This is a genomic window from Promicromonospora sp. Populi, from assembly GCF_041081105.1.
Classification (GTDB): domain Bacteria; phylum Actinomycetota; class Actinomycetes; order Actinomycetales; family Cellulomonadaceae; genus Promicromonospora.
In genome coordinates, this window is the sequence record NZ_CP163528.1 from 3,881,603 (window position 1) to 3,937,724 (window position 56,122).

57 protein-coding genes (2 of these 57 cut by a window edge) are annotated in these 56,122 nt (G+C 70.6%); 29 read left to right on the forward strand and 28 right to left on the reverse strand.

Annotated features, from left to right (window positions below):
* Window positions 1-196, forward strand: the final stretch of a protein-coding gene (locus AB1046_RS17520; protein ID WP_369370573.1) for an SCO7613 C-terminal domain-containing membrane protein. The gene continues 5,510 nt to the left of window position 1, outside the view; the window shows 196 of its 5,706 coding nt (coding positions 5,511-5,706); its start codon lies off the left edge, out of view; it ends in the stop codon at window positions 194-196.
* Window positions 197-238: 42 nt separating this feature from the next.
* Here the strand turns inward: AB1046_RS17520 and AB1046_RS17525 are convergent, their stop codons facing one another.
* From AB1046_RS17525 to AB1046_RS17545, 5 genes are all read right to left on the reverse strand, one after another.
* Window positions 239-1,237: an alpha/beta hydrolase gene (locus tag AB1046_RS17525; RefSeq protein WP_369370574.1), complete on the reverse strand. Its 999-nt coding sequence runs from the start codon at window positions 1,235-1,237 to the stop codon at window positions 239-241.
* Between the two features lie 87 nt (window positions 1,238-1,324).
* The gene (locus AB1046_RS17530) at window positions 1,325-2,689 is read right to left on the reverse strand and encodes an MFS transporter (RefSeq protein ID WP_369370575.1); all 1,365 of its coding nucleotides are present in this window, start codon (window positions 2,687-2,689) and stop codon (window positions 1,325-1,327) included.
* Window positions 2,686-3,279, reverse strand: coding sequence for a winged helix-turn-helix domain-containing protein (locus tag AB1046_RS17535; protein WP_369370576.1), 594 nt, complete (start codon window positions 3,277-3,279; stop codon window positions 2,686-2,688). The genes AB1046_RS17530 and AB1046_RS17535 overlap by 4 nt, the downstream gene beginning before the upstream one ends.
* A 66-nt stretch (window positions 3,280-3,345) precedes the next feature.
* Window positions 3,346-4,107, reverse strand: a complete 762-nt coding sequence (locus AB1046_RS17540) for a sulfite exporter TauE/SafE family protein (protein WP_369370577.1) — start codon at window positions 4,105-4,107, stop codon at window positions 3,346-3,348.
* Complete coding sequence (locus tag AB1046_RS17545; RefSeq protein WP_369370578.1) at window positions 4,104-4,817, reverse strand: FadR/GntR family transcriptional regulator; 714 nt, start codon at window positions 4,815-4,817, stop codon at window positions 4,104-4,106. The genes AB1046_RS17540 and AB1046_RS17545 overlap by 4 nt, the downstream gene beginning before the upstream one ends.
* Window positions 4,818-4,922: 105 nt before the next feature.
* Between AB1046_RS17545 and AB1046_RS17550 the strand changes: the two genes are divergently transcribed.
* From AB1046_RS17550 to AB1046_RS17560, 3 genes are read left to right on the forward strand one after another with little or no spacing between them, the layout of a single operon-like run.
* Window positions 4,923-6,245, forward strand: a complete 1,323-nt coding sequence (locus tag AB1046_RS17550; RefSeq protein ID WP_369370579.1) for an SLC13 family permease — start codon at window positions 4,923-4,925, stop codon at window positions 6,243-6,245.
* 5 nt (window positions 6,246-6,250) lie between these two features.
* Complete coding sequence (locus tag AB1046_RS17555; protein ID WP_369370580.1) at window positions 6,251-7,483, forward strand: CaiB/BaiF CoA transferase family protein; 1,233 nt, start codon at window positions 6,251-6,253, stop codon at window positions 7,481-7,483.
* Complete coding sequence (locus AB1046_RS17560) at window positions 7,480-8,937, forward strand: carboxyl transferase domain-containing protein (protein WP_369370581.1); 1,458 nt, start codon at window positions 7,480-7,482, stop codon at window positions 8,935-8,937. The genes AB1046_RS17555 and AB1046_RS17560 overlap by 4 nt, the downstream gene beginning before the upstream one ends.
* A 70-nt stretch (window positions 8,938-9,007) precedes the next feature.
* Here AB1046_RS17560 and AB1046_RS17565 read toward each other — a convergent pair whose 3' ends face one another.
* The 4 genes from AB1046_RS17565 to cpt all read right to left on the reverse strand — a co-directional run bounded on the left by AB1046_RS17565 (window position 9,008) and on the right by cpt (window position 11,212).
* On the reverse strand, window positions 9,008-9,808 hold the full coding sequence (locus AB1046_RS17565; protein WP_369370582.1) for a sulfite exporter TauE/SafE family protein: 801 nt from the start codon (window positions 9,806-9,808) through the stop codon (window positions 9,008-9,010).
* Between the two features lie 71 nt (window positions 9,809-9,879).
* Window positions 9,880-10,215 (reverse strand): helix-turn-helix domain-containing protein, encoded by a 336-nt coding sequence (locus AB1046_RS17570; protein WP_369370583.1) that lies wholly within the window; start codon window positions 10,213-10,215, stop codon window positions 9,880-9,882.
* Complete coding sequence (locus AB1046_RS17575; protein ID WP_369370584.1) at window positions 10,212-10,592, reverse strand: type II toxin-antitoxin system RelE/ParE family toxin; 381 nt, start codon at window positions 10,590-10,592, stop codon at window positions 10,212-10,214. Before AB1046_RS17575 ends, AB1046_RS17570 begins: the two co-directional genes overlap by 4 nt.
* 71 nt (window positions 10,593-10,663) lie before the next feature.
* Entirely contained in the window at window positions 10,664-11,212 is a 549-nt protein-coding gene (gene cpt, locus AB1046_RS17580; protein WP_369370585.1) for a chloramphenicol phosphotransferase CPT, read from the reverse strand.
* Between the two features lie 115 nt (window positions 11,213-11,327).
* Between cpt and clpB the strand changes: the two genes are divergently transcribed.
* Both clpB and AB1046_RS17590 read left to right on the forward strand, forming a co-directional pair.
* A complete protein-coding gene (clpB, locus tag AB1046_RS17585) occupies window positions 11,328-13,955 on the forward strand; it encodes an ATP-dependent chaperone ClpB (protein ID WP_369370586.1) in 2,628 nt (875 codons plus the stop codon).
* Window positions 13,956-14,089: 134 nt separating this feature from the next.
* On the forward strand, window positions 14,090-15,112 hold the full coding sequence (locus AB1046_RS17590; RefSeq protein WP_369370587.1) for an ArsR/SmtB family transcription factor: 1,023 nt from the start codon (window positions 14,090-14,092) through the stop codon (window positions 15,110-15,112).
* Here the strand turns inward: AB1046_RS17590 and AB1046_RS17595 are convergent.
* The 13 genes from AB1046_RS17595 to AB1046_RS17655 form a co-directional block, all read right to left on the reverse strand.
* Window positions 15,090-16,949 (reverse strand): septum formation family protein, encoded by a 1,860-nt coding sequence (locus AB1046_RS17595; protein WP_369370588.1) that lies wholly within the window; start codon window positions 16,947-16,949, stop codon window positions 15,090-15,092. The two genes, AB1046_RS17590 and AB1046_RS17595, sit on opposite strands and share 23 nt — an antisense overlap.
* A gap of 142 nt (window positions 16,950-17,091) precedes the next feature.
* On the reverse strand, window positions 17,092-17,328 hold the full coding sequence (locus tag AB1046_RS17600; protein WP_369375756.1) for an endonuclease/exonuclease/phosphatase family protein: 237 nt from the start codon (window positions 17,326-17,328) through the stop codon (window positions 17,092-17,094).
* The gene (locus AB1046_RS17605; RefSeq protein ID WP_369370589.1) at window positions 17,318-18,469 is read right to left on the reverse strand and encodes a tyrosine-type recombinase/integrase; all 1,152 of its coding nucleotides are present in this window, start codon (window positions 18,467-18,469) and stop codon (window positions 17,318-17,320) included. Before AB1046_RS17605 ends, AB1046_RS17600 begins: the two co-directional genes overlap by 11 nt.
* Window positions 18,469-18,702 carry a helix-turn-helix transcriptional regulator gene (locus AB1046_RS17610; protein ID WP_369370590.1) on the reverse strand — a complete coding sequence of 78 codons (234 nt, stop codon included), beginning with the start codon at window positions 18,700-18,702 and terminating at the stop codon, window positions 18,469-18,471. The genes AB1046_RS17605 and AB1046_RS17610 overlap by 1 nt, the downstream gene beginning before the upstream one ends.
* Before the next feature lie 14 nt (window positions 18,703-18,716).
* Window positions 18,717-20,345: a replication initiator gene (locus AB1046_RS17615; RefSeq protein WP_369370591.1), complete on the reverse strand. Its 1,629-nt coding sequence runs from the start codon at window positions 20,343-20,345 to the stop codon at window positions 18,717-18,719.
* On the reverse strand, window positions 20,345-20,662 hold the full coding sequence (locus AB1046_RS17620; RefSeq protein WP_369370592.1) for a hypothetical protein: 318 nt from the start codon (window positions 20,660-20,662) through the stop codon (window positions 20,345-20,347). The genes AB1046_RS17615 and AB1046_RS17620 overlap by 1 nt, the downstream gene beginning before the upstream one ends.
* Window positions 20,659-21,414, reverse strand: coding sequence for a DUF2637 domain-containing protein (locus AB1046_RS17625; RefSeq protein ID WP_369370593.1), 756 nt, complete (start codon window positions 21,412-21,414; stop codon window positions 20,659-20,661). Before AB1046_RS17625 ends, AB1046_RS17620 begins: the two co-directional genes overlap by 4 nt.
* A complete protein-coding gene (locus tag AB1046_RS17630) occupies window positions 21,411-23,060 on the reverse strand; it encodes an FtsK/SpoIIIE domain-containing protein (protein WP_369370594.1) in 1,650 nt (549 codons plus the stop codon). Before AB1046_RS17630 ends, AB1046_RS17625 begins: the two co-directional genes overlap by 4 nt.
* Entirely contained in the window at window positions 23,057-23,293 is a 237-nt protein-coding gene (locus AB1046_RS17635; protein ID WP_369370595.1) for a hypothetical protein, read from the reverse strand. The genes AB1046_RS17630 and AB1046_RS17635 overlap by 4 nt, the downstream gene beginning before the upstream one ends.
* Window positions 23,293-23,541 (reverse strand): hypothetical protein, encoded by a 249-nt coding sequence (locus AB1046_RS17640; RefSeq protein WP_369370596.1) that lies wholly within the window; start codon window positions 23,539-23,541, stop codon window positions 23,293-23,295. The genes AB1046_RS17635 and AB1046_RS17640 overlap by 1 nt, the downstream gene beginning before the upstream one ends.
* Entirely contained in the window at window positions 23,541-24,059 is a 519-nt protein-coding gene (locus tag AB1046_RS17645; protein WP_369370597.1) for a hypothetical protein, read from the reverse strand. Before AB1046_RS17645 ends, AB1046_RS17640 begins: the two co-directional genes overlap by 1 nt.
* Before the next feature lie 5 nt (window positions 24,060-24,064).
* Window positions 24,065-24,523 carry a hypothetical protein gene (locus AB1046_RS17650; RefSeq protein WP_369370598.1) on the reverse strand — a complete coding sequence of 153 codons (459 nt, stop codon included), beginning with the start codon at window positions 24,521-24,523 and terminating at the stop codon, window positions 24,065-24,067.
* Window positions 24,523-24,912 (reverse strand): hypothetical protein, encoded by a 390-nt coding sequence (locus AB1046_RS17655; RefSeq protein ID WP_369370599.1) that lies wholly within the window; start codon window positions 24,910-24,912, stop codon window positions 24,523-24,525. The genes AB1046_RS17650 and AB1046_RS17655 overlap by 1 nt, the downstream gene beginning before the upstream one ends.
* A gap of 186 nt (window positions 24,913-25,098) precedes the next feature.
* Between AB1046_RS17655 and AB1046_RS17660 the strand changes: the two genes are divergently transcribed.
* Together AB1046_RS17660 and AB1046_RS17665 are read left to right on the forward strand one after the other, a co-directional pair.
* Window positions 25,099-25,857, forward strand: a complete 759-nt coding sequence (locus tag AB1046_RS17660) for a GntR family transcriptional regulator (protein WP_369370600.1) — start codon at window positions 25,099-25,101, stop codon at window positions 25,855-25,857.
* Window positions 25,857-26,498: a 2'-5' RNA ligase family protein gene (locus tag AB1046_RS17665; RefSeq protein WP_369370601.1), complete on the forward strand. Its 642-nt coding sequence runs from the start codon at window positions 25,857-25,859 to the stop codon at window positions 26,496-26,498. Before AB1046_RS17660 ends, AB1046_RS17665 begins: the two co-directional genes overlap by 1 nt.
* 533 nt (window positions 26,499-27,031) lie before the next feature.
* Here AB1046_RS17665 and AB1046_RS17670 read toward each other — a convergent pair.
* Both AB1046_RS17670 and AB1046_RS17675 read right to left on the reverse strand, forming a co-directional pair.
* Entirely contained in the window at window positions 27,032-27,244 is a 213-nt protein-coding gene (locus AB1046_RS17670; RefSeq protein WP_369370602.1) for a hypothetical protein, read from the reverse strand.
* A 735-nt stretch (window positions 27,245-27,979) separates the two neighbouring features.
* Window positions 27,980-28,735, reverse strand: coding sequence for an exodeoxyribonuclease III (locus tag AB1046_RS17675; RefSeq protein ID WP_369370603.1), 756 nt, complete (start codon window positions 28,733-28,735; stop codon window positions 27,980-27,982).
* A gap of 36 nt (window positions 28,736-28,771) precedes the next feature.
* On the opposite strand from AB1046_RS17675, the gene AB1046_RS17680 reads away from it, so the two are divergent.
* The 8 genes from AB1046_RS17680 to AB1046_RS17715 all read left to right on the forward strand — a co-directional run bounded on the left by AB1046_RS17680 (window position 28,772) and on the right by AB1046_RS17715 (window position 40,914).
* Window positions 28,772-30,295 carry an ABC transporter substrate-binding protein gene (locus AB1046_RS17680; RefSeq protein WP_369370604.1) on the forward strand — a complete coding sequence of 508 codons (1,524 nt, stop codon included), beginning with the start codon at window positions 28,772-28,774 and terminating at the stop codon, window positions 30,293-30,295.
* A 23-nt stretch (window positions 30,296-30,318) separates the two neighbouring features.
* Window positions 30,319-31,266, forward strand: coding sequence for an ABC transporter permease (locus AB1046_RS17685; RefSeq protein ID WP_369370605.1), 948 nt, complete (start codon window positions 30,319-30,321; stop codon window positions 31,264-31,266).
* A complete protein-coding gene (locus tag AB1046_RS17690) occupies window positions 31,263-33,854 on the forward strand; it encodes a dipeptide ABC transporter ATP-binding protein (protein ID WP_369370606.1) in 2,592 nt (863 codons plus the stop codon). Before AB1046_RS17685 ends, AB1046_RS17690 begins: the two co-directional genes overlap by 4 nt.
* 168 nt (window positions 33,855-34,022) lie before the next feature.
* Window positions 34,023-37,394, forward strand: a complete 3,372-nt coding sequence (locus AB1046_RS17695) for a S8 family serine peptidase (protein ID WP_369370607.1) — start codon at window positions 34,023-34,025, stop codon at window positions 37,392-37,394.
* Between the two features lie 365 nt (window positions 37,395-37,759).
* On the forward strand, window positions 37,760-38,167 hold the full coding sequence (locus tag AB1046_RS17700) for a hypothetical protein (RefSeq protein ID WP_369370608.1): 408 nt from the start codon (window positions 37,760-37,762) through the stop codon (window positions 38,165-38,167).
* A gap of 289 nt (window positions 38,168-38,456) precedes the next feature.
* Window positions 38,457-39,461 (forward strand): isopenicillin N synthase family dioxygenase, encoded by a 1,005-nt coding sequence (locus AB1046_RS17705; RefSeq protein WP_369370609.1) that lies wholly within the window; start codon window positions 38,457-38,459, stop codon window positions 39,459-39,461.
* 238 nt (window positions 39,462-39,699) lie between these two features.
* Complete coding sequence (locus AB1046_RS17710) at window positions 39,700-40,125, forward strand: rhodanese-like domain-containing protein (protein ID WP_369370610.1); 426 nt, start codon at window positions 39,700-39,702, stop codon at window positions 40,123-40,125.
* Between the two features lie 9 nt (window positions 40,126-40,134).
* Window positions 40,135-40,914, forward strand: a complete 780-nt coding sequence (locus AB1046_RS17715; protein ID WP_369370611.1) for an SDR family NAD(P)-dependent oxidoreductase — start codon at window positions 40,135-40,137, stop codon at window positions 40,912-40,914.
* 42 nt (window positions 40,915-40,956) lie between these two features.
* Here AB1046_RS17715 and AB1046_RS17720 read toward each other — a convergent pair whose 3' ends face one another.
* Window positions 40,957-42,006, reverse strand: a complete 1,050-nt coding sequence (locus AB1046_RS17720) for a magnesium and cobalt transport protein CorA (protein WP_369370612.1) — start codon at window positions 42,004-42,006, stop codon at window positions 40,957-40,959.
* 53 nt (window positions 42,007-42,059) lie between these two features.
* Here AB1046_RS17720 and pyrE point away from each other — a divergent pair, with 53 nt between their 5' ends.
* The 5 genes from pyrE to fbaA all read left to right on the forward strand — a co-directional run bounded on the left by pyrE (window position 42,060) and on the right by fbaA (window position 46,148).
* Window positions 42,060-42,650 carry an orotate phosphoribosyltransferase gene (pyrE, locus tag AB1046_RS17725; RefSeq protein ID WP_369370613.1) on the forward strand — a complete coding sequence of 197 codons (591 nt, stop codon included), beginning with the start codon at window positions 42,060-42,062 and terminating at the stop codon, window positions 42,648-42,650.
* Between the two features lie 80 nt (window positions 42,651-42,730).
* Window positions 42,731-43,459 (forward strand): hypothetical protein, encoded by a 729-nt coding sequence (locus tag AB1046_RS17730; protein ID WP_369370614.1) that lies wholly within the window; start codon window positions 42,731-42,733, stop codon window positions 43,457-43,459.
* 64 nt (window positions 43,460-43,523) lie between these two features.
* The gene (locus AB1046_RS17735) at window positions 43,524-44,300 is read left to right on the forward strand and encodes an HAD-IIA family hydrolase (RefSeq protein ID WP_369370615.1); all 777 of its coding nucleotides are present in this window, start codon (window positions 43,524-43,526) and stop codon (window positions 44,298-44,300) included.
* Between the two features lie 5 nt (window positions 44,301-44,305).
* A complete protein-coding gene (locus AB1046_RS17740) occupies window positions 44,306-44,947 on the forward strand; it encodes a TrmH family RNA methyltransferase (RefSeq protein ID WP_369370616.1) in 642 nt (213 codons plus the stop codon).
* 181 nt (window positions 44,948-45,128) lie between these two features.
* On the forward strand, window positions 45,129-46,148 hold the full coding sequence (gene fbaA, locus AB1046_RS17745; protein ID WP_369370617.1) for a class II fructose-bisphosphate aldolase: 1,020 nt from the start codon (window positions 45,129-45,131) through the stop codon (window positions 46,146-46,148).
* A gap of 84 nt (window positions 46,149-46,232) precedes the next feature.
* Here the strand turns inward: fbaA and AB1046_RS17750 are convergent, their stop codons facing one another.
* Window positions 46,233-46,715 (reverse strand): STAS domain-containing protein, encoded by a 483-nt coding sequence (locus AB1046_RS17750; protein ID WP_369370618.1) that lies wholly within the window; start codon window positions 46,713-46,715, stop codon window positions 46,233-46,235.
* A 312-nt stretch (window positions 46,716-47,027) separates the two neighbouring features.
* Between AB1046_RS17750 and AB1046_RS17755 the strand changes: the two genes are divergently transcribed.
* Window positions 47,028-49,310, forward strand: coding sequence for a SpoIIE family protein phosphatase (locus tag AB1046_RS17755; protein WP_369370619.1), 2,283 nt, complete (start codon window positions 47,028-47,030; stop codon window positions 49,308-49,310).
* A 100-nt stretch (window positions 49,311-49,410) separates the two neighbouring features.
* Here AB1046_RS17755 and AB1046_RS17760 read toward each other — a convergent pair whose 3' ends face one another.
* Window positions 49,411-49,815 carry an STAS domain-containing protein gene (locus tag AB1046_RS17760; RefSeq protein WP_369370620.1) on the reverse strand — a complete coding sequence of 135 codons (405 nt, stop codon included), beginning with the start codon at window positions 49,813-49,815 and terminating at the stop codon, window positions 49,411-49,413.
* A 131-nt stretch (window positions 49,816-49,946) separates the two neighbouring features.
* On the opposite strand from AB1046_RS17760, the gene AB1046_RS17765 reads away from it, so the two are divergent.
* The 4 genes from AB1046_RS17765 (at window position 49,947) to AB1046_RS17780 (ending at window position 53,921) form a co-directional block, all read left to right on the forward strand.
* Complete coding sequence (locus AB1046_RS17765) at window positions 49,947-50,390, forward strand: DUF3151 domain-containing protein (protein WP_369370621.1); 444 nt, start codon at window positions 49,947-49,949, stop codon at window positions 50,388-50,390.
* A 74-nt stretch (window positions 50,391-50,464) separates the two neighbouring features.
* Window positions 50,465-51,757: an adenylosuccinate synthase gene (locus AB1046_RS17770; RefSeq protein ID WP_369370622.1), complete on the forward strand. Its 1,293-nt coding sequence runs from the start codon at window positions 50,465-50,467 to the stop codon at window positions 51,755-51,757.
* 25 nt (window positions 51,758-51,782) lie between these two features.
* Window positions 51,783-53,072, forward strand: coding sequence for a phosphoribosylamine--glycine ligase (purD, locus tag AB1046_RS17775; RefSeq protein WP_369370624.1), 1,290 nt, complete (start codon window positions 51,783-51,785; stop codon window positions 53,070-53,072).
* A gap of 90 nt (window positions 53,073-53,162) precedes the next feature.
* Window positions 53,163-53,921 (forward strand): alpha/beta hydrolase family protein, encoded by a 759-nt coding sequence (locus tag AB1046_RS17780; protein WP_369370625.1) that lies wholly within the window; start codon window positions 53,163-53,165, stop codon window positions 53,919-53,921.
* Here the strand turns inward: AB1046_RS17780 and AB1046_RS17785 are convergent.
* Window positions 53,887-54,597 carry a hypothetical protein gene (locus tag AB1046_RS17785; protein WP_369370626.1) on the reverse strand — a complete coding sequence of 237 codons (711 nt, stop codon included), beginning with the start codon at window positions 54,595-54,597 and terminating at the stop codon, window positions 53,887-53,889. The two genes, AB1046_RS17780 and AB1046_RS17785, sit on opposite strands and share 35 nt — an antisense overlap.
* 173 nt (window positions 54,598-54,770) lie before the next feature.
* Here AB1046_RS17785 and purS point away from each other — a divergent pair, with 173 nt between their 5' ends.
* The 3 genes in view from purS to AB1046_RS17800 are tightly spaced (at most 27 nt apart) and all read left to right on the forward strand, a layout consistent with a single transcriptional unit that may run on beyond the window.
* Window positions 54,771-55,049, forward strand: a complete 279-nt coding sequence (purS, locus tag AB1046_RS17790; protein WP_369370627.1) for a phosphoribosylformylglycinamidine synthase subunit PurS — start codon at window positions 54,771-54,773, stop codon at window positions 55,047-55,049.
* Window positions 55,049-55,798, forward strand: coding sequence for a phosphoribosylformylglycinamidine synthase subunit PurQ (gene purQ, locus AB1046_RS17795; protein WP_369370628.1), 750 nt, complete (start codon window positions 55,049-55,051; stop codon window positions 55,796-55,798). Before purS ends, purQ begins: the two co-directional genes overlap by 1 nt.
* Before the next feature lie 27 nt (window positions 55,799-55,825).
* On the forward strand, window positions 55,826-56,122 hold the beginning of the coding sequence (locus AB1046_RS17800) for a GNAT family N-acetyltransferase (protein ID WP_369370629.1). It continues 834 nt past the right edge of the window; only the first 297 of its 1,131 coding nucleotides appear in the window; the start codon lies at window positions 55,826-55,828; its stop codon lies off the right edge, out of view.

Genomic DNA, 56,122 nt, shown 5'->3' on the forward strand with positions numbered 1-56,122 from the left:
GTTCTGGATCGGGGTGTGGACCCTGGCGGTCGAGGTGCTCGTCGTGTTCGCCAAGCTCGGAGTCGGCGTCTCGCCGCTGCCGTGGATCCTGACGCTCGTGCCGGCCGCCGTCGTCCTGCTCATCATCGCCACGCTCGACGAACGGAGGACCTCCGCCTCCGGCGGCACCGCGGCGTACCTGCGCGACCTGCGCTGACCTGGGCCGCGGCGGCCGCGGCCCAGGCGCCCCAGCAGGACGTCAGACCTTGGCGTCCAGCCAGTCCAGCACCGTGGTCAGGTACTTGTCCCGGGCGGGCTTGGGGGACAGCACGAGGTCGTGGGCGCCGCCCTCGATGATCGAGATGTCCACGTCCGGCCCCAGCCCTGGACCGCGCGCGAGCATGTGCGCGACGTCGAGCACCGCGTCCGTGCTGAGCAGCTCGGCGGCCTCGGCGTCGTCGCGCCCCGTGCGGTCGCTGGTGCACATGAGGACCGGGCACTGCACGGACAGCCCGCGCGCGATCTTGCGGTGGCCGCGTCGGATCGCGGCCAGCCACCCGGCGCGGACGGGGAAGCCGGCGTACGGCTTCCACCGCAGGTCGTAGTCCCACTCGCCGCCCGATGCCCGGTTCAGGGCGCGGCCGTACCCCGCCGCCAGCGTGGACACCACGGTGCGCGGCGCTATCCGCCCGAGCACGTAGATTGCCTGGGTGATCGGCCCCCGCTCGAGCCAGGTGCCCCTCAGGTCGAACCAGGGGCTGTTCAGCACCATGGCGGTCACGCGGTCCGGGCGCACGTCGGCGTACAGCGAGGTGATGAGACCGCCCGTGGAGTGCCCCATGAGCACCAGGCCGGTGTGGCCGTCTGCGGTGATGACGTCGACGGCGGCGTCGAGGTCCTCGTAATAGAGCTCCAGCCGGTTGACCATGTTGGTGTCGCCGCCGCCCACGGTCCATGAATCGATGGAGCGGCCGTGCCCGCGTAGGTCGACGGCGTAGAACGGGTACCCCCGACCGGCGACGGCCTCGGCGAGGTGCCGCTGGAAGAAGTAGTCGGTGAACCCGTGCACGTACAGCACCGGCGGCCGCCCGACGCCGGGCGTCGCGCCGTCGTCGGGCGCAGCGCCGTCGAGCGCAGCGCCGTCGTCGGGTGTGTAGCGGACCAGGGTCGCCTCGGCGCCCCCGGGAAGCCGGAGCGTGCGGGCCTCGAAGCCCGCGCCCAGCACGTCCTCGGTCCAGTCGTTCCCGCTGTCGTCCACGTCGCTCCCGTACGTCAGACCTGCGCCGACCGATCGGCGAGCGGCGCGTGCTGCGCCGTCGCCGCCGACCATATACGCAACGGACCCCTAAGCAGCGGCGGCGGCCAGCATCCGCTCACGGCGGAGCGCGGGCAGGAAGCACAGGGCGCCCAGGGTGCTGAACACGCCGCCGAGCACCATGGCGGTCGGTGTGGACAGCGCGCCCGCCGCCCAGCCGAGGGCCGGGGCGCCCAGGGAGTACGCCAGGAACGAGAGCATCGACGCCATCGACAGCACCGTCGAGCGGTTCCGGGCCTCGGCCTCTCGGTGCAGCAGGGTCTGGTAGGCGGGTCCGGACGCACCGTGCAGCCCGTAGGTCACGAAGTACGCAGCGATCAGGCCGACCGGGCCGAGCGCGAGCCCCATCCACACGGCCCCGAGACCGTTCAGGACGCGCGCCACGATCGCCGTGCGGGCCACACCGAGCCGGGGCGTGGCGAGGCCGCTCAGCGCGGCCCCGCCCGCGAACACCGCCCAGCCGACGGCCGCGACCGGGCCGGAGACCGCGGCCGCGGCCTCGGTCCCGCCCAGGAGCTCGGACAGGCGGATCGGCTGGAACGTCTCGTACACCACCATGCCCACGCTCCAGAACACCTCGACCAGCAGCAGCCACCGCAGCACCCGGTTGTCCCGCGCCAGACGCAGGCCGTCGCGGATCACCCCGGGCGCCAGGCGTGCCGACGCGAGCACCCGCCCCGCCACCCCCGCGCCGCTCTTGCCCGACGGCGGCGGGGCCGGCGTCGCTCCGGGCCCGCCTGCTACCGCGCCGCCTGCTACCGCCCCGTCGGTCACGGCGCCGTCGGCAACGGGCGCCAGGGTGCGGGGCACCTCGCGGACCAGGGTGGTCACGACGACCAGATGCACCAGCGAGAGCGCCGCGTACACCGCGTAGGGGAGTGCCATCGCGGACCACGCGTCGAACGGGTGCCACCAGATGAGGCCGCCCGAGACGAGGGCACCGATGGCGATCGAGGCGCCGAGCACGGTGCTCTGCGCGGCCAGCGGCTGATCGACGTCGGCCCCGGGCTCGGTCGCGTGCACCGTGTCGACGAACCAGGCCTCCAGCGGCCCGGAGTCGAGCGCCCGGAAGATGCCGGTGACGGCCGCGGCCAGGGCGAACGTCCAGAAGGTCTGCGCGGTGAGGAACAGGACGGCTGCCGCCACCTGGAAGATCGCGGCCGCGATCAGGACGGGGCGGCGGCCCAGGGCGTCGGCGAGGCCGCTGGTGGGCAGCTCCAGCAGGAACACCGTGAACCCGGTCAGCGACAGCGCGGTGAGCGCCTCGGGCACCGACAGGCCGCGCTCGATCGGCAGCAGCGTCGTCACCGTGACGATCAGCCCGACCGGGAACCACCGGGTCAGGGTCAGCAGCAGAAAGACCTGCCGGGCGCGCTGCGGCGTCAGGGGAGTCATGGTTTCTCCGTCTCGGGGACGTCGTCCGGCTCCAGCGGGAATGCCGCCTGCCAGAAGTGCACGCGGCGAGCGTCGGGGGCGGCGTCGGGGTCGGCATCGCGGTAGCGCTCGAGGACCTCGTCCAGCTCCCTGCGTAGCGCCTGGAGCCGTTCCGGGTTCACGGTCACCCACGCGTCGCCCATGCCCGTGGCGTCCTGCCACTCGCTGGGCCACGCCTCGGCGACGTCGAGCCAGTGCCCGAAGTCGGTGCTGAACAGCCGCAGGTAGTCGCGCTCCAGCCAGCCGAGCGCGGTGGTGGCGTCCTCGTCGTGCGCCAGCTCCGACCGCTCCCAGCTGTGGGAGCTCGTGGCGGCGCGCCACAGGCGCTGCTTGCCCGCGCCCTCGCCGGTGTCCGCGACCAGGCCGACGGACTCGAGCTTGCGCAGGTGATAGCTGGTGGCGCCCGAGTTGGTGCTCAGTGTTGTCGCGAGCGTGGTCGCAGTCGCCGGACCGCCCCGCCGCAGGGTGCCGAGCAGGCGCGAGCGCAGCGGATGGGCGAGGACCTTGACCGCCTCGGGCGTGAGGCGGAAGTCGTCATGGGAAGCGGACATGCGTGCACAATAATCATGCACAACATCTGTGCACAAGAGTTATGCACGCACAATTGCGGCCGGCAGTCAGAGGAGCATGACGACGGCGGTGACCACACCCGCGATGACCACCAGCACCCGGAACACGGTCGGCGGGATCTTGCGGCCGATACGGGCTCCGACGTAGCCGCCCACCAAGGACCCGGCGCCGAGCAGGCCGATCGCCAGCCAGTCGACGTCGGCGGCGAACACGAAGATGACGGTCGCCACGATGTTCGCCGCGAGCAGGGAGATGGTCCTCAGGCCGTTGACAACCTGCACCCGCAGGTCGGTCCCGAGCCCAAGCACGGCGACCATCATGACGCCGGCCCCGGCGCCGAAGTAGCCGCCGTACGCGCCGGTCAGGACCGAGAAGACGGCGGTCACCGGGGACATCTGGTGCCGCAGGCGGGCGGGCTCGTCGCGCGTACGGCGCAGCCACCGGCTGATCCACGGCTGTGCACCGACCAGCAGGCAGGAGGTCAGGATCAGCCAGGGCACCACGGCTTCGAAGACGCTGGACGGGAGCGCGAGCAGCAGGACTGCCCCGCCCACCGCGCCGACCGCGCAGGTCACGAGCACGGCCAGGGTGACGGCCGGGTGCTCGCGCAGCTCCTGGCGGTAGCCGAACGACCCGCTGATGCCGGCGGGCACGAGGCCCACCGTGTTGGACGCGTTCGCGACGACGGGCGGTAGCCCGATCGCGAGCAGCACAGGGAAGCTCAGCAGCGAGGCGACGCCGACGGTCGAGGAGAGGATGCCCGCCCCGAGCCCCGCGCCGAGCACGGCGAGCTGCTCCCAGCCGGTCATCGCTCGTTCTCCCGCAGGAGTGCCACGTCGCTGACCATCTCGACGTGGGCATGCATGGCTGCGGCGGCCGCCTCGGGGTCGCGCTTGCGGATCGCGGCGGCGATGGCCCGGTGCCCCGTGAGGGAGTTGCGTGGCCGCCCGGGCTGGGAGAGGGACTCGATCCGGCTCTCCCGGATCAGGCTGGCGATCTCCCGCATGGTCTGGGACAGCAGCTCGGAGTGCGCTGCCGCCGTGACAGCCGCGTGGAACTGCTCGTCGGCGTCGACCCCGCGCTCGCCGTGCTCGATGGCCGCCTCCATCGCGTCCAGGGACGCGTCGATGGCCGCGAGGTCGTCCTCGGTGCGGCGCTGCGCGGCCAGCGCGGCGATCTTGGTCTCCAGGGCGTCCCGGATGTCGATGATCTCGGGCATCCGGTCGGCGTGCGCGCGGATGGCCTCGACGATGCGGCTCTCGCTGAGCTTGCCGGTCAGCACCGTGCCGTCGCCGTGCCGCACCACGACGACGCCCACCACCTCCAGCGCGACGAGCGCCTGGCTGAGGGTCGCGCGGCTGACACCGAGGCGCGCCGCGAGCTCACGCTCCGGCGGCAGGCGATCCCCTGCGGCAAGCCCGTTCTGCCGGATCCAGGCGGTGATCTGCTCCGCTACCTGCTCGTAGAGGCGGGTGCGGGCCAGCGGCGTCGGCAGTTCGGCGGGAGCCTGAGGAGTCACCCGCCGAGAGTACTTGACTTATCCGGCATTGGACTATTGGCTAGGCCACTGAGCCATCGTGTCTCGTCGGTCAAGGGTGTCCGCCACGATGGAAGAGGAGTTCTCATGGGTCCTGAGTGGATAGCGATCATCGCGCTGGTCGCGTTGTTCGTCGCCGGGACGGTCCTGCCGATCAACATGGGCGCGCTCGCCTATGTCGCGGCCTGGTTCGTCGGCGTCTTCGCCCTGAACATGGATGAGCGGGAGGTGCTGGGTGGCATCAGTGCGGACCTCGTGCTGACCCTCATCGGTGTCACATACCTGTTCTCCATAGCCAAGAACAACGGCACGGTCGACCTCATCGTCTCCAAGGCGGTCCAGGCCGTCGGGGGGCGGGTTGCCCTCATTCCCTGGGTCATGTTCGCCGTCACCGCGCTGCTCACGGCCATGGGCGCGGCCAGCCCGGCGGCCTGCGCCATCATCGGCCCCGTCGCGCTCGGGTTCGCCCGCCGGTACAAGATCAACCCGCTCATGATGGGCATGTTCGTGGTCCACGGTGCCCAGGGCGGCGGGTTCTCCCCGATCAGCATCTACGGCACCATCACCAACTCGGTGATGGCCGACGTCGGCTACGAGGGCACCGCGATGGGCGTGTTCCTCGCGTCGCTCGGGGTCAACACCGCGATGGCCGTGGTCCTGTTCCTCGCGCTCGGCGGGCGCCAGCTGATGCGCGAGCGGGTAGACCCCGCGGACGCCGCCGGCCACGTCGTGGACGACCTGCACACGGGCGGCGCCTCGGTGACCGTCAGCGGTCAGGGTTCCGGGGTCTCGACCACCACGCAGGGTCTCGGCGTCCGCCGCGACCACGTGCTCACCCTGGTCGCCTTCGTGGCCGTCGCCGTGACTGCCCTCGCGTTCGACCAGAACATCGGCTTCGTCTCGATCACCGCCGCGGTCGTGCTGGCCATGCTGTCGCCGCAGCAGCACAAGGACGCCGTCAAGCAGATCGCCTGGCCCACCGTCCTGCTGGTCGCGGGCGTGAGCACCTACGCCACGATCCTCAACGAGGCGGGCTCGCCCGAGTACATCGGCACCTGGGCCGCCGGCCTGGGCATCGCTGCCATCGGTGCGCTGGTGCTCTGCTACGTCGGCGGCATCGTGTCCGCATTCGCGTCGTCGACGGCGCTGCTGCCGGTGATCATCCCGATCGCCGTGCCGCTCATCGCCGGTGGCGGCGTGAGCCCCTGGGCCATGGCCGCGGCCCTGGCGGTCTCCTCCACCATCGTCGATGTCAGCCCCTTCTCCACGAACGGAGCCCTGATGCTCGCCAACCGGCCGGACACGATCTCCGAGCAGGCCTACTACAGGCAGATCCTCAACTACGCCATCATCGTCACCCTCGCGGGGCCGCTGCTGGTGTGGGGCATCCTCGTCCTGCCGGGCTGGTGAGCACCATGACCGGACCCCTTACCGACGTCGTCGTCGTCGACCTCTCCCGGGCCTTGGCCGGGCCGCACGCCACCATGATGCTCGGCGACCTGGGCGCGCGGGTCGTCAAGGTGGAGGTGCCTGAGCGGGGCGACGACACGCGCGGCTGGGGCCCGCCGTTTGTCGGCGAGGAGGGCGCGCGGGAGTCGACGTACTTCCTGTCCGCGAACCGGAACAAGGAGTCGATAGCGCTCGACCTCAAGGCCGACGCCGGTCGGGCGACCCTGCTGGAGCTTGTAGACCGCGCCGACGTGCTCGTGGAGAACTTCCGGCCGGGGGTGCTGGACCGGCTCGGCCTCGGCGTCGACATGCTCCTTGAGCGCAACCCGCGCCTGGTGGTGCTCTCCATCACCGGGTTCGGGCACGACGGTCCCGAGGGTGGCCGCGCCGGGTACGACCAGATCGCCCAGGGCGAGGCCGGTCTGATGTCGTTGACCGGGTCCGGCCCGGACGACCCGCAGCGTGTCGGCGTGCCGATCGGCGACCTGCTCGCCGGGATCTACGGCGCGTACGGCGTGCTCGCGGCGCTGCACGAGCGGCACACGACCGGCGTCGGGCAGGTGGTCCGGACCTCGCTGCTGGCCGCCGTCACCGGCGTGCACGCGTTCCAGGGCACGCGGTGGACGGTCGCCGGGGAGGTGGGACACGCGCAGGGCAACCACCACCCTTCGATAGCGCCGTACGGTCTCTTCCGCTGCCGTGACGGCGCAGTCCAGATAGCGGTCGGCTCCGAGGCGCTGTGGCAGCGGCTCTGCCTGGTCCTCGGGCTCGACGCCGAAGCGGAAGGCATGCGGAGCAACCCCGAGCGGGTCGCCCACCGGGACCAGGTCATCGAGGTGATCGAGGCCGCCTTCGGTGCGTTCGACGCCGACGCGCTGCTGACCCGGCTCACCGACGCCGGCATTCCGGCGGGCCGCGTGCGGACGCTCGACGAGGTGTACGCCTGGGAGCAGACCGCCAGCCAGGGTCTGCTCGTGGACGTGGACCACACGAGCCTCGGCACGGTGACCCTGCCGGGGCCGCCGCTGCGGTTCTTCGACCCGTCCGGGGTCGAGGTCACCCGGCGGGACCACCAGGCGCCGCCGGTGCTCGACGAGCACGCCGCGCGGATCCGGGCCTGGTTGGACGCGTCAGGTCCGGGGGCCGCCGGGCCGGCGGCGGCCGGGCCGGACTCAGGTGGGCCCGAGGCCGGCCGATGACCCGCCGGTGGACCGCACGCGAGCTGCTCGACCTCGTCCTCGACGCGGGCAGCTTCGAGTCCTGGGACGAGCCGATCGACACGTCCGGGCACCCGGCTGCGTACCGGGCCGTGCTCGCGGCCGCCGCGGAAAAGGCCGGCACCGACGAGTCCGTGCTCACCGGCCGTGGCCGCGTCCGGGGGCGGCCCGTGGTGGTCGTCGTGAACGAGTTCCGGTTCCTCGGCGGGTCCATCGGCCGGGCCGCCGCGCGGCGGATCACCGCCGCGATCCGCCGCGCGACGACGGAGCGCCTGCCCGTCCTCGCGACGACGGCGTCCGGCGGCACCCGGATGCAGGAGGGCACACCCGCGTTCCTGAAGATGGTCGAGATCTCCCGCGCCGTCATGGACCACCGCGACGCCGGCCTGCCCTACCTCGTCTACCTGCGCCACCCCACGACCGGCGGGGTGTACGCGTCGTGGGGCTCGCTCGCGCACCTCACGGTCGCTGAGCCCGGGGCGCTCATCGGGTTCCTCGGGCCGCGCGTGGTCGAGGCCCTGACGGGCAAGGCGCTGCCCGACGGCGTGCAGTCTGCCGAGAACCTCGCCGCCAAGGGGGTGCTCGACGGCGTCGTCGCGCCGGAGAACCTGCCCGCGCTGGTGGAGCGGGCGCTCGCGGTGCTCGTCGACCCGCCGTCGCCGTCGACCCTGCCTCGCCGGGAAGGTGAGCCGTCGGGGACGACGTCGGCCTGGAACTCCGTGCAACTCACCCGGGCCGCCGACCGGGTGGGCGTGCGGGACCTGCTGCGATACGGGGCGTCGGGGACCGTGCGGCTGTCCGGTACGGACGAGGGCGAGCGCGACGAGTCGATGCTGGTCGCGCTCACGCGCCTGGACGGGCAGCCGTGCCTGGTCGTGGGCCAGGACCGGACCCGGCAGTCGGACCTGACCCCGATGGGGCCGGCGGCGCTGCGCGTGGCGCGGCGCGCGATGGGGCTGGCCGAGGAGCTGCGCCTGCCGCTGGTCGCGGTGATCGACACGCCCGGGGCCGAGCTGTCGCAGGACGCGGAGGAGGGCGCGTTGGCCGGCGAGATCGCGCGCTGCATGGCGGCGCTGACCCGGATGACGGTGCCGACACTTTCCGTCATCCTGGGCCAGGGCTGCGGCGGCGGGGCGCTCGCGCTGCTGCCGGCGCAGGCAGTGATCGCGGCCGAGCACGCGTGGCTGTCGCCGCTACCGCCTGAGGGGGCGAGCGTCATAGTGCACGGGGACACGGCGCACGCCGCGGAGCTGGCCGAGGCGCAACACATCCGGGCGATAGACCTCCTGGCAGAGGGCGCGGTCCAGCGAGTAATCCCGGAGCATGACCACGACACGGTCCGCGAGATCGCGGAAGCGGTAGCGGCAGAGTGCGCGTCGCTGCTGGCCAGCCTGACCCCGCCCGCTCGTGCGACGGCCCTCCCCTTCGAGTCCTAAGTTCCTCCGCTTTCGAGGGCCCCAAAGCGAAGGAACTTAGGACTCGAAGGGGAGGCGCGGGCGGGCTGGGCTAGCGCGGCTGCTTCTCCAGGGCCTTGCGGACCTGCTGGATCAGGGCGAACACGAGCAGGGCGGCGAAGGTGATCGAGGCGACGTCGTCCGGCATCACCACCGACAGGCTCGCGCCGCCGAACGAGAAGCCGGAGGCCACCAGGCCGATGATCGCGGCCGTTCTCAGGTGGACCAGGCGGTTGCGGGCATTGACCCAGGTGCCCGAGATCGCGGTGGGGATCATCGCGACCAGGGACGTGCCCTTGGCGAGCGCGGGGGCGAAGTCGAACAGGGCGGACAGGCCCGGCACGGCGAGCTGGCCGCCGCCGATGCCGAGCAGGCCCGACGCGACCCCCATGACGAGGCCGAGCCCGATCATCCCCGCGCCGTCGAGCAGGCTGGGCAGGCCCTGGGCGGTGTCGATCTCCGGCCCCTCCCCGAACGCGTCCAGCAGGGACCGCACGATCCCCGCGACGAGCACCGCGACGAACAGCCAGCGCAGCAGGGCCTCGGGGACACGCGCAAGCAGCCGGGCGCCGACCACGGCGCCGAGCACGGACCCCACCACGAGCAGCCCTGCGGCGATCAGGTCCACGGCGTCGTGCGTCAGGTACGGGATGGAGCCGACGATCGCCGCCGGGAGGATCGCGGCGAGCGAGTAGGCGCTCGCCCGACGCTGTGTCAGGCCGCCGAGCGAGGTCAGGAGCGGCACCATCACTATGCCGCCACCCAGCCCGAAGAGCCCCGAGAACGTCCCGCCGACGATCCCGACGAGGACGGCGCGAGATGGGGTCAGGGAGGCGTCAGTCTGCTCGTTCACTCCGCGATGATCTCAGGTGTGCCGCGATCGTCGTCGAGCGGGTCAGTCCGCGGTACTGCCAGATCTCGCGGCTACGCGGCGGAGGTGCCCGTGCCGCGGAGGATGTAGTGGTCGTCGCCGAAGACTGCCGACACCTGGATCTGTCCACCCAGCGCATCGACGTAGCGAGCGATCACGTTGAACGTCGAGACCTCGCCGCGCTCGATCTGTGAGATGCGGCTCTTGGACACGCCCATCCGGTCCGCGACATCGGTCTGGGTCATGCCGAGCGAACGACGCCGTTCCGCGAGGCGATACCCATCGATATATGCCTGCGTCTGCTGACGAGCATCCTCGAGCGCTTCCTCTCCGCCGAGGGACTCGACGATGCCCGGACGGATGTCACTCCACTTGTGGAACGTGCTCATGATCGTCCTCCCTGCGTTGGTGTGCCTTCGACAGCACTTCGCTCCGACAGGTATATCGCGTACAAGCGTTCCGCTTCGGCGATTGCTTCCACATACCAGCGGGACCAGCTTCCTGACTTGTCTCCGCCGGTCAGGAGTATGGCTGCCCGCCATGGATCGAAGACGAACAAGATCCTGACCTCGCTGCGGCCGGACGAGCCTGGTCGCAGCTCCTTGAGATTGTGTAGTTGTGAGCCCTCGATCCTGTCGACGAGCGGGCGCCCGAGCCGGGGCCGACCTGCGCGAGCCGATCGATGGCAACTGTGATGAGTTCTTTCGACGGAGCGTCCATGGTGTGAAACCACCCAAGAAACTCGTCGGTGACCCTGATCTCCCATTCGTCTTTCTCCACTGTGACAAGTTTAGTAAAACCTCCACCTGTCCGCATGGTCAAGAGTGATGAGTCGGGTCAGCCCGATGTTGTGGTGCTCAGGTGCGCCGCGATGATCCGCGCGCAGTCCATCGACTCGGTGTGCGTGGTGTCGACCTCCAGGTCGTAGCGGACGCCGTCGTGCACGAGTCCAGCCTGCTTCGCGGCCATGCCCGCGACCCGGTCGCCGCGGGCCGCCTCCCGCTCCTCTGCGACCTCGGCGTCGCAGCGCACACCGACCCAGAGCGTCGGCACGTCGCCCAGTGCGTCGAGCCAGTGTCGCTGCGACCCGGCGCCCCCGAGAAACACGTCGTCGATCACGAGGTGCGCGCCCGCGCGTGCCATGGCGACCAGTCCGGCGATCCAGGCGTCTTCCAACGCCCTGAACTCCTGCCCGACGGCGACGCCACCGTCGTCCGCGAACTCGATCCCGTCGCCGCCGGCCGTCAGCCGAGCAGGCATCGCGTCGACGAGGGTGTCGACGCTGAACGACAGCCAGGCGCCGGGCAGGACGTCCTGGAGGGAGCGCGCGATCGCGGACTTCCCGGAGCTGGACCCGCCGTTGAGAACGATGACCTGGGTGTTCATGGCGCAACGGTACGAGTGTCGGTGGTGCGCGCTACAGTGGAATACAAGTTGAGCGGAATAGACTCAACTTTGTCCTCGTTCTATCTGTGCAGACTTCAGCACCCCCGGAGGCTCCATGGACACCAAGTTCACGACCATGTCGCAGCAGGCGATCGGCGACGCGATCCAGTCGGCGTCGGCCGCAGGCAACCCGCAGCTCGAGCCGGTCCACCTGCTCGCATCGCTGCTCCAGCAGGAACGCGGCGTCGCCGTCGGGCTGCTCGACGCCGTCGGCGCGAACGCGCAGGCCATCGGCCAGCAGGTGCGCGCGGCCCTGGTCGCGCTGCCCCAGACCAGCGGATCGAGCACGGCCCAGCCGAGCGCCAGCCGCGCCACGGCCACCGTCCTGGACCTGGCGGCCAAGGAGGCGCAGGGCCTGGGCGACGAGTACGTCTCCACCGAGCACCTGCTCGTCGCCATCGCAGCGGGCCAGTCGACGGCAGCCCGGATCCTGACCAGCGCGGGGGCCTCGGCCGACGCGCTGCGCGCCGCCCTGCCCAACGTCCGGGGGTCCGGCCGGGTCACCAGCCCCAACCCGGAGGGCACGTACAAGGCCCTGGAGCAGTACGGCACCGACCTGACGCAGCAGGCGCGCGACGGCAAGCTGGACCCGGTGATCGGCCGCGACGCCGAGATCCGTCGTGTGGTCCAGGTGCTGAGCCGCCGCACCAAGAACAACCCGGTGCTCATCGGCGAGCCCGGTGTGGGCAAGACGGCCGTCGTCGAAGGGCTGGCCCAGCGGATCGTCGCGGGCGACGTGCCCGAGTCCCTCAAGGGCAAGCGCCTGGTCGCCCTCGACCTGGCCTCGATGGTGGCCGGCGCCAAGTACCGCGGGGAGTTCGAGGAGCGCCTCAAGGCCGTCCTGGGAGAGATCACGGCGTCCGACGGCGAAGTGGTCACCTTCATCGACGAGCTGCACACGGTCGTCGGCGCGGGTGCCGGTGGTGACGGCGCGATGGACGCCGGCAACATGCTCAAGCCCATGCTCGCGCGCGGCGAGCTGCGCCTCGTGGGCGCCACCACGCTCGACGAGTACCGCCAGCACATCGAGAAGGACCCGGCCCTGGAACGCCGCTTCCAGCAGGTCTTTGTGGGCGAGCCCTCGGTCGAGGACACGGTGGCGATCCTGCGTGGGCTCAAGGAGCGCTACGAGGCGCACCACAAGGTGACCATCGCCGACTCCGCGCTCGTAGCCGCCGCATCGCTCTCCGACCGGTACATCCCCGGGCGGCAGCTCCCCGACAAGGCGATCGACCTGGTCGACGAGGCCGCGTCCCGCCTGCGCATGGAGCTCGACTCCTCCCCGATCGAGATCGACGAGCTGCAACGCGCCGTCACCCGCCTGGAGATGGAAGAGGTGGTGCTCTCCGAGTCCGAGGACGCCGCTTCCAAGGACCGCCTTGACCGGCTCCGGGCCGACCTCGCCGACCGGCGCGAGCAGCTCGCCGCGCTCACCTCGCGATGGGAGTCCGAGAAGGCCGGACACAACCGGGTCGGTGACCTCCGCGCACACCTCGACGAGCTGCGCACCGACGCCGAGCGCAAGCTCCGCGAGGGCGACCTCGAAGGCGCCGCGCGCATCCAGTACGGCGAGATCCCGGTAGTGGAGAAGGAGCTCGTGGCGGCAGAGGAGGCGGAGGCCGGCTCCGACGACGAGCCCGACGGTCTCGGCCCGGAGAACACCGAGCCGCCGATGATCGCCGACAAGGTCGGCGCCGACGAGATCGCCGAGGTCGTCGCCGCTTGGACCGGCATCCCCGCCGGACGGCTGCTGCAGGGCGAGTCCGAGAAGCTCCTGCACATGGAGGACCTCATCGGCGAACGCCTCATCGGCCAGCAGGCCGCCGTGGCCGCGGTGTCCGACGCCGTCCGGCGCAACCGGGCCGGCGTCTCCGACCCCGACCGGCCCACCGGGTCGTTCCTGTTCCTCGGCCCCACGGGAGTGGGCAAGACCGAGCTGGCCAAGGCGCTCGCGGACTTCCTGTTCGACGACGAGCGCGCCATGGTGCGCATCGACATGTCCGAGTACGGGGAGAAGCACTCGGTGTCCCGGCTCGTCGGCGCGCCTCCGGGCTACGTCGGGTACGAGGAGGGCGGTCAGCTCACGGAGGCAGTCCGGCGTCGGCCCTACTCGGTGGTGCTGCTCGACGAGGTCGAGAAGGCGCACCCGGAGGTCTTCGATGTCCTGCTCCAGGTGCTCGACGACGGCCGCCTCACCGACGGCCAGGGTCGCACCGTGGACTTCCGCAACACGATCCTGGTGCTGACCTCGAACCTCGGCTCGCAGTTCCTCGTGGAACCGATGCTGTCCGACGAGGAGCGGCGTGAGTCGGTGATGACCGCCGTGCGTGCCGCGTTCAAGCCGGAGTTCCTCAACCGGCTGGACGACGTGGTCGTCTTCGACGCGCTCACGCTGGACGAGCTCGGCAGCATCGTGGAGCTCCAGGTCGGCGCCTTCGCGAAGCGGCTCGAGGACCGGCGCATCACGCTCGACGTGACGGCGGCAGCGCGCGAGTGGCTCGCCCTGGAGGGCTTCGACCCTGCGTACGGTGCCCGGCCGCTGCGCCGCCTGGTGCAGCGCGAGATCGGCGACCGCCTCGCGCGGCTGCTGCTCACGGGTGAGGTGTCCGACGGCGACACGGTGGTCGTGGACCGCGCGGACGACAAGGGCCTGACCCTCGAACGCCGGGTGCTGACCGGCTGAGCCGGCTGAGCCGGTGGTCCCGTGTACGTCAGACGGCGTACACGGGACTACGTCGAAAAGTCGATTTCATTCCAGCGACCGGCCTGCGATCCTGTCAGGTACGAGAGTGCGGGCAGACGGTCAGGGAGGGCCCGGTGCTGCGGTTCCATTTCACTGCGGATGATCTAGCGCGGGTCCGGATATCGCCGGGCCCCGACCCCATGTGGGAGACGCTGCTCAGCGCCCACGTGGTGAACCAGCGTTCGGGCGCGGTGCTGCTCGGGACCTGGCGCGAGCGAGTGCTGTCCGGGCTGCCGCCCGCGGCACGCATGCTGCTGCGCCTGACGCCGCCGCGCGGCTACTCGCCGGACTTCCTCACGCCCGCGACCGGCACGGACGACTTCGAGGCCGGGCTCGACGCGGTGCTGTCCACGCCCAGGGCGCGGCTGCGGCACGACATGTCGGAGCTGGCGCGGGGCCACAAGCCGCGCGTCTGGATGCGCGACCTGGCCGACGGCTCCGCTCCGGCGCTGCGCGGGCTCGGCGTCGCGATGCGCAGCTACTACGAGCTGGCGGTGGCGCCCTACTGGGGCGACGTCCGCGCCGCAGTCGACCTCGACCGTGCGGCCCGCACCCGCGCCTGGTTGGAGGGCGGGACCGAGCACGCGCTACGGACCCTGCACCCGACGATCCAGTGGCAGCACCCCGTGCTGTCGGTGTCGACCACCGCCGACCGGGACGTCGACCTGGCCGGCCGCGGCCTGCTGATCGTCCCGTCGTACTTCTGCGTGCGGGCTCCGATCACGCTCGCGGACGCCGACCTGCCGCCCGTGCTTCTCTACCCGATCGTGCGCAGGCACGCGGGGACGGAGCGCGGCCTCGAGACCAGGTCGGACGGCGGCCGCCAGCTCACCGCACTCCTCGGCCGCACCCGGGCCGCGGTGCTGCGTGCGCTCGGCACCGGTGCTACGACCAGCGAGCTGGCGCAGCGGCTGGAGATCTCGCCCGCGTCCGCCTCGGAGCACGCCACGGTGCTGCGCAACGCGGGGCTCATCGCCAGCGGCCGTGACCGCAACACGGTGATCCACGCGTTGACCCCGCTGGGCCAGACCCTGCTGGACAGCTGCGTCGGGCGGGTGCCGGCCCCGACGTCGGCTACTGCAGGAGATCTTGCGTGATCGCCTCGTCGGTGGTTGCGAGGCACAGGCCGACGCGGTCGCCGTCGGCCCACGACGCCTCGCTGGGGCCCCAGACCACGTAGCTCACGGAGCCTGCCACCGGGCTGGTGCGCGCGGTCGGGCCGAGCTGCTGGGTGCCGCACACCTGCGCGATGCGCGAGTCGACCGCGTCCCGGCCGGGCCAGACGGCGGCCTCGGCGAAGTCGGTCCGGCCCACCACCTGCGCGGTGTGCGAGGCGTCGCAGGGGACGGCGAGCACCTCGGAGACCTCGCCGTCGTCGGGAACGCTCTCCACGCACGATCCGAGCACCAGCTGCAGCGGGTGGACCTCCTGGGGTTCCGCGATCATCGTCGGGATCGGCTCCCACTGCTGCCGGTTGACGACGTTCACGACGACGGCGATGACCGCCACCAGGGCCACGACGGCCAGCACCGCCCCGGTGATCAGGGTGAACCGGCGGCGCTTGGCGGCCTCGTCGGCAGGAGTCGGCGGGCGCCAGCCGGCGTAGGAGGTCTCGGGCGCGTAGTCGTTCACGGCCGGGAACGTCTGCGCAGACGTGCCGCGCGATACCGGGAACGGCGACGGCGGTGGCGCGGCGGGCGGGTTCTGCACCGGGATACCGGCGTGGTGCTGCGGGGGCGCGGTGGGGGTCGGGAACGGGCTCGGCGGCTCGGCGACGGGCGGGATGTGCGTGGCGGGCGGCGCGAAGAGCTCCGCCTCCGCCTTTGCCGCCCTCGCCGCCTCCGCCTTCGCGTGAGCGGCGGCCTCCTCTTCCGTCAGCGGCTCGCTGACCCGCTCGGCGGCCCTGTTCTGGGCGTCGGTAGCGTCCTCGGTCTTCTGCCCCGCGGCGGCCTCGCCGGCAACCGTGCGCGGCCCCAGCGCCTTCTTGTGCGCCGCGGAGATCGCGGCGAACGAGAGGGCCTTGAAGTCGAACGACTCGTCGACGACCGGGGCCTTCTTGCTCGACGACGACTTCGGCGTGCCGTTGTCAGCGCTGTCCGCCTCTGCCTCGGTCGGTTCCGGTGGGCTCGCGGGCTCGGCGGGCGTCGTGTCGGAGGTCGGCGCTGGCGCCGGGGCCGGAGCGGCCGGGGCCGGAGCCGCCGGGCTCGGAGCCGCCGGCTTCGACCGCGCGGGCGCGACGATGCGGATCTCTTCGGTCGGCGCCTCGTAGCGCTTCGGCCGGCGCGGAAGACCGGGCGTGGCCTCGACGGGCTCGATGTCGGCTGCTTCGTCGGGCGCCTCCGTCCGCGCCACCGGGGTGTCCGCAGCAGGCGCCGCTGGATCTGCGGCACCTGACTTTGCAGCCACCGGCTTTGCAGCTTCAGGTGCCGACTTCGGCGCTGGCTTGGGCGACCTCGACCTCGGCTTCGGCGCCGCTGCCTTGGTCGCGGCCCCAGCTGCGGTCTCGGCTGCAGGGGCTGCGGCACCGGCAGGTACACCGTTGGCCGCCTGGACCTTGTCGGTCGCAGTGGCCTCGTCGGCCACCTTGACCTCATCCGCCTTGGGCTCCGACGCGGCCGACGGCACCGGCGCGTCCACGCCGTCGGCACCTGCCGCGGCCTGCGGACCGTCGTCCCCGACGGACGCGTCTTCGGCGGCTGGATCCTCGGTCAGCGCCTCCGCGCTGGGCACGGACTCGATGACCGGGGCCGCGGGCTCACCGGCGTCGGCCGCGTCGTCGGCCTGTCCGGAGATCTCCGGGCCGCCGTCGGTGTCGCCGACGACGGTGTCAGCGGTGTTCTGCTCCGACTTGACCGCGGACGCCTTCTCGACAGGATCCGCGGCAGAGGCCCCGGCAACTTCATTGGCCGGGGACTGGTCGGGCTTCGACGTCATGCAGGTTAACTTACCGACATTCGGCTACGACCTAACCACCAGGACGGTGTGCGCGGTCGCCGTGCCTCATTTATGGACAATTTCACCCGATCATTTCCCCATCGCGCAGGGAACCCTCGCGACGGGCCTCCCGTAGGGGTCGTCAGTCGGCCAGATCGACGAGCACGGGGACGTGGTCGGAGGCGCCCGTGCCCTTGCGTTCGTCCCGGTCGATCACGGCACCGGACGCGCGGCCTGCGAGCGCGGGAGACGCCCAGCAGAAGTCGATCCGCAGCCCCTTGTTCCGCGGAAAGGCGAGCTGCTGGTAGTCCCAATAGGTACCGCTCTGAGCCTCTGACCTGCATCGGAGCCCCCGAACGGCCCTGGAATTACACACCAGTTACACCAAACATCTTGTCCACCGCAGCCCGAGCCCGCTCGTCACTGCCCTTCATCAGGTGCGTGTACGTCCGCAGGGTGAAGCCCGGGTCAGCGTGACCGAGGTACTCCGCAAGGGCCTTGACCGACTCGCCATGGTGCAGCAGGGCACTCGCGTAGGTGTGCCGCAAGACGTGACAGCCGTTCGCCGCCGTGTCCGGGACCTTCGCCGCGCGCAGCGCCCGCTTCCATGTTCCGTTGAAACTCTGGAACGCGGGCGGGATGCCGTACTGGCTCGTCACGAGCAGGTTCGCGGTCACCTCCTTGCCGCCTTCCTTCTTCCACGGCAACGTGACCAGGACCGGCCGGAACTTCTTCACGTGCAGCTCGACGGCCTCCCGCACGGACTGAGCCACCGGGACCTCACGCACCTTGTCGTACTTCGGCAGGTCGAAATACTTCGCACCGTCCACCACCTTGACCTGACGCTGCACCCGGACCATGCCCCGCTTGAAGTCGAAGTCATCGAGCGAGAGTCCGAAAATCTCGCCCTGCCGCAGCCCGAGCCCTGCACCGAGCGCCACGACCACCTTGTACCGCTCGAAGATCTTGGTCTTAACCGTCTCGACCGTGGTGCTCTCCCACGGGATAACCCGCTTTGGCTCCGCCTTCGGCACGGTGACTGACTTCGCCTTGCACGGGTTCTTCCGGATCAGCCCGTCATCCACAGCCGACGCCAGGATGGAAGACACGTGCACGAAGATCACTTGACGGCTCGACCCAGCAAGTTTGTCCTCAAGCCCCTTCAGCCAGCCCTGCACCGTCAGCGGCTTGATTGCGTCCAAGGTCTTGTCACCGAGTACCGGCAACACATGCAGGTCGAGCCTGCTCACGACGTGCTGCCGCGTGTTCGGGTCGAACGTTCGAGCAGCCAGCCACTCAGCCGTGTACGCGCGGAACGTGATCTTGCCAGCGTTCGCGGCGATGTACTCGCCCCGGAGTTTGTCACCCTCCATCTCGATGACGTGGTTCTCGGCGTCGGTCTTCTTCGTGAACGACTTCGAGGGCTGCTTTTCGGTACCCGGCTCACGCCAGCGAGCGAGGTAGAAGGTCGTGACCTTGCCGTTCTTGTTCTTGCGGGTGCGCTTCTCTACGGAGCCCATCAGGCCGCCTCAGTGTCGGCCTGCGCAAGGAGCCAGGCGCGCACGACGGCAGGGTTGTAGCGCAGGTAACGGCCGACGCGGTAGGCGGCCGGGCCGGTGCTCATGGTGCGCCACCGGTACAGCGTGGCGACGCTGGGCAGACGGAGGAAGTCTGCCGTCTCTTCGACGGTCCACAGTTCGTCGATACGCGGGACCGCGTTGGATTCCTTGTCACGTCGATTCGTGTTCCTCATGACCCTGCCTTTCCTCACGCCGCCACGGTGGCGGTTGCCGAACGGTTATCCACAGGCCCGGGTGTTCCCGGTGGGGCCAGGCCGAGGACGTGTTTCGCCGCGTCGTACTGCCCACGGCGGCGCAGGTGCTCTTGCAGACTGGAAGCGATCACAGCCGCGTAGGTGTAGGTCCCCGCTTCGGGCTGGCGCCAGATGTACCGGGCGTGCCCGTCGGCGGTCTCCTGTGTGGTCGATAGCCGGTCGGCGTCGTCGTGCTCGATGCCAGCGGCTTCCAGGGCCTCGCGGACGACGGCGGCCCGGTCGGCACGGTGCTGAGTGAGCGTCTTGCCCGACCAGCCCCGCGAGACCAGGACCCGACGACCCCCGAGGCCGAGGTTTTCCCGGTCGTGTGCCGGGGACAGGCAGGCACCGGGCTTCATGCCGGGTGTGGGGTGCTTGGGCTGGACTCCGTATCGAAGCCAGTTCGCGCAGTCCGGGCCACACGGCAGGACACGAACGTGGGCGTGCAGCCGGTCAATGTGCTTGTCGTACGCGACCCGGTCAGCGGTGTCTGTCGCGTCGTCGTCGGTGGCGGAGTAGGTGCCCGCTATCGACTTGGTGAGGTACTTGCACAGGTACCGCACGGCCCGGTCGGAGTCCTTCGTGCCACCCAGGAGGCCCTTGATATCGACCTGCTTGCCGAGCCGGACCACGTGCGCCGGGTTGGTGAGGTCGGCGGTGGCCTCAGCCCACGTCGGCAGGACCGCACCCGTGGTCGGGTCGAGGTAAGAGCTGCTGTCCTCATCCCACACCGGGGCGTCGTCGTGCTCGCCGTAGACGACATCGGCGTCAGTGCACGAGGGCCACCAGGCGGCGAAGTAGGTAGCGGCGGCAACCTGCTTGACGACGGTGCGGGGAACGGTGCCCCGGATCGCGGCGTGCAGGTGCGGGGCCAGCCGCTTCTGAGGCTCGACGGCGGCGAAGTACTGGACGTTGTACCCAGCACAGCGACGCAGGTTCTGCATGAACCGGTCGACCACCCGGGAGAACATCAGCGCGTCCAGGGCAGCCTTGCGGTAGTCGTAGGTGCTCGGCTTGACCGGCACACCAGTGGACTCCCACTTGCCGTCCGTGCGACGACGCTTGCCGATGTCGCCGTACGAGCCCAGGGTCAGGGTGAGGAACATCGAGGGCCGGAACCGGCGACCGGTCTTGGCGTCGGTGAAGGTGCGCCCGAGGGTGCCGCCCACCATCTCCTGTGTGGGCAGCGCGGGAATGCCCTTCAACCGGCGGGTGGAGCGCGCGACACGCTCAGGAGCCGGAGCGTCGTCGTCCTTCTCGTTGTCCTCAGCCGGGGCCTTGTCGGCGGGCGGGGGCATGTCGGGCTCGTCGTCGCGGTGCCAGCCCTCGCGAGCCTGGTGCATCCGCAACCGGCGTGCCTTCTGAGCGCAGCCCACGCACTTGGACTCACGGGTGGAACCGCACGGGATCGGCACCAGGTGCGTGACGCCGGTCTCGCGGTCGAACACCGCACGCACGATCGGGGACGTGCACACCCCGTTCGCCTCAGCACCAGCGCGCGCCAGATCACGCGCAGCACGAGCAGCGTCGTCCACGTCGAGGGCGGTGTGGTGGGTGTCGAGGTCGGTGCGGAACGTGACCATCAGGCAGCCTCCTCCGAGGTGTCGAGGCCGGGCAGGTCGAGGGGCAGAGTGCCCTGCACCGGGAGCCCGGTAAGCAGCTCGTCGAACAGGCCCGAGACGGACACCTCGCGCCACATGGTGCGGTCGGCACCGGCCCAGAACCCGGCAGTGGTCTCCTTCGTGGTGACCTCCCGGCCGCAGGCAGCAGCCACGGGGCAGGAGACGCACACGCCGAACATGCGGGCACGCGCGGCGGCCGAGGGGTTCTCGTCGGTCCAGGGCAAGCCCCGGTACTTGTCTGTCGAGCAGAGAGAGCCGGTCAGGCGGTCGGTGCTCATGACCTCACCCCCACCAGGTCCAGGCCGGGCAGCGTGCTCTGCATCGCCATGGGCGAGACCTGCGTACCGGAGCGGCGCGAGGCCGAGCGCACCGGGCCCAGGACCGGCGCCGGCAGAGCGGCAGGCGATTCGGCCGGCCGAGCCCCACGAGGCCGAACAGGCTCGACGGCGGGCACGGGCACGGGTGCGGGCTCGATGGCGGGGACCGGGGCGGGCGGCTCGATCGTCGTCGAAGCGGGAGCGGTCTTGGCCTTGCGGGCACCCGTGGGCTTGCGCTTACGCACCGGGGCGGGAGTCCGCTTCCGCACCGGGGCGGGAGTCGGGGTATCAGCGACCACGAGTGAGGCCAGCGCGTGGGTGGAGGTCAGGACCGACAGGGGCGCGAGGGCGACCAGGACGACGCCCACGAGGACCTTGACGGCGGGCGGCACGTCGTAAGCGTGTGCGGCGTTCGCGCCGATGGACACGACGGTGAAGCCGAACATCAGGGTCCAGGCCCAGGCCGAGGACCGGCCACGAGCCCGCAGCACGAGCGCCACCAGGCCGTACACGAGCACGGAGGCGTCAATGACGACCGGGACGAGGAACGCCAGGGGCTCCGGCACACGACCCCACAGGGCAGCGTCCCGCAACGAGGCGAACGACAGGGCGAACGACGCCAGCGCGACGGCGACGGTCAGGACGACGGTGAAGACGAGCACCGGCCGGGAGTCGGCCGCGATCCGGGCCACGGGCCCCACGGTGTGGTTCATGACTGGACCTCCTCAGATGCGGCCGGAGCGGCCGGACGGGGCGAGCGCGGCGCACGAGCCTTACGGGGCTTGCGCTGGCGTGGTGTGGCGTTGTCGCTGGCCTTGCTCGGCCCGTTGTCGTTCGGCACGGCTACCGTGTGCAGGCTTCGGCCAGCGTTCGTCCACGCGGCAACCGCTTCGGCGTCGGACGGGGAGAGCAAGCCGGAGGGAGCCCGTGCCGGGCGGGGAGCGGCGAACCGGAGGGCGACCTCGCGGATGAGGTCGTCAGGCCAGTAGTCGAACCGCATGAGTTCGGGTGAGCCGTCCTCGCGCACGAGGTAGGCGGTGCCGGGGTCCGATTCCAGGATCGTGTGCGCCGGAGCCAGAGCCATCGCCGGGCCGAGAACCATGTCTGTCTCGATGTCGGAGTCCAGGCGCAGGGCGATCTTCGTCGGGTAGAGGTTGCGCTGCCCCACGGCTTCCTGACGGGGGTTCTGCACACAGGACACGACGATGACGCCCAGCGCCCGGCCCTGGGTGAGCAGCTTCGACATCAGCCGGTCGGCCTCACGCCGGGTCTCAAAGTCGGCGTACGCCATGAGGTCGGCCAACTCATCGACGACCAGGACGTGCAGCGGGTCGCCCGGGATGGGCTCATGCAGGCGGGACTTGCCCCGCATGGTCTCCTTGCGGCGGTCCATGATCGCCACCAGTTCCCGCAGCACCCGCAGGGCATCGGTGGACTCATACGCGATGCGGGTAAACAGCGCGCGGCCCATCTCCAGTTCGATGCCGCCCTTGAGGTCCAGGCCGGAGAACTCCACCAGGCCCGTGTGCGCGGCCGGGGCGAGGCCACCGACGACGGACCACAGGACCGAGCCCTTACCCGCACCCGTGGCACCGACGACGAGCGTGTGTGTGCCCCGGATCTTGAGTTGAGCGACCTGCCCGGAGCGGGTACGGCCCACGGCCAGACCATCGGGTGTCGCAGCCTCCAGACGCGGCAGCACAGCCGTACGGCTCGCGATCCGGTCCGTGGTGAACAGGCCCAGGTCCAGCACCCCGGGCGCGACGGTCGTAGTCGAGAACCCGTGCGCCTTGTACGTCGTGGTGATCGCCGGAGCGGCCCGATACAGGGTCTCCAGGGTCTGACCGGCCATGGTGTGGAGCCGCAGGACGGTCGCACCGGTCTCGTACCGGATCTTCGACAGGCGCGGGACGATGACCTCACCGCCAGGCTGACGCTCACCGATCCCGCACGCGGCAGCCACAGCGGGCCACGAGGCGATCATCTTCCGGCCGTGCATGCGGACCTTGTACCCGTACGGCGTGATCGCAGCCCACAGGCCATGCACCAGACCGGGGGAGAGGAACACCAGGGCCAGGAGCACCGGCCCGGTCGTCCGGTCGCCGGGCAGGTCGGCCAGGGCGAGGATGCCCCACCACCCGAACGCCAGGGCCAGGCCGAGCAGCACCGGCAGGAAGTGCTTGCCCATCCACACGGTCAGGGCACGGGTGAACATCCAGGCGCGGTAGGTGATCCAGGCCAGCACCCGCCAGGTACGGCCGGACCACCCGGGGCGCCCCACGGTGGAGGCGCGAACAGCCACGCGAGCCGAGGTGACCCGGGCAGCCAGGCGGGCGCGCAGGCCGGTGAGGGTGTTCATCGGTCCCGTGCCTCCTTCTTGTCGGTGGCCGCGCGGTAGGCGTCCTGAGCCGTCCCGGTCGCCTCGTTGATGGCCCGGGCGGCGACACGCAGCGCCTCAGTCAGATCGCCCAGACCGGTCTCTCCGGCCCACTTCTGCATCCGCCGCACCATGACGTGCGTCTCGTCGAGGTCCTGGCCCATCTGCGAGATGAGGCCGGGCGTGTCCTTGTCTGTGATCCGTCGTGCGAACATCAGCGCTCTCCTTCGCTCTCAGCAGTCAGGCGACGTGAGACGTCCTCACGCGCCGCACGAACACGGGCAGTGACCGCCCGCAGTTCCTCCAAGGCCGGGTCGTGCGCGTTGGTGACCCTGCTCAGGTCCTCCAGCGGGCCGACCGCGTTGGTGACTTTCTGGTCGGCCTCCAGCAGCCGCCACGAGGCGTTCTCCAGCGCATCGACCGCGCGCTTGTTGACCTGTCGGGTTGTCTCGTCCAGTGCCATCAGTGCTCTCCGTTCCGCTCAGCGGCCAGCCGTGCACGCAGCTCGAACCCGGCATCAGCCGCATTCGCCCACGCGAGATTCACGGCGGCGGCAACGTCGTCGTGCAACGTGGTCTCTGCCCGTACCGTGTCCATTGCCATCGCGGCCTGGCGCAGTTCGTCCGTGCCCCGCGCGGCGGTGCGCACAGCGGTCTCTAGTCCTTCGATCACTCGGCGGTTGACTCGCCGGGTAGTGCGTATGCGTGGCATCAGTGCTTCTCCGTTCCATCCCTCACCCGTGCGGGTGAGCCAGAGCAGTACGAGGAAGACCGGCACACTCACACTCGCGCCGGTCAGGAACGCGACGACCCCCGCGAGGATCAGCCAGGCCGCGCCCGTGCCCAGCCCGATCCCGAAGGCACACAGGCCGAGGCCGGTCAGGCACCACAGGAGCCGGGACACCTGGAGCAGGGCCCATCGAGCCGTGCCCGAGGGGGCGGGAACCGAAGCCCCCGCCACCCCCGATGCATGACGCGGCATGCCCATCACACGGCCGCCTTCACGCCGGACTCATCGGCGCTCTCGTCGTCGGTGTCGTCGGTCTCGCTGCCGTCACCGAACAGCGGCACCTCTTGCCACCCGTCCCGGGCATCCGGGCCTGTGGGCGTGGCGTGGTCGGCCATCGGCTCGTACGCGAGCACCGTCGCCCAGACCAGCGAGTCACCCGGTCGGCTCGCCCAGCCCGACCAGGACCGGCGCAGGTGAGGGACCTCCATGCCCCGCCTCGCAGACTGCTCAGCCGGAGACAGGTCGAGCCGGGCCGCGACCCGCTCCGCCGACGCGAAGTCATCCGCGTGCACGGTGACCTCCACCACCGGGACGCTCGGCGAGTAGTCGTCCGGGCGGAACGAGCCCGCGTGAACATCCACGCTCAGGGCCTCGATAGCCCACAGGCCATCCAGGACGATGATCCCCGCCAGGAGGTTCCCCACCGGCGCGGTCATCAGGCAGCCGCCTTCCTGGTGTCGGCAGCCGAGTCGGCCATCTCCGCGATGGAACCGGCCTCCCACGACGTCGAGAGACCACCGTTGGCCCGGATCACCCGGACCGACGCCACCAGGTCGGTGAACTGAATCGGCGTGAACAGCGACGGAGCAGGCATGGCCTGCGCCGGAACCGTCACCTTGACCGACTCCGTCGAGACTCGGCCCCACTGCTCGGACTGGTACACGACCTCGACGCCCCACAGCGGAACGCCCGTGCCCTCCTGCCGCGCCTGGTTGTCACCCGGACGACGCTTGCCCTCCGGCGTGTCGACCCACTCCATGACCGGCTCAACCACACCGGTCGCCACCATCTGCTGTCGCTTGCTGTCTACAGCGAACGTAGCCATCTCATCTTCTCCTCTTGTCCTAAGGTCCTCATTAGGACCCGCGACACAAGAGAAGCACGGGGCGACTACAGTCGTCAAGTCCTCATGAGGACTACAGTTGAACCAGTTGGTCGATACCGGCCCCACAGACCACTACGACGAAGGGAGATGCACGTGGTAGACGGCGGATCACGCGGCAACTCGCGCGTGAAGAAGTACCACCAGATCGCGGACGCGATCCGGTCTCAGATCCGAGAGGGAGTCCTGCCGATCGGCAGCAAACTCCCAGCCGAGACGGCGATAGCCGAGGACCACAACACCAGCGTGCCGACCGTGCGCCAGGCGATGGGTGTGCTCCGGGCGGAAGGTCTGATCGAGTCCCGCCAAGGCATCGGGACCTTCGTCCGTGAGACCCGTCGCTTCGAACGACGGTCCCGTCATCGTTACGGCGGGGCTCGCGCCCGGACCGGCCTGCTGAACAACACGTTCCGACACGACATCATCAGCGCCGGGCCAGAGCCAGCACCCGAACGCATCGCTGAGGCAATGGGCATCCCTACGGGTACGGACGTGATCGTTCGACGCCGTGACCTCTACGACGAGAGGAACGAGCTGCAAGAGATCGGTGCCTCCTACCTGCCCGCTGACTTCGCCGCAGGCACCTACCTCGCTGAGCCAAAGGTGGTACCCAAGGCTCTGTTCCGTTGCGTCGAGGAACTGACCGGTAAGCGCTACGCCTACGCGGTCGATCATTGGATTTCGCGACCGGCCGCCGTCGAAGAAGCCGAGGCGTTCGGTCTCCCGCTCGGGGCATATGTGGTGCACATCGTTCACACCGCGACCGACGACGACGGCGACGTCTTGGAAGTGTCCGAGAGCATCTGGCCCGCCGACCGACTGGCGTTCATTGATGAGTACGAGATTCCGTCAGAGGCCCAGCCAGGTGCCCTAAAGTCGGACATCTGATGACCGACTACGAAGCGCTCTATGCGGACCATGACTCGATGGCCGACCACTGGTGGTGGCGTCCCGGCTGGCACGTCGGGACCAGGTTCTACTCCTGGCACATCACCCAGGATGACCAACCAGAGGTCCGCGACCTGCTGCACAACTACCGCGACGCCATAGACACCATCAGCACCCTCGATCCGGTCCCCGATCGGTGGTTACACATGACACTGCAAGGCGTCGGGCACGTCTCGGACGTCGATCCGGCGACGCTCGACAGTGTGACTACGGCCGTAGCAGATCGGCTCGGACACCTCGCACCCGTGGCGACGACATACCAGCGGGTGCACATCTCGGGTGAAGCCTTGATTCTCCCGCCCAGCGATCCTGAGCCGTTTACTGACATACGTCGTGCGATCCGGCAGGGCATCACGGATGCACTCGGAGAATGCCCAGAGGCCGACGTCGGTTTCCGCGCCCACGTCTCAGCCGCGTACAGCAATGCCAGCGCCGACGCCGCACCCATTCGCAAAGTCCTCGACCGTGCACAGCCATTGACGCCTGTGCAGGCCACCTACACCCACGTCGCGCTGATCCGTATGCACCGCGACCACCGGATGTACGAGTGGGACACCATCCGGTCTGTCCCGCTCGGCTGATCAGGCTCCGTCGCCTTCGCGGGGAGCGGCTGCCGAATTGACCTTTACAAGATCAAGGCGCGCCTCCGGCGCGCAGGCCCGCGCCTGCGGCGGGGCCCCGCGATGGGGACCCCCGCGCGGCGGGCCTGGCGGCCCTTGCGCACCCCCACCGCACCCCACCGCCAGCGCGAGCCCCACACACGACAAAGACGGCCCTGGATCACTACCAGGACCGTCTCTCTTTGTGCCCAGATCAGGCCCGCATCGCTAGCCCGTCCGGGTCATACCGCATCGCTCGACGCACGCCGTCATCAGCCGGGAAGGGCACGTGATACGTCTTGACGTTCCCATCCCACCTCGGCGTCTGACCGCCCAAGCAGCGGCGCCTGCCGTCTACCGGCTCACCGGCCGCAGTCCAGTAGTACCAGCCCGTCTCAGCACGGCGGAGGGTAACGAGCTCTCGGCAGAAACTGCATCGCTCCGACGTACCTGTGGGCGGCATCTCGTCGGGCATGAAAAGAATCTTCCCTGATGGATGCCCGATTTTCAAACCACTAATCACGACCGGCCAGTTCCCCCGCGAGGCTCCACAGATCCATGCCGTTGTGCTCGGGATCGAGCCCACGAACGATCACGCCGACCTGGACACCAGCCTCCGACGTCCACTCGGCAGCCCACCCCGAACCCTGGGACGCGGCCCACATCCGAGAGTCCTCCATGACGACGTAGGGCCTCGGCTCGTCGTAGACCTCATCCAACGTCGCCATGAAGTCATCCAGCGGCGCCGGACCCATCACAGCAGCAAGCCAACCCGTCTCACGTGTCAGCCACCGGCAAGCATGGGTGTCGTCCCCGAGGGACACGTACTCCCGCTCCGTCACATCGCCACCGAGCAGCCGCGCAGCCTGGTCGGTCCCGGCATCGCACAGGGTCCGGGTCTCAGCCGCTACCGACGACGAGACAGACGGAGACGCAGAAGGCGACGGCGACGGCGAGGGGACCGGGGTCGGCGGCGCGGCGGTACACCCAGCTAGCAGAGCGACCAGCGCGAGAGCCGCCATCTTTGGTGCATGGCGCATGAACACAGCCTGCGGCGAGGAACAGTGGTGCGCGATCCGAACAGGCGGAGCCTCCGGCGGACACCCGGGAATCAAGAGGATCAGGGGAGCCCGCGGTGCCCCTGGTCCTCCGTCATCCGTTGGCTTAACCGGGACCCTGACACCGAACCCGCCGTCAGTGCAACAGGTCCCGCCGACCGAGCACACCACCTCACCCCGACTCGACGGGCGGGACCTGTTGCACTGACGGCAGAACCGACGTCCGAGACGTGCCCCGCGCCAACGGATGACGGAGGACCAGGGACCCCGAGCCAGGAGCATGGTGGAGTCACAGACCCGCACGAGCACCCCAACCAGTTACACACGAGTTACACAGGACATTGAGAAACGCCGCGAAATGACGCGAGATGGCGCACGCCGTCACACGCTCTCACCTGCGCGTTTTCAGGCCGCGAGCAGGTAGGCCGGGTGCGGCTGAAAGTAGTCCCAATAGGTGTAGGTGTGCTCGTCCGGGAGGAACTTTCGCGTCAGCTCCGTGTACCCGGCGGCACCAAAGGCGTCGAACGCGGCTCGCTCGGGCGGCGACACGTGGGTCTTCCCGGCGAAGTCCGCGGCGTTGTACACGTCGGTGTCGAGCGGGATCACGTTCCAGTCGCCCATGAGCGCAACGGCGTCGCCGTCGCCCCCACCCCACGAAGTGTCCTCGCTGCGCTGCGGTACTTCGCGGGGACCCCGAGGTTCGGCCCAGGTCTGTGCCGAGGCCCGCAGGGCCTCCAGCCAGGCGAGCTTGTAGGCGTAGTGCGGGTCGTCGAGGGCGCGGCCGTGCGGTACGTAGAGGCTCCAGACGCGGATACCCCCGCAGGTTGCGCCGATGGCGCGCGCCTCGATCGGTGGTTCGACGTCGAGGAGCGCGTCCGGGTCGCCGTCGACGATCGCCTTGGCGAAGCCCGGCTGCCCCGGGAACTGGGTGGCGACGTCGGTCAGGCCGACGCGCGACACGATCGCCACGCCGTTCCACTGCGAGAGCCCGAAGTGCGCCACCTCGTACCCGGCGGCCTCGAAGGCCGCCGTCGGGAACTGGTCGTCGCGGCACTTGGTCTCCTGGATCGCCAGGACGTCGGTCTGAGACCGGTCGAGAAAGGCGAGCACGCGGTCGACCCGCGTGCGGATGGAGTTGACGTTCCACGTGGTGAGGCGCACGGACTCAGCCTATGTTCACCCGACTAGGCTGGCTTTGTGCAGATCCTTACCGGGCGCCGCGCCGTCGGCGCCGTCGTCGTCCTCACCGCCGCGGCGCTCGTCGCGGCGTGCTCCGCCGGGAGCGATTCTGGTGGGGCTGAGGATGGGGCGCGCACGGCCGTCGTCGTCGGACTGACCGGGGAGCCGACCAATCTCGACTTCACGACGACGTCGGGCTCGGCGATCCCGCAGCTCCTGCTGAACAACGTGTACGAGGGCCTGGTGACCATCGACCAGGAGGGTGAGGTGCAGCCGCAGCTCGCCGAGTCGTGGGAGCTCAACGGGAACCGCACCGTCTACACGTTCATGCTGCACGAGAGCGTGACGTTCTCCGACGGCTCGCCGTTCACGGCGGACGACGTCGTCGCCTCGATCGGCCGGGTCCAGGACGACTGGACGCTGAGCCTCAGGTCCAAGATGGACGTGGTCGAGCGGGCCGAGGCGATCAGCGACACCGAGGTCGCCGTGACCCTGGCGCACCCGAGCAACTCCTGGCTGTTCGACATGGGCACGTCCGTGGGCGCCATGTTCCCGGACGACCTGTCCGCCGACCTGGCGACCGAGACGGTCGGCACCGGGCCTTACACGGTCGAGGAGGTCGCGCCGGGCGAGCAGATCACGCTCGCGGCCCGCGACGACTACTGGGGCGAGGCACCCGCCGTCACCGACGTCACCGTCCGCTATTTCGCCGACGCCAACGCTCAGGCCAACGCAGTGCGCGCCGGCGACATCGACATGGCGTACAACCTGCAGGCCCCCGACCTCCTGACCGGGCTCGAAGGGGACGAGCGCCTCCAGGTCATCGACGGCACCTCGACGGGCGAGGTGCTGCTCGCACTGAACAACGCCGAGCCGCCCTTCGACGACCTCGACGTGCGCCGCGCGGTCATGTACGCGATCGACCGGCAGGCGGTCCTCGACACGGCCTGGGCCGGGCGCGGGGAGCTCATCGGGTCGATGGTGCCGCCCACCGACCCGTACTACCAGGACCTGACGGACGCCTACCCGTACGACCCGGACCGGGCCCGGGAGCTGCTCAGGGACGCCGGCGCCGAGAACCTGAGCATCACCTTCGACGTGCCCACCCGCCCCTACGCGGAGGCCGTCGCCCAGGTTGTGGTGTCCCAGCTCGCGGACGTGGGCATCGACGCGACGATCGTCCCGGCCGAGTTCCCCGCCGTCTGGCTGGACAAGGTGTTCACCCGGCACGACTACCAGATGTCCGTGATCCTGCACACCGAGGCCCGGGACATCCTGACGGTCTTCGGCGACCCCGACTACTACATCGGCTACGACAACCCGCGGCTCGGCGAGGTCGCCGAGACCGCGGACGAGGGCAGCCCCGACCAGTACGTCGCGGGCATGCAGGAGGTCGCCCGCATGGTGGTCGACGACGCCGCGAGCGACCCGCTGTTCCTGTTCCCCAACACGGTGGTGGCCGACGCAGGCCTGACGGGCATCGCCGCGAACGCGACCACCGAGTCGATGAACCTCACCGGCCTACGTTGGTCGGAAGGCTGAGCCGGCCCGCCGCCGGAAGACCCGTGGCCAGGAAGCTCCTCTCGCACCTCGTCCAGCTGGTCGCCACGCTCCTCGTGGCGACAGCTGTGATCTTCGTGCTGCTCCGGGTGCTGCCCGGCGACCCCGCGGCCGTCGCGCTCGGGATCGAGGCCTCGCCTGAGGCGCTCGCGGCCTGGCGCGCCGAGCACGGCACCGACGGGCCGCTGGTCATGCAGTACCTGCAGTGGGTGGGCGGGCTGCTCACCGGCGACCTCGGCACGAGCTACGTGACGTCGCAGGACCTCACGCCGCTGGTCGCGGACCGGGTGCAGGTGACGGGCATCCTGGTGCTGCTTGCTTTGCTGATCGCCCTGGTGGTGGCGGTGCCGGTGGGCACGCTGGCCGCCGTCTGGCACCGGAACGCCGGGGGAGTGACGCTGTCCGCGGTGAGCCAGGTGGGTGTGGCCGTGCCGAACTTCCTGGTGGGCGTGCTGCTCGTGTCGTTGTTCGCGGTGCGGCTGGGCTGGCTGCCGTCGGGCGGCTGGGTGGCGCCCGTGGACGGCCTCGGTGAGTTCTGGCGGCACGTGTTGCTGCCCGCCCTCGCACTCGGCTCCGTGCAGGCCGCGATCATCTCGCGGTACGTGCGCAGCGCCGTGCTGGAGATCATGCGCGAGGACTTCCTGCGCACCGCCCGCGCCAAGGGGCTCACCTATACGGGCGCACTCGTGAAGCACGGGCTGCGTGCCGCCGGCGTGCCCATCGTGACGGTCGTGGGCGTGCAGGTCGCGTCCATGCTGATCGGCGCCGTCGTGATCGAGCGGGTATTCGCCGTGCCCGGCCTCGGCAGCCTGCTGCTGGACTCCGTGGGCAACCGTGACCTGCTCGCCGTGCAGTCGATAGTGGCGGTGCTCGTGGTGCTGGTGGTGCTGCTCAACTTCCTGGTCGACCTCGCCTACACCCTGCTGGACCCGCGCCTGCGGAGGGCCTCGTGACGGGCCGGGCGGGTCCCGTCGCGGCCGGCCGGAAGCGCGCGAACCCCCAGCTCGTCATCGGCGCCGTGCTGGTGGGGCTGGTTCTGGTCACGGCGCTGGTCTCGCTCGTCTGGACCCCGTACGACCCGCGGCATGCCGGGGCCGAGCGCCTGCTGCCGCCGGGCGCCGAGCACTGGTTCGGCACCGACCGGTTCGGTCGCGACGTCCTCTCGCAGGTCATGGCCGGCGCCAAGATCACGCTGCTGGTCGGCCTGGTAGCGGTGGGGATCGCGGCCGTCGTGGGCGTGCCGCTCGGTGTCCTCGCGGGGATGCGCGGCGGGCGGCTCGGCCTGCTCCTGATGCGGGGCAGCGACATCCTGCTCGCCTTCCCGGGCCTGCTGCTCGCGATAGTGCTGGGCGCCGTCTACGGCGCGGGCACCGTGACGGCGATGGTCGCGCTCGGCATCGGCTCGATCCCGGCCTTCGCACGCGTGGCGCGGAGCGGCACCCTGCAGGTGATGCGGTCCGACTACGTGCTCGCCGCTCGCGCCGCCAACCGCGGCGAGCTCGCGATAGCGACACGGCACGTGCTGCCCAACATCGCAGGCACGGTGCTGGTGCAGTGCTCGGTGAACTTCGCGATCGCGGTGCTCGCGGAGGCCGGGCTGTCCTTTCTCGGCCTGGGCACACCCCCGCCGACGCCGTCGTGGGGCCGCATGCTGCAGGAGTCGCAGCAGTTCCTGGGGATCGCCGACTACCTGGCGATAGTGCCCGGCGTCGCGATCGCCGTGGCGGTGCTCGGGTTCAACCTGCTGGGTGACGGCCTGCGCGACGTCTTCGACCCGCGGCTCTCCGCGGCCTCGCCGGGGTCTCTGGTGTCGGCGCCTTCGGGACCGGCGGCGGGATCAGAGCCGCGGCGGGCGTCGTCGTCGGCCGAACCCTCTCCCGTCCCGACGGCCGAACCAGTCGCGCCCCCCGCGCTCGACCTGCGCGACCTCACCATCCGCACCGACAGCGGCCGCGCGCTCGTGGACGGAGTCTCCCTGCAGGTCGCCCCGGGCGAGCGAGTTGGCCTGATCGGCGAGTCCGGTTCGGGCAAGACGATGACGGCGCTCGCTGCGCTCGGCATCCTGCCCGACGGCGTCGTCGCCTCGGGACACGTCGGCCTCGCCGGAGTGCCCGGGAACCTCCTGGACCGGGGCGAGCGAGCCCTGGCACGGCTTCGGGGTCGCGAGATCTCGATGGTGTTCCAGGAGCCGATGACCGCGCTGAACCCGCTGATGCGCGTGGGGCACCAGGTCGCGGAGGCGATGACGGTGCACGGGACGACGCACCGGGCGGCCGCGGAGCGCGCGACGGTCCTCCTGGCGGAGGTCGGCCTGCCCGACGGCGCCGCCCGGCGGTACCCGCACGAGCTGTCCGGCGGCCAGCGGCAGCGGGTGGTGCTGGCGATGGCGCTGGCCAATGACCCGGCGGTGCTGGTGGCGGACGAGCCGACGACGGCCCTGGACGTCACCGTGCAGCGCCAGGTGCTGGACCTCATCGTCGGGCTGGTTCACGACCGCGGCGCCGGCCTGCTGTTCATCACGCACGACCTGGCCGTGGTGTCCCAGGTGTGCGAGCGGGTTGTGGTGCTGCTCGACGGAGTGGTGGTGGAGGAGGGGCCGGTGGCCGAGGTGTTCGCGCACCCGCAGCACGCGTACACGAAGCACCTGCTGGCGGCATCGACCCTGGAGCCGTTGGCGGAGACGCCGCCGATCGACCGCGCGGTCATGACCGTGGCCGACGCCGGATCCGACCACAACCGCGTGGTCGATGGTCCGGTCGAGGGGTTGATCCGGGTCGAGGACGTGACCCGCACCTATTCGAGCCGCGGCGAGACCGTGCACGCGCTCCGGGGCGTCTCCCTGGAGGTCCCCGAGGGGCAGCGGTTCGGGATCGTCGGGGAGTCCGGTTCGGGCAAGTCGACGTTGCTGCGGATCGTTGCGGGGCTGGACCGCGCGACGTCGGGCCGGGTCATGAGCGCGGGCGTGGACCTGAGCGTGCCGTCGCCCGAGCTGGGTGACCTGCGCGCCGCCCTGCAGCTTGTGTTCCAGGACCCGTACGGCTCGCTAGACCCTCGCATGACCGTCGGCGACATCGTCGCGGAGCCGCTCCTGAACCCGGCGAACGTCCGGGTCGGCGGCGCGCGCACGGCGTCCGCCCGCCGCGATGCGGTGCGCGAGATGCTGGACGCCGTCGGGCTGCCGCTCGATGCGACCGAGCGGTACCCGCACCAGTTCTCGGGCGGGCAGCGGCAGCGCATAGGGATCGCGCGGGCCCTGGTCTGCCGACCGCGCATCCTCGTGGCGGACGAGCCGGTCAGCGCGCTCGACGTCTCCGTCCGGCGGCAGGTGCTGGACCTGCTCGCGCGGCTCGCGGACGAGCACTCCCTGACGCTGCTGCTCGTCTCCCACGACCTGGGTGTGGTGCGGCACGTCTGCGACCACGTGGCGGTGATGCGCGACGGCCTGATCGTGGAGCAGGGGCCGACCGGCCAGGTCTACGACGACCCACAGCACGAATACACCCGCCGCCTCCGCGAGGCGACCCCTGTGCTGACTTTCTGACGCGCCCAACCGCGCCCCGGCCGGGCACACCAGCACGCCGTGCTCGTTCGCTGACCAGCCAGAACACCGAGAGAGGGCGCCGTTCAGCCCAACCTTCTCGACAGTCCGAGCGTCAGTCCTCGTGAGGCGGCACCCATGCCGCCGGCTTCATCACGAAGGAGACAACAGATGCGTGCCAGAGCAGGTGCGGCAGCGGCCGCGATCGCCGTGGCGATCGCGTTGGGTGCGGGCATACCGGCGTGGTCCCTCGGGACCGTCGCGGCGGGCCGGGACGACGGCGCTGCCGACCCAGGAGCGGTGGCCGCCGAGTCCTCGGGCACCTCGACCGTCACCCTGATCACGGGTGACCGCGTCTCGATCACACGGCACGCCGACGGGCGCAGGTCCGTCACGATCGAGCCCGGCGCGGGTCGCGAGGGCATTGGATTCCAGCGGCTCGTCGAGGGCGACCGGCTGCACGTGATCCCGACAGACGTCGCCGGGCTCGTCCCTGAACGCCTGGACCGGGCCCTGTTCGACGTCACGGGTCTGGTCGCCGCCGGGTACGACGACGCCCGCCGAGGCGCGGTGCCGGTGATCGTCCAGCAGACCGGGGCCGCGGCGGCCCGGTCCGCGACATCCGCCTCGGACTGGGCCGCGCTGGGTCTGGAGCCCGAGCGGACGCTGGACTCCGTCCGCGCGGTCTCGGCGGACCTGGACCCGGAGGGGGCCTCCACGCTGCTCGGGGCGCTGCGTATGCCGCAGGCGTCGGTCCGCTCGGCCGCTAGCACCGCGCCGGACGTGAAGGTCTGGCTGGACGCCCCGGTCCGGGCACTGGACGCCGACTCGATGCCGCAGATCGGCGCTCCGGCGGCCTGGGAGTCGGGGTACACCGGCGAGGGCGTGACCGTCGCCGTGCTGGACTCGGGTCTCGACTCGTCCCACCCGGACCTGGATGACGTGGTGGTCGGCGCCCGGGACTTCACCGGCAGCGGGAACACCGAGGACCACTACGGTCACGGCACGCACGTGGCCTCGATCGTCCTGGGTTCTGGCGACGCCTCGGCCGGCACCAACCGTGGCGTGGCACCGGACGCCGACCTGCTGGTCGGCAAGGTGCTCGACGACTTCGGCGGCGGTGAGACGTCGTCGATCATCGACGGTATGGAGTGGGCCGCCGGACAGGGCGCCGACGTCGTGAACCTGAGCCTCGGCTCGCCGGAGGAATTCACCGACGGCACCGACCCGTGGGCCATGGCCGTGGACACGCTGAGCGCACAGCACGGGACGCTCTTTGTGGTCGCGGCGGGCAATGCGGGCTCGTACGGGACAGTGTCCACCCCCGGGTCCGCGAACTCCGCCCTGACCGTGGGCGCCGTGGACGACGCCGACGAGGTCGCGCCCTTCTCCAGCCGCGGGCCTCGCGCCGGCGACTACGCGATCAAGCCCGACGTCACGGCGCCGGGGGTCGAGATCATCGCGGCGCGCGCCGCCGGCACCAAAGAGGGCGACGGCGAGGGGGAGTACGTCGCCTGGAGCGGCACCTCCATGGCCACCCCGCACGTCGCCGGTGCCGCCGCCGTGCTCAAGCAGGCCCGTCCTGACCTGACCGGGCAGCAGCTCAAGGCGGTCCTGATGGGTTCGGCTCAGCACACCAGCGGGGGCGTGTTCGACGAGGGAGCGGGGCGCATCTACCTGCCGGCCGCCCTGGAGCTACCGGTGACCACCACGCCCGCCTCGCTGTCCTTCGGCGTGCTGGAGTACCCGCAGCGGGGGACTGTCAGCCGGAAGCTCACCTACCGGAACGCCACCGACGCGGCGATCACCCTCGACCTCGCCGTCGAGGCGACCGACCAGGACGGCGCAACCCTGCCGGACGGTGCGGTAACGCTCGGCTCGACCACACTCACCGTCCCGGCCCGGGGTTCCGCGTCGGTCAAGGTCACCGTCGACCGGGTCGTCGGTGACATCGAGCGCCGGTACTCCGGTGCGGTCACTGCCACCGATCCCGGCGGCCGGGAGACCCGTACTGCCCTGGGCTACTACAAGGAGCCGGACCTTGCCGACCTGAACATCCGGGCGGTCGGCCGGGACGGGCAGCCGCACACCGGGGCGTCCACCGTGCGGATCGTGAACGTCGACGACCCGGCGGTGTTCAGCGAGCACGTCGAGCTGGAGGCAGGCGGGCTGGACCTGCGGGTGCCGCCGGGCAACTACTCGGTCACCGGCTTCCTGTGGACAGCGGACGAGGACAACGTCGTCTCCGAGGTCACGGCGGCGCTGCGGCCGGAGATCACCGTGTCGGACGACACCAACCTCGTCCTCGACGCCCGTGAGGCGGAGCCGCTGACCGTGACGACAGGGCGGCCTGCGGACGTGCAGTGGCTCGCGCTCGACGACACCCGGAGCGCCGCAGGAGGCGACGATCCCTACGGCTTCGGGGTGGTGGTCACCGGTGCTGCCGTCGCGTACGCGACGCCGACCACCACGCCTGTCACCATCGGCACGCACGATCTGCAGACCCACTTCGTCCTGACGGAGCCGACGACGGGCGGCCGGGCGCCGTCGTACACCTACGACCTGCTGTACGCGCAGGACGTGGTGGACACGTTCAACTTCCGGGCGACGTCGAAGAACACGGCGGCGATCACCACCGGATATGCGGCTCTCGGCGCCGACTACCTGGCTGAGAGTGCTCGGGTGGGCTTTGCGTCTGGCCACCTCTGGGGCTCGGCCATCTCCGGCCCGGTCGCGACGCCCGGGAAGCGCACGGAGTACGTGAGCGCGAACGGCGTCGCCTGGGGGCACGAGGTGTACGCGGGCTCCACCGAGGAGCCGCAGCAGGGCTACTTCGGCAGCCAGCCCCGTACCTACGCCCCGCGCGAGAAAGCACGCACCACCGTGGGCGGCGCCGTGCTGGGCACCCGGCTCGGCGACGGCGCGGTGACCACGGCCAAGAGCAGACTCACCCTCGATCTGACGCCCTGGAGCGATTCCGGCCGGCACCCGTTCGCCGCGTTCGGCTCCGACGACACCCGCCTGCGCGTCTGGCAGGACGGCGCCCTCGTGGCCGACAAGACGTCACCGAACGTCAAGGTCGTCCTGCCCGACGGCGGCGCGGACCACCGCGTCGTGCTCGCCGCCGAGCGGGAGGCATCCTGGTGGAACCGGTCCACGAGTGTGCGCACGGAGTGGACGTTCCACGCCGAGCCTGGCGGCTCTCCGGAGGAGCCCGTCGTGGTGCCCGCGCTCGACGTCGCCTACAGCATCAAGGGCGTCGACCTGACAGGTTCCGCGCCGCAGAGCACCAAGGTCACGCTGTCCCTGGGGCATCAGGTCGGCGCTGCGGGCGGCAAGGTGACCGCCGCTCGCCTGTGGTGGTCCGCGGACGACGGCGCGACCTGGCACGGCGCGCCCCTGACCACCGGGCGCGCCGGGACGTTCACCGGGGACGTCCGTGTCCCCGCCGGTACGGAGCACGTCTCGCTCCGTGCCACGGCGAAGGACAAGTCGGGTGCCACGATCAAGCAGACCGTGATCCGCGCCTACGGCGTCCGCTGAGCCGGTGTCAGACCCGCAGGTCACTGGGGTGGCCCGCGGGTCTGACACCTTCGTGCGTCTCCGGCCCGCGCGCGGTGTAGCCTCCTGCGCGAGATGAGCGAGCATCTGACCAGCGGCGACAGCGACCGCCCGGCGCCCGACGGCGGTCCCCCGGGTGCCTCGGTCGTGCAGCACGCGAAGCACCCGATCCGGGTGATCTACGTGCCCGGGCTCGGCGACCGGATGCTGCCCCTGGTGTACCTCCAGCGCGAGGCGCTCCGCACGTGGCGCGCCTTCGGGGTGCGCACCACGATGTTCCGTGTCCGCTGGTCGTCGGACGCCTCGTTCCAGGACCGGCTGGACCGGCTCGACGCCCTTGTCGAACAGTGCGAGCAGCGCGGCGAGCGGGTGGCGCTCGTTGGCGCCTCCGCGGCGCCGGCGCGGTGCTCGCCGCGTACGCCCGGCACCGCTCGATCATCGCCGTCGTCATCATCGCCGGGAAGTTCCTCGAACCCGAGGACATCCTCAAGCCCGTCCTCGACCACAACGCACCGTTTGCGGAGTCGATGTCGGCGGTGCCGAAGCTTCTGGAAGACCTCGGCCCGGAGGACCGGGCCAAGATCCTGAGCCTGCGCTCGGCCCGGGACGGCGTGGTCGACGACGAGGACACGCTGCTGGAGGGCGCCGTCAACGAGACGATGCGTGTGGTGGGCCACGTGATCGCCATCGGCTACGCGCTGATGTTCCAGGCCCGCAGGGTGGTCCGCTTCTTGCGCGACGCCATGACGGACTGACCCGCACACGTGCCAATCCCCGGCCCGGGGTGCTAGCGTGTCTCACATCGTGAGCATCTTTACCTGTTCCTGCTGTCGCCGCTGAGCGGTCGCCCACAAAGCGACCCCCTGGCGCGATTCATCGCGCCGCCGACAGCAGCTCCTGCTCACATCACATCCACGTGCTCGTGCCGGGCTCCTGCGACCGTCCTTCCGGACGGTCAGGGAACACGCCTGGCGGAGGTATCGGCGGATGTCGGGGCGGCCGCCGTCGGCGCACCCACCCGGCATCCATCGAAAGGACCCTCTCATGCCCGGCATCCCCGTACTGGACCTCTCGCTGCTCGACGGCGACCCCGACGACCAGGCGCGATTCCGTGACGAGCTGCGCCGCGCCACCCACGAGGTCGGCTTCTTCTCCCTGATCGGGCACGGCGTCCCGCGCGACCTGATCGACCGCGCCTACGCCACCGCGCGCGAGTTCTTTGCGCTCCCCGAGGAGCAGAAGCGCGCGATCGAGAACGTGCACAGCCCACACTTCCGCGGCTGGACGCGGATGGGTGGCGAGCGCACGCTCGGCCGCGTCGACCAGCGCGAGCAGATCGACATCGGCGCCGAGCGCCCCGCGGTTCCTACCGGGCCCGGCACCGCAGACCACTGGATCCTGGAGGGCCCGAACCTGTGGCCCGAGTCCCTGCCCGCGCTGCGCGAGGTCGCCGAGGAGTGGCTGACCCGGCTCGACGGCGTTGCCACACGCCTGCTGCGGGCGTGGGCGGAGGCGCTCGGAGCGCCGTCGGGCACGTTCGACGCCGTGTTCCAGCGGCCCTCGCCGCACCTGAAGATCGCCCGCTACCCGGGCGTCGAGGCAGCCACGCCCGCACAGGGTGTCGGCGCGCACAAGGACCTGGGTGTGCTCACCCTCCTCTCGGTCGAGGACGGCAAGGCCGGCCTGCAGGTGGAGAAGGACGGCGAGTGGCTCGACGTCGTCCCGCCCGCCGGTGCGTTCGTCGTGAACATCGGCGAGCTGCTCGAGATCGCGACGGACGGCTACCTCAAGGCGACGCTGCACCGCGTGATCTCCCCTGCGCCGGGTACCGAGCGCATCTCGATCCCGTACTTCCACGGGCCCGCGCTCGACGCCACGATTCCGACGATCGACCTGCCGACGGCGCTCGCCGCCGATGCGCCCGGCGTGACCGTCGACCCGGCCAACCCGCTGCACCCCGTGTTCGGCGACAACTGGCTCAAGAGCCGGCTGCGCGCCCACCCGAACGTCGTGGAGGCGCAGCACCCGCACCTCCTGCAGACCGTGTGACGGTCCGGCCGGACGCGTAACGCGTGCCACCTGTGGTCCAGGGCGTCGGCGTCGGTCCCGGGGAAACAGTTACTCCTGGGACTGTGTTGCCGAGAGTGGACATTGTCTACTCTCGGCAACACAGTCCGGATGCGTGAAGTCTCCCCGGGGCGCGAAGTAGCAAGGCTTACGGACGCTTCAGAAACCGTGCGCGTCCGGGCCCTTGTCTCCACGAGACGGGGCTCCGCACACTCGGACCATGACGACCTCCCAGGACACCTCCGCCGCCGTCGCGCACTTCGCCGGGCGGCTCGCCTTCGAGACCGACGTCGCCGACGTCCACGCAGACCTCGCCGCGGGCACGCCGTTCACCCTGGTCGACGTCCGGTCCCAGGAGTCGTGGGACCAGGGCCATGTGCCCGGCGCCGTGCACCTGCCCGGCGGCAAGGTGCGCCTGCGGGCCGGGCAGATCATCAACCGGGACCTGCCCGTAGTCACGTACTGCTGGGGACCCGGCTGCAACGCGGCGACCAAGGCGGCGCTCGAGTTCGCGAAGCTCGGCTACGAGGTCAAGGAGATGATCGGCGGCTTCGAGTACTGGGTGCGCGAGGGGTTCGCCTACGACACCTCGGACGGCCCGGTCCAGCCGGAAGCGGACCCGCTCACCGCCCCCGCTGGGGCCTAGGCTGCGGGCATGAGCACAGCACTGATCACCGGCGGGTCTGCCGGCCTGGGTCTTGAGTTCGCGCGGCAGCTCGCCGCCGACAAGCACGACCTGGTGCTGGTGGCCCGCGACGAGGAACGGCTGAACACCGTCGCCGAAGAGCTCCGCTCTGCCACGGGGGTGGCGGTTGAGGTGCTCCCCGCGGACCTCTCGGTGCCCGACGACGTCGCGCGCGTCGCGCAGCGGCTGGCCGTCGTCGGCGGCCGGCCCGAGGACGGCGAGCTGCGTCCCGTCGGCTTGCTCGTCAACAATGCGGGCTTCGCCACCAGCGCGAGCTTCACCAAGGGTCGGGTCACCACGGAGCGCCGCGGGATCGACGTCATGGTGAAGGCGGTGGTCGAGCTGACGCACGCCGCCGTCGGGCAGATGCTCGAACGGGACCGCGGCACGATCCTCAATGTCGGCTCGGTAGCCGCCCTCACCGCGGGTGGCACGTACGCCGCCGCCAAGGCGTACGTGCGGACCTTCACGGAGTCGCTCGCGGTCGAGCTCAGGGGCACCGGCGTGACGGCGACGCTGCTGTCCCCCGGGTTCACGCACACCGAGTTCCACGCGCGGGCGGGCATCTCCGAGTCGTCGATAGTCCCGGAGTGGGGCTGGCTCGACGCCGAGGACGTCGTGCGGGTCGCACTGGCGGACGCCCGCCGCGGCGTCGTCCTGTCCACGCCGTCGGTGCGTTACAAGGTGGCCGCCGCATTCCTGCGGGCCGCACCCCGCTGGGCGGTCCGGTCCGTCGGCAAGTACCGCTGACGGAGCTGACGCCGTCGACGGGCGGTGCCGCTCAGGCGCCTGTCAGAGCCAGCCGACCTTCTTGAAGATCCGGTAGAAGACCGCACCCAGGCCGACCATCGCGGCGATCGCGAGCGGGTAGCCCAGGGGCCAGTGCAGCTCGGGCATGTAGTCGAAGTTCATGCCGTAGATCGTGCCGATCAGGGTCGGCGCGAAGAGGATGGCCGCCCAGGCGGAGATCTTCTTCACCTGCTCGTCCTGCTTGAGCCCCTGCTCCGACATGCGGCGCATCTCCTCGTTCTGCTCCTGGGTCACGAGCGTCGAGTGCACGTTGAGGGCGTTCGTCAGCAGTGCGCGGAACGTGTCCGACGTCTCCGCGTGCTTGACGGCGTGGTCCAGCACGTTGCGCAGGTCGCGGTGCATCTCGACGTAACCGGGGTCGTGCTTGGTGTCCGGCTGCCCGGCCTCTTCGTCGTGCACCTCCCGCACGATGTCGACCAGCGGGTGTGTCGCGCGCTGCAGCCCGATCACCTCGCGGGTCACCCCGTAGATCCGCAAGGAGACCTCCGGGTCGCGGGAGAAGAGCTGGTCCTCGATCCGGTCGATGTCGGCGCGCAGCCGCATGACCACTGGCCGATAGGTGTCGACCACCTGGTCCAGCAGGGCCGCGAGGATCGCGGCGGGACCCCTCCGCAGCACGTTCGGCTCGGACTCGAGCCGCGCGCGCATGGAGGCCAGGTCGGGGGTAGCGGACCGCCGGATCGTGACGACGAAGTCCGGGCCGACCCAGGCGTGCACCTCGCCGAACTCGACGCGGTCGACAAGACCGTCTCCGTCGTCGTCCACGTTGCGCGCGGGGTGCAGCACCACGTACAGGACATCGTCGTACAGCTCGATCTTGGGCCGCTGGTGGGCGTTGATCGCGTCCTCGACGGCGAGGCGGTGCAGTGAGAACTCCTGGGCGACCGCGCGGATCTCCTCCGGCTCCGGCCACGCCAGGTCGACCCAGGCGATGCCACCGCGCTCGCGCGTGATCTCGCAGGTCTCCTCGATGCCGGCCGGGTTGGCCGTGCGCTTGCCGTCCACGTACACCGCGTTGTCCATGATGCTCACAGCAGAACCCTCCCAGAGGTCGGCGGCAACCCGGACCGCCGTATTCTTGCACCGTGACCTCTGACTTCTCCCCGACTAGCTTCTCCCCGACCCCGCGCGAGCAGCTCGTCGAGCTCATCAAGGAGCTCGCCGTGGTGCACGGCAAGGTGACCCTGTCCTCCGGCAAGGAGGCCGACTACTACGTCGACCTGCGCCGCATCACGCTGCACCACCGGGCCGCCCCGCTCGTCGGGCACGTGCTCCTGGACCACCTCGAGGAGGTCGGGCTCGGCACGGCCGAGATCGACGCCGTCGGCGGGCTCACCCTGGGAGCCGACCCGATCGCGGACGCGCTGCTGCACGCGGCGGCCTCGCGGGGGCAGGACCTGGACGCGTTCGTGGTGCGCAAGGCCGCGAAGGCGCACGGTATGCAGCGCCAGATCGAGGGGCCGGACATCGCCGGCCGAAAGGTCGTGGTCGTCGAGGACACGACCACCACTGGTGGCTCGCCCATCGCGGCTATCGAGGCGGCCCGGGCGGCGGGCGCGGAGGTGCTGGGCGTGGCGACGATCGTCGATCGCGCGACCGGCGCCGGCGAGAAGATCGAGGCGCTCGGCGTGCCCTACCACTACCTGTTCGGGCTGGCGGACCTCGGCCTCTCCTGATTTGCCGATACCGAAATCTGGCTGTCTCAAGATCACTCCTACCTGGAGACTTTTGCCTACCAGGACGGTATCTTTACCTCATGGGTACTTTTGTCGCTTTAGTCCTGCTCGTTGTCGGCGTGGTGGCGTTCACCGTTGCCGCGGCGCGGCTGATGAAGCGTGGGCGTTCGCAGGACGTCGCGCAGTGGGCTGAGGCGAACGGCTGGGAGTACATCGGCCAGGACCCGACGCTCGCCCAGCGGTGGAGCGGCAAGCCGTTCGGCATCGGGCTGGACAACGAGGCCAGCGACGTCCTGCGGGGGAACGTCGACGGCCACGACATCGTCTCGTTCACCTACACGTGGCGTCCCGGCGCACCCGGCACCAACAGCCGCCGCCCCGGCCTGCGCCGCACGGCGCACGTCGTCGCGCTCGATGCCTTGCCGGGCGAGCCGGTGGTCGAGCTGCTGCCGGAGGGCATCCGCGAGAAGTGGCAGAAGCTCTTCGGCGCGCAGGACGTCCAGATCGACAACCCGGCGTTCGACGGGCAGTGGCTCGTGCGGACCTCCGACGAGGTGTTCGCGCGCCGCGCCTTCGACGCGCGCCTCGCAAACATCGTCATGCTGCCCGACTTCCACGGCTCCCGGCTGCGGATCGAGGGGCCGTCGATCATGCTGTGGCGGCCCGGTCGCACCGACGTGACGACCCTGGCCGAGCGGGCCAAGCGGGTAGCGGACGTCGCCCGGATCGTGCTGCCCATGGAGAAGGGTGGCCCGCGGTTCGAGTCGGGCGGCAAGATCGACGGCTTCGGGATCCCCGGCCTGACCTGACCCTCGCGGGGTCCGCTGACCGCCTGCATCTCTGGTGGAGACGGCGGCCGATAGGCTGCAGTACATGACCGAGCGCACCACCGAAGCCTGGCTCACCGACATGGACGGCGTGCTGGTGCACGAGGGCACTGCCCTCCCCGGCGGCCCCGAGTTCATCAAGGCGCTGCGGGAGAAGGACCTGCCGTTCCTCGTCCTGACGAACAACTCGATCTTTACGCCGCGCGACCTGCGCGCCCGGCTCGTGTACAGCGGGATCGACGTGCCGGAGCAGAACATCTGGACCTCAGCCCTGGCCACTGCCCAGTTCGTCTCGGACCAGATCCCGAACGGCAGCGCCTACGCAATCGGCGAGGCGGGCCTGACGACGGCGCTGCACCAGGCGGGCTACACGCTCACCGAGTCCGACCCGGACTACGTGGTGCTCGGCGAGACCCGCACCTACTCGTTCGAGGCCATCACCAAGGCCATCCGGCTGATCGTGAACGGCTCCCGGTTCATCTGCACCAACCCGGACGTGACCGGCCCCTCACAGGAGGGGCTGCTGCCCGCCGCCGGCTCGGTGGCGGCGATGATCACGGCTGCGACCGGTCGCCAGCCCTATTACGTGGGCAAGCCGAACCCGGTGCTCTTCCGGTCCGCGCTCAACCTGATCGGCGCGCACTCGGAGTCGACGACGATGGTCGGTGACCGCATGGACACGGACATCCTGGGCGGCATGGAGGCGGGCCTGCAGACGTTCCTGGTGCTCACCGGATCGACGTCGGCCGAGGAGGTCGAGACGTACCCGTTCCGGCCCAGCCACGTGGTCAACTCGATAGCCGACCTGGTCGACCTGGTCTGACGGGCATGACCAGCACGCCCGATACCGATACCGAGCCCGAGGTCGGCGTCGGCCCTTGGCCGGGTTCCCTGCCCGACGACGCTCGCTACGATCCTGAGCTCCTGGCCGACGGCGACCGGCGAAACGTGGCCGACCAGTACCGGTACTGGTCCGTGGAGGCGATAGTCGCCGACCTCGACACCCGGCGGCACCCGTTCCACGTGGCGATCGAGAACTGGGCGCACGACCTCAACATCGGCTCCGTGGTCCGCACCGCCAACGCGTTCAACGCGGCGGGTGTGCACATCGTTGGCCGACGCCGATGGAATCGCCGCGGCGCGATGGTCACCGACCGGTACCTGCACGTGACCCACCATCCGGACGCCGAGGCGCTGGCCGGCTGGGTGGCAGCGGCGTCAAGCACCTCGCCCCTCCGCCTCCCGATCGTCGGCATCGACAACGTGCCCGGCTCCGTGCCGATCGAGGGCTACGAGCTCCCGCGCGAGTGCGTCCTGCTGTTCGGCCAGGAGTCGACCGGCCTGACGGCGGAGGCGCAGGCGGCGTGCGACGTCGTCCTGCACATCACGCAGTACGGCTCGACCCGGTCGATCAACGCGGGCGCCGCAGCGGCGATAGCGATGCACGCGTGGGCCATGCAGCACGCGTAAGCCTCGCCGGCGTCCGCGGATGAACCGCCCGCTCGGGTGAAAACCACAGTGTTTGAGCCGTTCGACTGTCGAACGGCCGCACACGGCTGCCAAAAGATCGTGGCAAGATCGATGCTGCAACCCGGGCGGCCTTGGAAACTCTCGCGACCGCCCACCTCACCAGTCGTTTGGAGTTTCGCAGATGCCCATCGCAACCCCTGAGGTCTACGCCGAGATGATCGACCGGGCGAAGGCCGGCAAGTTCGCCTACCCCGCGGTCAACATCACCTCGTCGCAGACCATCACTGCCGCTCTTCAGGGCTTTGCCGAGGCGGAGTCGGACGGCATCATCCAGGTCTCCGTGGGTGGCGCCGAGTACGCGTCGGGCTCGACGGTGAAGGACCGGGTCTCGGGTTCGCTCGCGCTGGCGGCCTACGCCACCGAGGTCGCCAAGGGCTACGGCGTCAACATCGCCATCCACACCGACCACTGCACGGCCGACAAGCTCGACTCCTGGGTCCGGCCCCTGCTGGCGATCGAGGCCGAGCAGGTCAAGAACGGCGGCCTGCCGACGTTCCAGTCGCACATGTTCGACGGCTCCACCGTGCCGATCGAGGAGAACCTCGTGATCGCCGCCGAGCTGCTCGAGCTGTCGCAGGCCGCGCGCACGATCCTCGAGATCGAGATCGGCGTGGTCGGTGGCGAGGAGGACGGCCACACCGCCGAGATCAACGACAAGCTGTACACCACGCCCGAGGACGGCCTGGCCACGGTCAGGGCGCTCGGTTCGGGCGAGCGCGGCCGTTACCTGACGGCCCTCACGTTCGGCAACGTGCACGGCGTGTACAAGCCGGGTGCGGTGAAGCTCCGCCCGGAGATCCTGCTGGACATCCAGAAGGCGGTCGGCTCGGAGATCGGCAAGGAGAGCCCGTTCGACCTCGTGTTCCACGGTGGTTCGGGTTCGACGGCGGAGGAGATCTCTGCCGCGGTCGACAACGGCGTCATCAAGATGAACATCGACACCGACACCCAGTACGCGTTCTCGCGCCCGGTGGCCGACCACTTCTTCAAGAACTACGACGGCGTGCTGAAGGTGGACGGCGAGGTCGGCAACAAGAAGGCCTACGACCCGCGCGCCTGGGGCAAGTCGGCGGAGAAGGGCATGGCCGCCCGCATCATCGAGGCCTGCCAGCAGCTGCGCTCGGCGGGCCACAAGCTCTGACCGAAGGTTCGGCTGATCGGTAAAAGGTCAGGTGGTCGGTAACTCGAGTTACCGACCACCTGACCTTTTACCGATCACGCGCTCTCAGGAAGCGGACGGGCCGCCGACACCTGCCGGGGTTGGGGCCCCGCCGCCTGGTGGCGGGCCCGCCGGGTCGTCGTCGTCCAGCTCGAAGCCCGGGTCCTCGTCCACGATGTCGAGGAGGTCGCCGATCCGCGTCACCTCGAGCAGGAAGCGCACCGTCGGGGGTGCGCGCAGCACGCGGACACGGTGCGGGCTGCGGCTCGCGAGGCGGGCGAGGAACGCGACGCCGGACGAGTCCATGAAGGTCACATGGTGCGCGTCGATCTCGACCGGGAGACGCGACTCCTCGGCCGCGGCGGTCGCCTCGTGCAGATCGCCGCCGATATCGGCGTCGATCTCTCCCGAGAGCACGATCCGAGCGCGGGAACGGCCCACGATGACGTGGATGCTGGCGGGCTCGCCGATCTCGGTGTTCTGATGGCCGGGGTCCTGCGGGCTCCCGCCCTGCGGACCGCGCGGGGGGTCGTAGGTTCCGTCCTGCACGGTTCTCCTTCCGGGAGCAGTGGTCGTGGCGCTGTGTGGGTCCGATGATAGAGGCTGAGGTTCAGATCTCGGACCGTCCCAATCTACGGTTGAATGTCCTGCTGGAACAGCACCTCAGGCAATAGCTACCGTTGGGAGGGCATTTTGACCGATTCATCCGGTCTGACACCGTCCTCTCCGCCGCCGCGGCACCCCGGCCTCTCCAATTTCGGCCTTGGTCCGACTCCGGACGGGACGAACGGTAGAACGAACGGAATTCTTGACGGCAGCGACTCCGGCTCGGAGCGGCCGACGACGCCTGCCGCCGCGAGCGTGCCCCCGAGCGTCCAGCCGGGCGCCCGCGGTTCCCACCGCGCGCCGGAGACCGAGCCGCGCCGGCACCTGGCCGCGACCGGCATCCCGCGCACCATGCCGCCGTCGGTCGGCGACGTGATGCTCCGCGCCGCCGTGAGCGTGGGCCTCCCGGTGTTCCTGACCGGCCCCACCGAGGACGGCATGCCCATGCTGTGGGCCAACAGCGCCTTCGAGCACTACGCGGGTGTGCGGTTCACCGATTTCGCCGGCTTCACGGTGCGCCGGCTCGGCGAGATGCTCGTGGAGCCGCAGGATCTCGAACGGATGACGGAGCTGGTGAACGCCGGCCAGGAGGTGCACGCGACCGTGCGGTCCCACCTGCGCGGCGGCACGCACGGCTGGGCCCAGCTCACGCTCACCCCGGCCCGCGCCGGGCACAGCGACCGCATCACCCACTGGGTCGGGTTCAGCGTGGACGTCTCCGACCACGTGGACCGGAACAACGCCCAGCTCGCCAGCCTGGAGAACGAGCGGCAGCAGCGCGAGGACCTCGACCTCATCGCGCAGACCACCGAGATCCTGACGGACCTCGAGTACCCGTACGCCCTGCGCGACATCGCGGAGCTGCTCCAGTCGATGGTGCGCTGGGCAGGCTTCTACGTGAACGACGACGGCCTCCGGCACGCCGCCGGGGTCGACGTCGCGGCGCCGCCGAGCGGCCGCGGCCGCCGTCATGCCCGGTACATCGAGGGCGACAACATCGCGGACAAGACCCGAGGACACCGACCGCAGACCGACGCCCTCGGCGACTCGGTCACGACCGGCCCCATGCCGATCCTCGAGGTGGTGGACTCGGTGCAGGACTTGCTCGACGGCGTGCTGGACGGCCCCGTCACGCTGCACCTCGACATCCCGCACGCGCCGCACTCGGCGTCGGGCTGGCTGCAGCGCGACCTCACGCTGCGCCTCGCCGACGAGCTGGGCAAGGCTCCGGACTCCGTGGTGGTGCACCCCGTCGCCGGGCGGCGGGACGTGCTTGGCCTGGTCGTGATCGTGCCCGACGAGGACGAGTCGGGCGACTACGTCGAGCTGGACGAGCCCGACGCGCTGCGCACCGTGGTCGAGGTGGTGGCCCGCCGCGCGGGCAGCGCCATCGACAACGCGCGCATGTACGCGCGGGAGCACCGCCTCGCCGAGACCCTGCAGCGCGCCATGCTCCCCGAGCAGGCCGACGTCGCGGGCCTCGACGTGTGGACCTACTACGCCCCGAACGCGGAGCACGCCCAGGTGGGCGGCGACTGGTACGACGTGCTGCAGATCTCGCCGGACCTGGTGGGCCTGGTCATCGGCGACGTCGTGGGCCACGACGTCGAGGCCGCGGCCACCATGGGCCAGCTGCGTTCAGTGGTGCGCTCCTACGCCTTCGAGCTGTCCACGCCGAGCCGGGTGCTGGAACGCGTCGACCAGCTTGTGGCGGGCATGGGCATCCCACGCTCGGCAAGCATGGTGTACGCCTCTCTGAAGCGCGAGGAGGAGCCGGACGTCTGGACCATCGGCTACTCGCGTGCGGGCCACCTGCCGCCCCTCCTGCTGCGTGACGGAGAGGTGATCAAGCTCGACGAGGGCGGCGGCGCGCTCGTCGGCTTCGGCTCACGCGAGCGGACCACCGGCGAAGTGCTCCTCCAGCCCGGCGACACGCTCCTGTTCTACACCGACGGTCTCATCGAGCGGCGCGACCGGTCCCTGCGGCTGGGCCTGGAGGCCCTGCTGGAGACGGCCTCGGCCATCACGGCGCGCGACGCCGCCGGCGTTGGCGAGGAGCTGCTCTCCCGCCTGGCCGACGCGCCGGAGGACGACGTGGCGATCGTCGTCGTCCGTATCCCCGACCCGACCGGCGACGCCGGGGAGACCGCGCTGTCGCCGCGCTGGCGGCGCTGGATGCTGCCGAGCGAGCCGTCCTCGATCGGCCGGGCCCGGCACGCGGTGCTGCGCACCTGCCAGGCGTGGGGCATCGAGGAGTCCGCGCAGGCCGAGCTTGTGGTCTCAGAGCTCGTGGCGAACGGTGTGCTGCACGGCTGGGGGCACATCGCGCTGCGCCTGTACGACACGGGCGACGGGCTGCGCATCGAGGTCGAGGACAACAACCCGGCGCCGCCGGTGGCGACCGACGGGCACCCGAACCGCCTGGGCGGCTTCGGCATGCAGATCGTGGACCGGCTGGCCGAGTGGGGCTGGCGCCCGTCGGGCAGCGGAAAGCTGGTCTGGGCCAAGCTCCGCCGCCAGCCCACCCCACCCAAGTAGCTTTGTTGTGGGCGCGACCGCCCCGCCTAAAGCGGGCAGAAGTTCGCAACCATCACGCCCACAACCAAGCATTCTTGCTGGTGGTGGAATGGATAACGTTTTATGCCGTGGACACGTCGTGGTGCGATAACGGAGCACCGTCGTCGTCCCGCGAGGTCAGCACTGCGAATCCCGAGTCGGGGGCGGACGGTTCGCACGAGTGCTCGTCGTCCACGCGGAAGAGCTCCATCGCGCCGCAGACCTCGAGCACGAACAGGTCGCGCTCGTCGGCCCCGCGGATGACTGTGGCGCCGCCGCGCTTGCGGCCGGCGTCGGCCAGCGAGATGAGGAACGCGGCCCCGGTCGAGTCCATGAACGTGACCCGGCACATGTCGATGACCAGCAGCTGTCGGCGCAGGCCGACGACGCGCGCCGCGATCTCCGGGAACTGGTCTCGTTCGGCAAGGTCGAGGTCGCCGGCGATCACGAGCGTCGTCGTCGTGGGAGACGTCGCGATCTCGATCATGTGTCGAGCGTAACGACAGAAGCCCGATCGCACCGGATGAAAGGCAAAATTCGCCGTCTGGCCCACGCCCCGGGGTAATCCGGTGCGCCCCGCTTTGTCCCTCGACACCCGGGAAGTGTGAGAATTCCAGCATGACCACTCAGAAGAACCTGCTGGACGGCCCGGCCGCGACGCTGCTCCCCGACGACTACCCCGCGGCCCGCGAGCGCCTGACCAGTGGCGACGACCCGGTGGCGGTCGCGGCGTCGGCCCCGGCGTCGTCCCTTGTGTGGGCGGTCCTGGCGGAGGGTGCGCTGGCGGTGGGCAGCGACGCGGCGAACGTGGCGGCCTACGCCTACGCGCGCACCGGCTATCACCGCGGGCTGGACGCGCTGCGCCGGGCCGGCTGGCGCGGGCAGGGGCCGGTCCCGGCGAGCCACGCGCCGAACCAGGGTTTTCTCCGGGCGCTGCTCGCGCTCTCCGAGGCGGCCCGCCTGATCGGCGAGGCGGACGAGGCGGAGCGCTGCGCGAAGTTCCTCGTGGACTCGGGCACGTCTGTGGACGAGGTCCGCACCCTGGCGTCCACCACGAAGTAGACTCGGGCGCGGCCCGCGGGCGCCAGGACGGCGCACGACGCGGAGCAACCAAACAGATCCGAGAAGGTGGAGCCATGCCAGGCGTCGTGCTCGTCGGGGCCCAGTGGGGCGATGAGGGCAAGGGAAAGGCGACGGACCTCCTGGGCTCCCGCGTCGACTACGTGGTCAAGTTCAACGGTGGGAACAACGCGGGGCACACGGTCGTCATCGACGACGAGAAGTACGCCCTGCACCTGCTGCCGTCCGGGATCCTGTCGCCGGGTGTGGTGCCGGTCATCGCCAACGGCGTCGTCGTCGACATCGAGGTGCTGTTCCAGGAGCTCGACGCGCTGATCGAGCGGGGTGTGGACACGTCCCGCCTGCTCGTCTCGGGCAGCGCGCACATCATCGCCCCGTACCACCGCACCATCGACAAGGTGACCGAGCGGTTCCTCGGCAAGCGCCGGATCGGCACCACGGGCCGGGGGATCGGCCCGGCGTACGCCGACAAGATCAACCGTGTGGGCATCCGCATGTGGGACCTGTTCGACGAGAAGATCCTGCGCGCCAAGATCGAGGGCTCGCTCGACCAGAAGAACCACCTGCTGGTGAAGGTCTACAACCGGCGCGCCATCACCGTGGACGAGACGCTCGACGAGCTGCTCCAGTTCGCGGAGCGGCTGCGGCCGATGGTCACGGACACCGCCGTCGAGCTGAACAAGGCGCTCGACGCGGGCAAGAACGTCCTGTTCGAGGCCGGCCAGGCGACGATGCTCGACATCGACCACGGCACGTACCCGTTCGTCACGTCGTCCAGCGCGACGGCGGGGGGCGCGGTCACCGGGTCCGGCGTCGGGCCCACGCGGATCGACTCCGTGATCGGTGTCATCAAGGCCTACACGACGCGCGTGGGCGAGGGGCCGTTCCCCACCGAGCTGTTCGACGACAAGGGCGAGTTCCTCCGCAAGACCGGCGGCGAGTACGGCGTCACCACGGGCCGCGCGCGCCGCACCGGGTGGTACGACTCCGTGATCGCCCGCTACGCGACGCGGATCAACGGGCTCACCGACATCGTGCTCACCAAGCTCGACGTGCTCACCGGTATGGAGAAGGTCCCGGTCTGCGTGGCGTACGACGTCGACGGCGTCCGCTACGACGAGATGCCCACGGACCAGACGGCGTTCCACCACGCCAAGCCGGTCTACGAAGAGTTCGACGGCTGGTGGGAGGACATCTCCAAGGCCCGCGACTTTACGGACCTGCCGCCGAATGCCCAGGCTTACGTGCACGCGCTCGAAGAGATGTCGGGCACCCGGATCTCCGCGATCGGCGTGGGCCCGAAGCGCGACGAGATCATCCCCGTCCACGACCTCATCCACAGCCGCTGACCCACCAAGAGAGCCCTCCGCCACAGTGAAGATCCTCGTCATCGGGACCGGTGCCCGCGAGCACGCCATCGTCCACTCCCTCCAGCGGGAGACCGCGTCCGGGACCGCCGTCCACGAGCTCCACGCCGCGCCGGGCAATCCCGGTATCGCCGCGTCGACCACGCTGCACAAGGTCGACCCCCTGGACGGCTCAGCCGTGGCGGCGCTGGCCGAGCAGATCGGTGCGGAGCTGGTCGTGATCGGCCCGGAGGCGCCGCTCGTGGCGGGCGTCGCGGACTCCGTCCGGGCGGCGGGGATCGCGGTGTTCGGGCCCTCCGGCGAGGCGGCCCGGCTCGAGGGCTCCAAGTCGTTCGCCAAGGAGGTCATGGCCGCCGCCGGCGTGCCGACCGCGATGGCGCACCTGTGCACCGACGCAGACGAGGTCGCCGCCGCGCTGGACGCGTTCGGCGCCCCGTACGTGGTCAAGGACGACGGCCTCGCGGCCGGCAAGGGTGTGGTGGTCACGGACGACCGCGAGGCCGCACTCGTCCACGGCGAGGCCTGCCTGGCCAACCCGAACGGTCGTGTGGTGGTCGAGGAGTACCTCGACGGCCCCGAGGTCTCGCTGTTCTGCCTGTCCGACGGCGCGACGGTGGTCCCGCTGGTCCCGGCACAGGACTTCAAGCGCGCCGGGGACGGCGACGCGGGCCTCAACACCGGCGGGATGGGCGCGTACACGCCGCTGGGCTGGGTGCCGTCGGGCCTGGTGGACGAGGTCCTGACCCGCGTCGCGCAGCCCACCGTGGACGAGATGGCCCGCCGGGGCACGCCGTTCTCCGGGGTGCTGTATGTCGGGATCGCGCTGACCAGCCGCGGCACCCGGGTCGTGGAGTTCAACGCGCGCTTCGGCGACCCGGAGGTGCAGTCCGTGCTTGCCCGGCTCGCGACGCCGTTGTCGACGATCCTGCTCGCGGCGGCCCACGGCAGGCTCGCCGAGCTGGAGCCGCTGCGCTGGCGCCCCGAGGCCTCGGTCACGGTGGTCGTCGCGTCCGAGGGCTACCCGGAGCTTGCCCGGTCGGGCGACCCGATCACGGGTATCGACGACGCCGGGGCGCTGCCCGGGGTGCACGTGCTGCACGCCGGTACTGCGATCTCCGCATCCGGTGAGCTGGTCAGCGCGGGCGGCCGCGTGCTGTCCGTGGTGGCGCTGGGCGCCGACCTGGCGGACGCCCGGCGTCGTGCCTACGACGGTGTCGCGAAGATCGGCCTGAAGGGTTCGCACCACCGCACGGACATCGCGCTGAAGGCGGAGCGCGGCGAGGTCACCGTCCCGTAGGTCGGCGCGCTCGTCTCGCTGCGCGTCGGCTTCATCTCCGGGAAACTCGAGTGACGTTAATATCGCCGCCTGTCGACACCGGGAGTAGTCGTGGCTGAGCGCGTCACGTTCGAGAGCACCACAGGACCGCGCCTCGCGGGCATCATCGATCTGCCCGACGGCGAGGTGCGTGGCTGGGGCGTGTTCTCGCACGGGTTCACGCTGGGCAAGGACTCGCCGGCCGCGGCGCGGATCTGCAAGCAGCTCGCCAGCGAGGGCATCGGGATGCTCCGGTTCGACAACCTGGGCCTGGGCGACTCCGAGGGCGACTGGGGCGACGGCTCCTTCACGCACAAGGTCGCGGACACCGTGCAGGCCGCTCGGTTCATGGCCGACGAGGGCCGACCCGTGCACCTGCTGGTGGGGCACTCGTTCGGCGGCGCGGCAGTGATCGCGGCCGCGGGGGACGTGCCGGGGGTGCAGGCGGTCGCGACGATCGGCGCCCCCGTCCAGCCGCGGCACGCGGAGCACAACTACGACGCCGTCCTGGGCCGGGTGTTCGACGACGGCCACGCGCAGTGGATGGTCGGCGGCCGTGCGCTGACGCTCAAGCGGCACTTCGTGGAGGACGTCCGCCGGGCGGAGCTGCGGTCGAAGATCCGGGAGATGGGCTCACCGCTGCTGGTGATGCACTCGCCGACGGACAGCACGGTGGACATCTCGAACGCCGGGGAGATCTTCCGGGAGGCGCGGCACCCGCGCTCGTTCGTGTCGCTGGAGGGTGCCGACCACCTGCTCACCGCACCCGGTCAGGCCAAGCGTGCGGCCCGCATCATCAGCGCCTGGGCGGACCAGTACCTGACGGTCTGAGCTGCAGTGTCTCCGGCGTCGGCCGGTGCCCGCAGAACGCGAGGCCGTAGAGGAACGTGACGACGACGGCGAGCAGCAGCACCTCCCCGCCGTCCTCCAGCGCGCTCAGGACCACGTGCCAGACACCTCGGTTCGTCGTGAAACCGTGCACGGCGTCGATCCCGACGCCGCACAGCACCAGGAGCGCGAGGAGCACCGTGAGCACACGGGACGCGGCCTTCCACTCGGGCGCCGCGAACCGGTACCCGACGGCGATCGCCGTCAGCAGGACGGCCCCGATGAACGCCAGCCACACCAGCTCGCCTACCGGCTGCCCGTAGGGGTACGGGATGGTGACGTTCGCGGAGACGACCTTGGCCATGCGCTCGTGCAGCATGAAGTAGTCGTCGGCGAGGAGCACGACGAAGACCGCCGACCACCCCGCGAGCACCGCCTGCCGGTGCGCGACCGCGAGGTAGAGCGCCAGGCCGGCCGCCCACGCAGCGAACACGTACCCGACCACCTCGGGGACGCTGCGCTCCATCGCAAACCGGAAGCCCGGCCACTCGGGGATCCCCAGGAACGAGTGCGTGAGAAAGATCAGGTTCAGGCCGAGGGCCACCGTGACCAGCATGCCGAAGAGGCCCACGACCGGACGGTGGTGCAGCCCGAGGGCCGCGGCGGCTCGCGTGTGCACTGAAGTTCTCCTCTTCGAGACGGTGGCCGGGGGACGGCGGCGCGGATGCGGACACGCTTCCGTGGCGGGATGAGGGGTCAAGGAGAAGTTGGTGAGAGTCCTCTCATCTGGCGTCCCGGGTAGACTTGCGCCGTAGATTCCCTCGCCATTCCTCCCATCAGCAAGGAGCCTTCGTGGGACGCGTCGTCGTCGAGGTCATGCCCAAGCCCGAGATCCTGGACCCCCAGGGCAAGGCTGTGGTCGGAGCGCTGCCGCGCCTCGGCTTCACCCAGTTCTCCGGTGTGCGTCAGGGCAAGCGGTTCGAGCTCGAGGTGGACGGTGAGGTGACGCCGGAGATCCTCGCCGCCGCGCAGGAGGCAGCTGCCACCCTGCTGTCCAACCCGGTGATCGAGGACGTCGTGTCGGTGACCGACGCGTCCGCCGAACCGGCCGGCGCGACGGTGAGCGCCTGATGTCGGTGACCGAGCCGACGTCGAGCACGGTGGCGAAGCCCGGGATCCGCGGCGCCCGGATCGGCGTCGTCACGTTCCCCGGCACGCTCGACGACCGGGACGCGGCACGCGCCGTGCGCCTGGCCGGCGCGGAAGCCGTGTCGCTGTGGCACGCGGACGCGTCGCTGCACGACGTCGACGCGGTGGTGCTGCCCGGCGGTTTCTCCTACGGCGACTACCTGCGCGCGGGAGCGATCAGCCGGTTCGCGCCGGCGATGACCACGCTGGTCGACGCCGCCAAGGGCGGTATGCCGGTGCTCGGCATCTGCAACGGCTTCCAGGTCCTCACCGAGGCCCACCTGCTGCCGGGGTCGATGGTCAAGAACGACCACCTGCACTTCGTGTGCCGGGAGCAGGCGCTGATCGTCGAGAACGCGCGCACCGCCTGGACCAACGAGTTCCGCCGCGGCCAGCAGATCAAGATCCCGCTGAAGAACCAGGACGGCCAGTTCGTCGCCGACGAGCGCACGCTCGACGAGCTCGAGGGCGAGGGCCGGGTGGTCTTCCGTTACGACGGCTGGAACCCGAACGGTTCGCGTCGTGACATCGCGGGTATCACCAACGACCGCGGCAACGTGGTGGGCCTCATGCCGCACCCGGAGCACGCGGTGGAGGCCGGCTTCGGCCCGGCGTCCGCCGAAGGACCGCGCTCCGGCGTCGACGGGCTGACGTTCTTCACGTCGGTGCTGTCGTCGCTGGTCCACGCGTGATCGTCGGCCTGGCCGAGGTGGGCACGCATGGCGGCTGAGGTTCTCGCGGGCACAACCATCGAGACGGTCGCCTGGGACCACGCCGACGCCGTCCGCCTGCGCGACGACCAGCAGCGCGAGATCGACCTGCGGTATGCCGGCAGCGCTGGGCCCGACCCGCGCGATCAGGTCGACCCGTCAAACGTGTTCGCGACCCTGCTGCTGCGGATCGACGGCGAGCCCGCCGGGCATGCGGCCGTGCGCGACCTGTCGGGGCGCGACGACCACCAGGGTGGCCGGCACCCCGAGGGCACCGCCGAGGTCAAGCGGGTGTACGTGGCGCCG

Coding starts and splice junctions, on each gene's coding strand:
- AB1046_RS17530 (WP_369370575.1), bottom strand. CDS start 2,689: ATGACTCCCCTGACGCCGCAGCGCGCCCGGCAGGTCTTTCTGCTGCTG.
- AB1046_RS17535 (WP_369370576.1), bottom strand. CDS start 3,279: ATGTCCGCTTCCCATGACGACTTCCGCCTCACGCCCGAGGCGGTCAAG.
- AB1046_RS17540 (WP_369370577.1), bottom strand. CDS start 4,107: ATGACCGGCTGGGAGCAGCTCGCCGTGCTCGGCGCGGGGCTCGGGGCG.
- AB1046_RS17550 (WP_369370579.1), top strand. CDS start 4,923: ATGGGTCCTGAGTGGATAGCGATCATCGCGCTGGTCGCGTTGTTCGTC.
- AB1046_RS17555 (WP_369370580.1), top strand. CDS start 6,251: ATGACCGGACCCCTTACCGACGTCGTCGTCGTCGACCTCTCCCGGGCC.
- AB1046_RS17560 (WP_369370581.1), top strand. CDS start 7,480: ATGACCCGCCGGTGGACCGCACGCGAGCTGCTCGACCTCGTCCTCGAC.
- AB1046_RS17570 (WP_369370583.1), bottom strand. CDS start 10,215: ATGAGCACGTTCCACAAGTGGAGTGACATCCGTCCGGGCATCGTCGAG.
- AB1046_RS17575 (WP_369370584.1), bottom strand. CDS start 10,592: ATGGGAGATCAGGGTCACCGACGAGTTTCTTGGGTGGTTTCACACCAT.
- cpt (WP_369370585.1), bottom strand. CDS start 11,212: ATGAACACCCAGGTCATCGTTCTCAACGGCGGGTCCAGCTCCGGGAAG.
- clpB (WP_369370586.1), top strand. CDS start 11,328: ATGGACACCAAGTTCACGACCATGTCGCAGCAGGCGATCGGCGACGCG.
- AB1046_RS17595 (WP_369370588.1), bottom strand. CDS start 16,949: ATGACGTCGAAGCCCGACCAGTCCCCGGCCAATGAAGTTGCCGGGGCC.
- AB1046_RS17605 (WP_369370589.1), bottom strand. CDS start 18,469: ATGGGCTCCGTAGAGAAGCGCACCCGCAAGAACAAGAACGGCAAGGTC.
- AB1046_RS17610 (WP_369370590.1), bottom strand. CDS start 18,702: ATGAGGAACACGAATCGACGTGACAAGGAATCCAACGCGGTCCCGCGT.
- AB1046_RS17615 (WP_369370591.1), bottom strand. CDS start 20,345: ATGGTCACGTTCCGCACCGACCTCGACACCCACCACACCGCCCTCGAC.
- AB1046_RS17620 (WP_369370592.1), bottom strand. CDS start 20,662: ATGAGCACCGACCGCCTGACCGGCTCTCTCTGCTCGACAGACAAGTAC.
- AB1046_RS17625 (WP_369370593.1), bottom strand. CDS start 21,414: ATGAACCACACCGTGGGGCCCGTGGCCCGGATCGCGGCCGACTCCCGG.
- AB1046_RS17630 (WP_369370594.1), bottom strand. CDS start 23,060: ATGAACACCCTCACCGGCCTGCGCGCCCGCCTGGCTGCCCGGGTCACC.
- AB1046_RS17635 (WP_369370595.1), bottom strand. CDS start 23,293: ATGTTCGCACGACGGATCACAGACAAGGACACGCCCGGCCTCATCTCG.
- AB1046_RS17640 (WP_369370596.1), bottom strand. CDS start 23,541: ATGGCACTGGACGAGACAACCCGACAGGTCAACAAGCGCGCGGTCGAT.
- AB1046_RS17645 (WP_369370597.1), bottom strand. CDS start 24,059: ATGCCGCGTCATGCATCGGGGGTGGCGGGGGCTTCGGTTCCCGCCCCC.
- AB1046_RS17650 (WP_369370598.1), bottom strand. CDS start 24,523: ATGACCGCGCCGGTGGGGAACCTCCTGGCGGGGATCATCGTCCTGGAT.
- AB1046_RS17655 (WP_369370599.1), bottom strand. CDS start 24,912: ATGGCTACGTTCGCTGTAGACAGCAAGCGACAGCAGATGGTGGCGACC.
- AB1046_RS17665 (WP_369370601.1), top strand. CDS start 25,857: ATGACCGACTACGAAGCGCTCTATGCGGACCATGACTCGATGGCCGAC.
- AB1046_RS17670 (WP_369370602.1), bottom strand. CDS start 27,244: ATGGCGACGTTGGATGAGGTCTACGACGAGCCGAGGCCCTACGTCGTC.
- AB1046_RS17695 (WP_369370607.1), top strand. CDS start 34,023: ATGCGTGCCAGAGCAGGTGCGGCAGCGGCCGCGATCGCCGTGGCGATC.
- AB1046_RS17705 (WP_369370609.1), top strand. CDS start 38,457: ATGCCCGGCATCCCCGTACTGGACCTCTCGCTGCTCGACGGCGACCCC.
- AB1046_RS17710 (WP_369370610.1), top strand. CDS start 39,700: ATGACGACCTCCCAGGACACCTCCGCCGCCGTCGCGCACTTCGCCGGG.
- AB1046_RS17715 (WP_369370611.1), top strand. CDS start 40,135: ATGAGCACAGCACTGATCACCGGCGGGTCTGCCGGCCTGGGTCTTGAG.
- AB1046_RS17730 (WP_369370614.1), top strand. CDS start 42,731: ATGGGTACTTTTGTCGCTTTAGTCCTGCTCGTTGTCGGCGTGGTGGCG.
- AB1046_RS17735 (WP_369370615.1), top strand. CDS start 43,524: ATGACCGAGCGCACCACCGAAGCCTGGCTCACCGACATGGACGGCGTG.
- AB1046_RS17740 (WP_369370616.1), top strand. CDS start 44,306: ATGACCAGCACGCCCGATACCGATACCGAGCCCGAGGTCGGCGTCGGC.
- fbaA (WP_369370617.1), top strand. CDS start 45,129: ATGCCCATCGCAACCCCTGAGGTCTACGCCGAGATGATCGACCGGGCG.
- AB1046_RS17760 (WP_369370620.1), bottom strand. CDS start 49,815: ATGATCGAGATCGCGACGTCTCCCACGACGACGACGCTCGTGATCGCC.
- AB1046_RS17765 (WP_369370621.1), top strand. CDS start 49,947: ATGACCACTCAGAAGAACCTGCTGGACGGCCCGGCCGCGACGCTGCTC.
- AB1046_RS17770 (WP_369370622.1), top strand. CDS start 50,465: ATGCCAGGCGTCGTGCTCGTCGGGGCCCAGTGGGGCGATGAGGGCAAG.
- purQ (WP_369370628.1), top strand. CDS start 55,049: ATGTCGGTGACCGAGCCGACGTCGAGCACGGTGGCGAAGCCCGGGATC.